Source organism: Lysinibacillus irui (assembly GCF_028877475.1).
Taxonomy (GTDB): Bacteria; Bacillota; Bacilli; order Bacillales_A; family Planococcaceae; genus Lysinibacillus; species Lysinibacillus irui.
On record NZ_CP113527.1, the window covers coordinates 1,155,586 to 1,213,256 of the forward strand.

Consider the following 57,671-nt stretch of genomic DNA (forward strand, 5'->3'; position numbering starts at 1 on the left):
ACTGTTCCTAAAGGTATGCAAACTGTTATGAAAAATGCATCTATCCCTTTAAGTGATGTTGATTGGTTTGTACCTCATAGTGCAAATTTAAGAATGATTGAATCAATATGTGAAAAAGCTGATTTCCCGATAGAAAAAACATTATATAGCTTAGTTGATTACGGTAATACTTCGTCGGCTACAATCCCATTATCACTAGATAAGGGTATACTTGAAGGGAAAATCAAAAATGGTAACAAGATGTTATTGTATGGCTTCGGTGGTGGTTTGGCATATGCTGGATTATTAATTAATTGGAATATATGATAATTTGTTTATAGCTTTCTTATCTACTTCACACTTTCGTTGTTCATCAATCGGGCGCTTTTCTGAAATAGGAAAGCGTCTTTCTTCATGGAAAGGGCCAGATTGTTGAATAACAAATTTTCGCTAAATATTGCCAAGTGAGGGTTTGGGAACAATTTAATTACAATTTATGTCTATATTGAAAAAGGGAGGTGTCATTTTGTGGTTAATATTAGGTCTTATTGCTATAGTAGCAACTTTTATAAATCTTTATATGTATACAACAGGTAAAGATTATAAACTTGCGATGACAACCGGGTTATCATTTACAGCACTGACACTCTGTGCAGAACATAGCCTTGTATCTAATTGGGTAAAAGTTGAAGATTGGACGGCTTTATTGGATGTTGCACCTTCTATGGAAAAGGCGTTATGGTTTCTGACAATTGTTTCTATTTTACTAAATATAACACCTATACTTTTAGAACTAAAAAATAAAAAATAATTACTTATTGTTGTTCATTTGGATTTACAACGTTAAGAGCAAAAAGTCCCCAAATCTCGCTTTGGGAAGGTTATACTTTAATTAATTTAAAAGTATAGCGATTTTGATACGGAGGTGTTGAAATGTATACTCAAAAAATAATGTTAGCTTTATTTTTATTTATTTTTCTTTTAACAGGCTGTGGATTAGAAACGAAAACACTTACGGAATTTTATAAAAACGACCTTGAAGATGTTACTAAAATTCAAGTACAAGATGGAGGTACAGGTTATTCAAAAATCACAACAGATAAAAAAGTAATTGATGAGTTTTTGAGTGAAATCAAGGATGTACAATTTATACCTGAAGAAAATCAAGAAGATAGAGCTGGATTCCTTTATTCCATTACCCTTTATGAAGATGAACAAATGACTTTTATATTTACAGAAAATTATGTAAATGACTATTACTATTATACAGAGCCTGATATTTATCCAATAGTTGATAGCTTTTATAAAAATCTCAAAGTTGAAGAAGAATAAGTTTCCTTATGCAACTAACCATGTCCCTAAGAATGGTAGGTTAGTATTTAAACTAACGGGATACTTTAGTGTAACATGGATTTATAACGCATACATCAATAAACAAAAAAACGTTCCCAAAATCAAAGTTAGGTAACAAAACTTCGTTTGGGGAGCATTTCTTGTTCAACTAACGGAGTGCTTGAGTTGAATAACGATCTTCAATAATCGGGCGCTTTTCCGTAATAAGGAAAGCGTCTTTCTTCATGAAAAGGGCCAGATTGTTGAATAAAATCATTTTCAATTACATTATGTTATCAAACCAGGGTTTGGAAGGTTTTACCTCCATTAACTTGGCAAATCGGTAGAATAGTCAGTAAAATTCCGAGAACACTAAAATGAGGTGTTTTCATATGAAAAAAATTCTTATTTTAATGATTGCTATCTCTCTTTTTACTGTTTTATCGAAGGCGATAGCTACGACAAATGACTATGATGAAATTGCTAGGTCTGATAAAGTGGGCGTTTCCATTTATGCAAAAAAGCTAAATGGATATGGATTATATACAAATTTTAAAATTGATTTTCAAGGTAGTATCCTTTCAAAACCTTATTGGATAAACACAACAAGTCCTACTTGGTCTCCTGAAATTATCTACGAGGATATCAGTCAAGATGGAAAGAAAGAGCTAGTTATAATTTTGACTAAAGATATTGGCACGGGTGTTTTAGAACGCGAAGTTCATGTTTTTCAAACACAACCGCGAAAATCAGATAAAACACAGAGTCAGATACCAGTTGAAGTACCTGTTGATGAACCATTAGCGATATTATTAAAAAACGTAAAGACCGAGTTAACACCAAACAAGGCAAGTGTTAGTATTGGTGACAAGAAATATACAGTTGATATTAAACCTTTGGGTATCCAACCTGGAAATTTATTTGATGAGATATACTTTGGTAATCTTATCAACTTTGAAATAAAAAACAATCAACTTGTTGCAAAGCTCGGAGGACAAATCTCTCCTGTAGGAGGATATATAGGGATATTCAAATCATCTATATATACAAAGATAAAATGTATCAAGTAAAATCAATTAAATTTATACCTCATGAATAAAGAACGGTCTTCCACAATCGGGCGCATTTCTTTAATAAAGAATGGGCCTTCCTATATTAAAGGGCCATATTGTTGAATAACAATCTGTTAAGGGAAGTTACCAAACAAGCTTGGGGAACTATTTAATTACAATTTCTGTCTAACTTGAAAAAGGGAGGCAATTCGAATTGGATAGAAAATATGATTTATGGTCATTCATTTTATGTTTGATATTATTAGGACTTTCTTTTCAAGCGCTTTATGCATCATATAACCGAACTTGGCAATTGGCACCAGATGCTTTGACACTTTGGTTACTTTCCATTGTCGTTTTTATTATAGGTATTATAGGATTTAAAGATAAAAGTAGTAAACGAACAAGATGGAGAAGCTGGTTAACGGTGCTAATTATAATACCCCTGTCGATAGCATTTTTACTAGGAGTGGCAGTAAATACAATTGCGAGAGAGCATATTGAAACAACACAATCACCTGATAATAAAACTAAAATAGACTTTTACACATTGAACGGTGGAGCAGCTACCTCAATTAGTGTTACAGGAATTATAAATGGACCTCTTTGGTTTAAAAAAAGGATTTATCATGAAAACCGTATACACAAGGTAGATGTGGAGTGGAAGAATAGCCATATTGTTATAATTAATAATAACACTTTGGATTTGGACAAAGGAGAAACTTTTTCGAATTAATTCTACTTACAGCCGTTCAGAAATTTATATAGTATGCCCAATCTTCCACAATCGGGCGTGTTTATTTAGGAACGCGTATTTTTCTTTTAAAGGGCGCGATTCTGTAATAAGGATCAGCGCTCGATCTCATTATAGGGCCATTTAATTGAATAAAATATAACAATTAAATTGGACTTAGAGATTGTGAAGAAAAGTATCTAAACTAACGGGGCAGGTTAGTTTAATAATCAGTTAGAAACTTTTACTCTTTAGGTTCGTATAAAGTTTATTAACAATATTGATTTTGCAAAATAACATAATATATGAGGTGTATAAAAATGTATAAATATATGTATGTAGAAGCAAAGGTTTCTGGTTTATTTATAATGGAGAGTCATAGGGAATTAATCGATAAGTATAGTAAAGAAGGCTGGAGATTTGTTGCTGCTATTCCTAAAAGTAGTGGGTCATATGGTCAAATTAAAGCAAACGATTTGGTTTTTGAAAAATATGAAGAGGAACAATAGATTTCTTTTTTAGGTATTAATAAAAGATGAAACGTCGAATAAACTTCCTATTGGAACTGAAAATGAATTTGTTGAAGAGAAAAATGGTGGGATCAATGAATACACAGATTATAAGGAACAATTCGTAAAAGGAATCTATGAGAAAAGGAAATAATTCCTTGTTGCAAAACGGTATGCTTACTTTAAAAAGCAAAAGACAAATCACCGTTTTGATATTCAGCAATCGGGCGCTTTCCTGGAAAAATGGAAAGTGCCTTTTAGATTAATTAGAGTTCAAAACTATCACTATTTTTTAGGTTGTTGAATATCCTTGTATGAAAAAATCTTTCATTGAACATAATAGAATTTAGAATTAATAGATTTATAGGTAGGAGAGTGAAAGACACATGTTATTATCGCGAAGCATGGAAAAGGTATCAACAGGATAAAAAAATCGAGGGATATTCATCGCTTACATTAAAAACATATTGTTTTCAATACAATCTATTATTACGATTTTTTGGTGATATTGATATGAACGAATTTAATACAGATAGATTAAAGGAATATTTAATACGATCAGGAGACCACTTAAAGCCTTCCAGTTTAGGACATAGGATTCGTTGTGTTAAATCATTATTTAGATGGTCACATGAAGAAGGTTATACTCTAAAAAATCCTGCAGCTAAATTAAAAGAGCCGAAATTAGGTAAAAGGATTCCTAAATTTCTCTCAGAATTAGAGATAGAACATCTAAGGGAAGCTTGTCAAACAACGATGGAGAAAGCACTATTTGAGTTTATGTATTCAACCGGCTGCCGTATTGGTGAAATTGTAAAATTAAATCGAGAAGATATCGATTTTCAATCGAATTCAGTAATTGTACAAGGGAAAGGTGATAAAGAAAGGGAGGTGTACTTTAATACCCGCTGTTCTATTTGGTTAAAAAGGTATTTAGATGAACGAGAGGATAAAGAACCTTGTTTGTTTATTACGGATAGACGGCCGAAAAGGCGAATGAGCATTGATAATTTAAGATATATTATCAAGCGCATATCAAATCGTGCTAGTATAAAAGAGTATACATCCGCATCAATTACGACACAGCTATGCAACACATATGATTAATAACGGTGCGCCAATTGATGTCATTCAAAGTTTACTGGGTCATGAAAAGAGTGAGACTACAAAGATATACGCTCAACTAAGCGGAAAGCTAAGACAAGATTTATACAGTAAATACTTTTAAAAAACTTTCATTCAATCAAGACACTCATGTAGAATTACAATACTTTCTAAAAGGAGGATATATAATGAAAGCAACGAAACTCGTATCATTAGCAATACCTATTCTATTATTAGTAGGTTGTGCGGTAGAAAATAAAGAGTCTACTCCTAAGACTGAGCAGTTAAGCAAATCAACAATGAAAACAGTAATATCAGAGAAACAGTATCCCTATTATATTTGTGAACAATTAGTAGAGTTTCAATACATGAAGGATTTATTCATAGTAAACTCGATGAAAGCTATGGAAGACAAAGAAAAAGAAAAAGATATTTTAAAAACAGCAAACAAGATGGATAAGATTTTAGACAATATGGAATATGTAAAAGTTCCTGATAAATACAAAGACATTCACAAAGACATACAAGTAGGGGTAACAGATGCAAGAAAAGCAATAAAGTTTATTAAAGACGCTAGTAAAGAGGATAAGCCGAATATGCAAGAAGTTGTACTAAAAAGTACTCCACATTTATCAGGTGTGGATGGAGATAATTGGAAAAACGCACTTTATGAGTTAAGTAAGGAAAACAAAGATGCTTATGGTAAAGCACTTGATAAATTAATGAAAGAACATGCGGAATAATATAGTACCATACAACAATTATAAGGGAGTTATGCGTAAAATTAGTTCTTCAACTAACGGGCTGCTTTAGTTTAACACGAATTATGGTTATAATCTTCCACAATCGGGCGCTTTCCTTGAATAGGAGAGTGTCCTTTTTCATGAAAAGGGCCATTTAGTTGAATAACTGCCTCTAAAGAGAATTGTATATTTATGTTAAAATTTAGGGGTAGTTCTTGAGAACAACTTGGTTATTTAATAAGAGTTTTTCGTTATTGCCATAGATACTTTATTTATAGTAGAAGAAGTGAGGGATTAACATGTTTTTTGTTCAAATGTCTGGCTTTCCTGGGTCTGGAAAGTTTACACTTTCTCGTCAAATTGCTGAGCGTACAGGAGCAGTCATAATAGACCACGATATTGTAAAATCTGCTTTATTACAGTCAACAGAAGAAATTCAAATCGAATCAAAATTAACTGGTAAGATTTCATATAATATTGATTGGTCTTTAATTGAATTTTACTTATCACAAGGACAAAATGTAGTATTTGATAGCCCTTGCCTTTATCAAGAAATGGTAGATCGAGGAATTGCTATGTCTAAAAAATATAATGTGAAGTACAAATATATTGAGTGCTACCTTGATGATTTTCAAGAGATTAATTTTAGATTGAAAAATCGAGAAAGAATGATAAGTCAAATAAGTGAGGTAACTTCCGAAGAGAATTTTAAATATACATTAGTCAATAGTAAAAGACCCGCTGATTATCAGTGCTTGGTTGTAAATACTGGCGAACCTATCGATAGTTATATTAATGACGTTGTAAATTACATAAAGAAATGAGTTGTAAATATTTTTTATTCAATTAAAGGGCGCTTTCCTTGAATAAGGAGAGGGTCTTTCTTCATGAATAGGGCCAAATTGTTCAAAAACAATCTTTTAATGGATGTTACCAAATGAGACCTTGGGAACAATTTAGTCAAACAAATATACAAATTAAAGTTGAAATTTTCTTAAAATTCACTTTTGCCAACTTGTTTTACGGTATAATAAAAGGCTAGCTAAAATAAAAATCCATAAGGAGTTTAACAATGGAAAAGTGGGATTTATATGATAAACATCGCAATAAAATAGCGAAACAAATAACTCGTGGAGATGACATGGCATCAGACGAGTTTCATTTAGTAGTACACGTTTGTATATTTAATTCAAAGGGAGAAATGCTTATTCAGCAGCGTCAGCCTTTTAAGAAAGGATGGTCGAATCTTTGGGATATTACTTGTGGTGGTAGTGCTATTGCAGGCGACACAAGTCAGCAAGCTGCTTCAAGAGAGTTATTAGAAGAGTTAGGGATACATTATAACTTTGAAAAAATGCGTCCACAATTTACTATTAATTTTGAACGTGGATTTGATGATTATTATCTCATTGATTATGATTTTAATTTGAATGAATTGACGTTACAAACAGAAGAGGTACAAGCAGTGAAGTGGGCTTCTAAAGAGGAAATTTTAAAGCTAATCGAACTAAAAAAATTTATACCTTATTATGAAAGTATAATTGCGTTTCTTTTTGAAGGACGACATCAATATGGCTCTATTCGTCTTTAAACGGAACATGCAAAGAATTAAACCTATTCATTCAATTTTACTTCCTCAAATGAAGGTTTATAATTTAGTATCTTCAACAATCGGGCGCTTTTCTGAAATTGATCTGCACCCCAAATGTTAAAGTCTTGTCTAACATTTGGGGTGCAGATCAAAATAAGGAAAGTGTCTTTCTTCATGAAAAGGGCCCTATTATTAAAAACATTTTTTAACGAAAGGCTCCAAAACAACGATTGGGGACGTTCCATTACACTTGTTAGGTGTTTTTAAAAAATCTAAAAGGCTATACAAATCCCTTTTTTCTTCCCTTTTATCATGAGTTACATGAATAAAGGAAGCTCTATTTTGAAACGTAATCGCTGCAAATGTTCACTTAAAAACACTTTTTGCCACATGGAGAAATTCCTTAACTGCAGGAGAAGCATTTGCAATAGAATGACAGGCAAGTGCTACTTCACGGCTGTTTTCAATATTTAGTTTGCTGATTTTTATGTTTTGCTGTGTCTTTAAATATAATTCTGGACCTATCGTAATGCCAAGTCCTTCTTGTACCATATTAGCGATGGTTGTACAGTCGTGTACTTCAAAAAGAATAGATGGTTTAATTTGCGCTTCTGCAAATAATTCCTCAACATGTGATTGGTACATCCCTGTTGGCATAATAAAGGATTCATCCATTAAATCATTCATTTCTACTGTTTCTTTAAAATGGAATTGATGATCAGGGTGATAAGCAACTACCATCTTGTCTTTAATTAAAGGAACTAAATCGAAATTTGGATTTGATTTTCCTTTTACTACAAATCCAATGTCAATAATGCCTGAACCCAACCATTCTGTAATTTCCTCATAGGTTCCTTCGTAAAATTTAAATTCTATTTTAGGATGTTTTTTCCGGAATTTCACAAGTAATTTAGGCAATAAGCAAGAAGAAGCACTCGCAAAAGTGCCGATACGAATAATACCTGTTTCCAAGCTTGTCATAAGTGCAATTTCTTGATTAATGACTTCCACTCTTTTCAATATTTCTCTAATATTCGGCAGAATTTTTTGCCCTATTTCTGTAAGTGTTATTCCCTTTTTTCGATCTCGAATTAATAAAGTAACTCCCCATTCAGATTCTAAACTTGCAACTGCATGACTCACGGCTGATTGAGTCATATTTAATATTTCAGCAGTTTCTGTAAAGCTTCCTAGCTCGACTACTTTTGCAATGATTTCGTAGCGCACAATAGTCATGAGTAATTACTCATCTCCTTTATTAAAAACATCAATTTTACTTATATTAACATGGGACCTAAAATAAAAACAGCAGTTCAAATATAAGGAGATGTACAAATTGAAAAATAATATAAATCAACTAATCATCATACTTTTAGCTTTAGGAGCTTTTGTAACAGGAACAGCAGAGTTTGTTGTTTCTGGAATTTTAGAACTGATTTCTTTTGAATTAGATGTTTCAATTTCAATAGCTGGCCAGTTGATTACGATTTATTCTTTATCTTATGCCATTGGAGCTTTGATTTTGGTCATACTAACGTCTAAATTGAACCGTAAAAAAGTGCTTTTATATGCTATCTCTATATTTATTCTAGGAAATCTAGTTGCATTTTTTAGCTATAATTTTGTCTTTCTTATGTTATCCAGAGTCATTATGGCGATGAGTGGAGGATTATACATTGTAGTTGCCACCAATTATGCTGCGCAAATTGCAGTTCCAGAAAAAAGAGGTAGTGCTATGGCAACAGTCATTACTGGTTTCACTGTTTCATTAGTACTTGGAGTGCCTATCGGTACATTTTTAGCTGGACATTTTGATTGGCACTATATTTTCTTAATCATTGCGTTTGGCACATTTTTTTTATTGATAGGACTTTACAAATTATTACCATATATAGAAGGGAACCAACCGTTGCCATTTAAACAACAGGTGCAAATTATTAAAGATAAACGAGTCGTTACAGGTTTAATGACAACGATCTTTTGGATATTAGGATATACTATGGTGTTTGCCTACATTGCTCCATTATTAAGTCATACTGCTGGCTTTTCTATTGAAATGACAAGTATCGCTTTATTTATTTTAGGCACTTTTGCTTTTATTGGTTCACGCTTTGGAGGATATGCGGTAGACAGATGGGGACCTAATCGAACAATATCATTAAGTTTATGTGTTCATATCATCTCTTTATTTGTACTAACATTTACACAGTATAGGGCAGTGGGTGTATTTGTCACACTAGCTTTTTGGGGAATAGCAACTTGGACAACGACACCAGCAAAGCAGTTTTATCTGATTTCACTAAAACCACAATCCTCTGAAACAGTTCTCAGTTTTAATACCGCCTTAATGAATGTGGGAATGATGCTGGGCTCTGTATTAGGAGGAATCATTATTCAATATACTAATATAGAAAATTTAAGCTGGATTGGTGGATTATTCGTTATACTCGCATTTATTTTTATCAGATGTTCTTTCTACCTAAATAAAAAAATTATGAAGCACCATCGACTTTAATGAATTAAAAAGTAATTTCTAAACTCAACTGCCTTGATATTCAGTTGGGTTTTTATTTTTTTAATACTCTTCGAATTTGGCATTTTATAAAAAATCTTGTTGAGGTTATGGAAGGGGAAATCATCACCCACATTTGAGTTGAGAAGGGAGGGGAAATGCATGTTAGAACGAACGTACCTAATGGCAAGTTCGCTGTACATTTTAATGCCTTTTGTAAACGAGTATTGAAGAAGATAACAAGGAACTTTTATTAGAGTATGACTAATGAGTATAGGATTTAATAAACATCTTAGTTATTCCATTATAGGGCCATATTATTGAATAACTTTCTTTATAAAATTTTACCAAACGAAGCTTTGGAAATTTAAAACCGATAAAAACCAATAAAATCCATTTGTGGTATTATTAAAGTAACTTTTTTTGATATGGGGTGGAAATGTTGAAAAGATATTTTTACATAAGCATTTTATTAGGTTCATTGGCTTTATCAGGTTGTATTAATGATGAAGCTGATAACACAGAAGCTACAGCAGAATCGTTGGCTACTGAACGTTCCAAAACAATTCACAAAGATGATAATACTAAAAAGACAGAAGAAGTAAAAGAAGTTGTAAAAAAGGAACCTTTTATCTTAGATGTCACGGATATAGAGAAAGTAGCACCAATAAGAAGTTTTTATCCTATTGCGATTGATGCAGAGATAACGTCTCCTATAGGTGAAATTAAATCCTCTTTTACTCATTCTGGTGATAGTCCATTTAAAATAACCTTACTAAATATTGGTACTGAAAGTTTTTTATACAAAATTCAAAATCTAGATAAAGAAACAAAAATAGCAAATGGTATTTTAAAAAGTAATGAATGTTATGAGAAGATATTTGACGGCTTCCCTGAAGGCATTTATGTCATATCTTCCGTAATAGAAGAAGAAGGGTTCCCTACGGATATAAAACTAAAGGTAAAGGTAGAGATGCTTCATTAACTGATTTGGTTTTTAAGGTGAAAACTCAAAACCTTGTTCAACTTACTGTAGCATTAGTGAAACAAGGTTTTATAAAGTATACATAAACAAACCTAATAACGTTCCCAAATGAAAGTTAGAGAAGACACAAAAACCCAAAAAATGTTGTTTTAAAAGTAACTATTCGTCTTGGGTTCATTTGCTGGTATATTTTTGCGGAAGAAGGATCACTGGGGATTAAAGATGTAGATTTAGATGAGTTAGAGATTATGCTAAATGAAGGTACTCAGTTTGGGTTGACTAATTTTGCAACAAACGAAGATGTAATGTAGAACAAGTAAGGAATAAACTAATTTTTTGGAGGTAAAGTATGATTAAAGATTTGTGGTTTACTGTGCATCCGATTGATATTAATACATATGCAATTAGTGAATATGGACATTGGGAGAAGGTACATTCATTTTTATTATTAGGTAATCAAAAAGCGATTCTAATTGATACAGGTCTTGGAATTGATAATATAAAGAGAATTACTGACCAATTGACTACTTTACCGATTGAAGTCATCACTACCCATGTCCACACTGATCATATCGGAAGTCACGGCGAATTTGAAAAAATATATGTTCATGAGGGAGATAAAGACTGGTTAGTGAATGGAATAAAAGGCTTATCAATTGAACAAATAAGAAAAGATATTAGTAGAGATATAACATTGCCTACTCCTAATACATTTAATCCTCATACATATCAACCATTTCAAGGGGAACCAACAGGGTTGTTAGGTGATGGCGACGTAATTGAATTGGGTAATAGAAATTTAATAATTTATCATACTCCTGGACATTCTCCAGGTCATATATCCGTTTTTGATGAAACAAACGGTTACTTGTTTACAGGGGATTTACTATATGATGAAACTCCTATATATGCTTTTTATCCTTCAACAAACCCTGTGGATTTAGTCAATTCCTTGGAAAAAGTTTCAGAGATACCAAACGTTTCAATGGTTTACGGTTCACATAATACTTTAGGGCTTGAACCAAAAATATTAGAAGAAGTAAAAATTGCAGTTAAGTTTTTGAGAGAAAATAAACTTACTAAATTCGGTACAGGAATCCATAAATTTAATGGTTTTAGTGTACAGTTTTAACAGTTCTTATTGAACTAAAGCGTAGCGTTTTTCAATAAGTTCTTTAAATTGTTTTTCTGCTAAAAGGAAAAATAGAAAAAAATTTTAGTAATGTCTTTTATAATTATCTTGAAATCGAGTTTTCCATTAAGGGGCGCTTTTCTGAAATAGGAAAGCGTCTTTCTTCATAAGGGCCAGATTGTGGAGGAACGTTTTCAGTAAAATTGGATATTATTGTTGAAATATAGAGTAAGGTAGTGAAGTTTCTCACTAACTAACGAAGCAGGATAGTTAAAGCACATTTAGGGTACGTTACTTCTAAAAAGGAGTAATCTAAATGAAAAATACATTCTTAATTAGTTCGTTTGTGATTATATTTTTGTTCAGTTTTTCTATATTATTAGAAAGTCCTGTTCATTCTCAAACTAACCCTTCAGATAATAATGAATATTTATATCCTGCAAATAAGGAAAAAGTTGTTGATGAAACTGTAGATGAATTTTACCAGGCATTAAGGAACCTAAAGTATCCTATACATCAGGAGGTTTATCAAAGATATAAGCAGAAGCCAAAGCAACAGCAAAGGCATTTGGATACTGTTCTTTTTAAAGAAATGCCTGATGCATCTGTAAATGTTAGAAAAAAATTATTGTTCAATGAGGTAGAAAGATTAAATTATATAACTTTTGATGGAAATATTCTTAGTATCTACCCTTATATAGATATTAACTATCATCAGACCGTTAGTCCTGATAGGCAAGTTTATTTTTTTTATTCCTTTAAAGACACAGAAAAAGAATTTAGAGGTAATTATGCAATTTATGATGTTGAAACAAAAGAAATGGTAGCAGGCGGAAATACTTATATGCCAAAGCTCAATCTTACAAGGAACACTTATGATAAAGAAAGATAAATTTAGGTAAAATAGCAAAATGATTGTGTTCGTTGTTGAACTAACTTTTGATGGAAATTTATTCCTATAGCAGCAAATGTGGTCATTGTTGTACAAAAAGGATAGATACAAGCAGGTATAATTCCTGTTCATCTATCCTTTTCTTAATATCTTATATAATGTGTGACTTTTTAATTGGATATTTAGTTATCGGGCAGTAATTATTCTTGATTTTAATAAAAGAAAAGCGTGAGACCTTTTTTTATTTATTTGGGTTGCGTTCAATAAATTCAATGATTACATCTTTTAAACGATATACTTGTGTGAAGTATAAATGTTCAGGTACGTTATCACGTACAAGCCATTTTCTTAATACATCATGATGGAAAGTTACAAAATACTCCATTAAAACATCCCTGTCAATACCTTGTTCTTTAGCCATATCTGAAATCGAAAGCCCGTCTTTCCAGTACGTATCATATTCTTTTTCAGTTAATTTTAACAACTCATAAATCTCATCATAGTTATACTTAAAGCTGTAACTGTATTCCTTTTTTGTATCTCTATTTTCTTCAACTGAAATCGTTATGTGATCGTATTTTTCTTTATCGTTATTTTCAATTTCAGTTAAAGTACCAAGATTCGTGTCCTCAGCTTTTGCAAAATGTGAAAAAGATAAAAACGATACTATTAGTAAAATAGGTAGATACTTTAATATTCTTTTCATATTTTTACCTCTCTGGTTATTTTTATTTTTCAATAATAATTTTGGGCTTAGGTTTACCTTTATATACATTACATATTGGATTATTGCATTGGTCATTAACCACAAACACAATGCCTTGTTCTAGGTTTAAAAATTGTTTTCTTAGTACTAAATAAGGATCAAGGGATATAACTTTTGTAGAGTATTTCTTTATTCCACAATCGGGCGCATTTCTTTAATAAAGAATAGGCCTTCCTATATTAACGGGCCATTTTCTTGAGTAATACATTTAAAGAAAATCTTTATGGAGCAAAGAAATTTTGAAGATTTTCACTTAAACCAAAAGAGCAGGATAGTTAAAGAACATTTAGGGTACGTTACTTCTAAAAAGAATCTAATTGAGAGAAATAAAAATGACAAAAAAAGGCATCAAGAATGCTCTTCTAGATACCTTTTATCTAAAGTTCACTGCAGCCTTAAAGGGTGCTTTTTTACGTTTCTTTGAAATATTAGTTTTTATTTTTCTAGTTCTAACCAACCCTCAAATAGGGTATCATCTTTTAAATCAAAATAGTATTTTACGAATCTCACAAACTCTTTAGTATCAACTTCTTTATATCTATAAAAAAGATAATAGCTTTTTAAAAATTTTTCAGCTTCTTTAAGCTCTCCATTATCTTTAAATAATTCCCATAACTTTCTGGCAGATTTTCCATAAACATATGAACCCATATTGGATTCATCGTATTGATCAAGAGGTAAATTTACTGGAAGTTCTCGTTTTGGGTCAATTCTGAAAATCGAATTATAAGTTTCATTTTGTTTCGATTTCGAATACATAAATAGACCAGTAGCAAATTCTGCAAAGCCTTCATCTAACCATGCATTTTTATAAGGATCATTGCTAATCATCCCATAAAACCATTGATGAGCAATCTCATGAACTACCATAGTTTTAAGTTGCTTGGAATTGTTAAGACCACTATTATAAATCGAATGAGCTGTTACAATTCCTGGATATTCCATACCCATTCCATCTAATACAATATCTAATTGTTTAAAAGGATAAGGCCCCATAATTTCTTCGAAATAATTTAATGCAGAGGTAGCCTCGTCTACTATTTCTTGATATAGTTCCTCTTTTTTCTCTTCAAATCCAAATACTCTAATAGAAATGCCCTCCTCTTTTTCTACTAGTATTGGATCTTTTAATATAGCTAGAAATATCTCCTTCACATTCTGAATTTCAAGTAACCTTTGTTCAGACTTGGAAATACTTCGTGGTCGAAGGAAGAAACCAAGGTGTACTCTTTAGGAATGTCATACGTTAATTTGAAATTGCTAAATGTTGTATGATAAGTCTCTCCTCGATCGAGGTACACTTCCTTGTTCCATTTATGGCTTCTATATGTGGCAAGCATTGGATAAAATTGAGCTAAATGAAAATTACTATTATTTTTCGTGAATCTTATGCCCTTTTCAGGAATGGTTAGTTCATAGGAAAAATTAACTTTGATTTCTTGATTAGGTTTCAACTTTTCCATAAGCATTATGCTTAATGTATCTTTATCTAGTGAGTAATTTACCTTTTTTCCATCAATCGAAATGTTTTGAATATCAACTTTCGAGGGATGTTCTAGCTCAGATGAAACACTTTTTGTAAACATATTAGGTATAAAGTAAAAAATTAATTGTTCCCAATCATCGTTAGATAGATTTTTGATTAAACAGGTTGATTCAAATCGGAAATTTCCGTTATTATCCATTGTTAGTTTTATGTCATAATCACTGGAATTTCCAGGATTTAATCCTTTTGAAATAAATCCTTCTCTTTTCACTTTTTTAGTAACCGTCGATTCCAAATTATCATCTTGTTTATTTAACTTCCATGCTACGAAAAATACACACATTAAGACTAAAAATATGATTATTATTTTCTTCTTAATAACTTCCCTCTCCAATCTACGTAACAATAAAAATAATTTACTCCACTATATGAATTTACTAAAAAGTTTTTAAATTTATACATATTTTTTGAACTTAATAGTTACTACGTTTCTGTTTGAACCTACAATTACAGGAGAAACTATTTAAAATGATAGATTTTTAGAGGAAAGCACAACGAAAAAATTACCAAATGGGATACCAGATGCGATTTGGTTTTCAACAGATGTTGTTACATCTTTAAAAGTGGGACAAAACGTTACAGTTTGGACAAAGGCAAAAGAACAAAGTTATCCAGAATAAGCGAGGGAGGGATAAAATCGAAATTAATGATGAAAAATGAGGGAGTAAATCAACAATTAGATATTCAACAATCGGACGCGATTCTGTAATAAGAATCGGCGCTCGTTTTCATTAAAGGGCCAATTAATTGAATTACACTTCTGAAAAAATGGTATTTTGTGTTAATTTTTATGTGAGTTTTTGAAAAAATGTACTTAAGATAATGGGGCAGTTTAGCTTTAGAAGTATAGAGGTTTTGATAATCTTAATGTCGAAAAGAATGTATAACCGCATAAAACAGAAGGAGAGGTACTTTGAAAAAAATTAGGGAAGCAACAAAAGAGGATATGATAGAAGTTTATAAGATGGGCTATGATGTTTGGGGAGATAATCTGCCATATGAAAAATATATAACTATGTGCCAGGCTTCCAATAAGTATAAAAAGGGAAAGTGGTACGTTCTTGAAGCAACAGATACAAAGCAACTATTAAGCTCTCTCATCGTATATGAACTAAATCTTTCAGAAGACCAAATTGTAAAAGGGCTTGGTTCAATCGCTACTCCTTTAAATTTAAGAAAAAAAGGATATGCTTCTTTATTGGTCAAAGAAACGATAAATAAACTAGAGCAGGAAGAAAACTGTAACAACTTTTTCCTTTATAGTGATATTGGGATAGAATTTTACAAAGGATTAGGTTTTATTGTACTACCTAATGATAGTCAAAAATATAACGACAGTGTTTGTATGTATTACTCAAAAGAAAATAAGATCGGCTCCATATCACTTGATATCCCAGATTACTTTTAACGGACATCCAAAGTAACGGGGGCTTTAGTTAAATAACAATCTTCAACAATCGGACGCTTTTCTGAAATTAAGGAAAGCGTCCTTATTTATGGAAGTGTCCAGATTATGGAAGATTCCATATTCATATTTTTTTTTGTAAGAGGACAGAATGTAGAAAAAGAAAGATTAGAATGTTTAATATTTAACTACATGGTTGAATGTAAATTAAAAGGTTGTTATATTTAACCACATGGTTAACCATAATAAAGATATCTTAAATGTAACTTTTCATGCTTTAGCTGATTCAACAAGAAGTGAAATAGTTCGTATGTTGGCGCAAAAAAGAAAGGACTATTTCTGAATTAGCAGAGCCCTTTGATATGTCTTTGACTAGTATTTCAAAACATATAAAAGTTCTGGATCGGGCAAAACTTGTTGAAAGGAGTGTAAATGGAAGAATTCATTTATGTCGGTTAAACAAGGAATCATTATCCCAAGCAATGGAATGTTTTATGAAAAGTCCTGGAACAATCGTTTCAATCTTTTGGAAAGTGAATTATTCAAAGCAAAAAATAAAGAACATTAATTTACATAAAGGAGTGAATGTATGAGTGACGTTTCCACAACCACTTTAATAATGATAAGAATTTTTGATGTATCGACTGAAAGAGTTTTTAATGCATGGTTGAACCCAGAAATGATGAGAAAATGGTTTTTTACATTGGAAGGGACGAATAAGATAACACAAAATAATCCGCAAGTTGGTGGTACTTGGGAAATTGTTGACCATCGGGAAGGGAAGGATTACCGTGCGATTGGGGAGTACCTTGAAATTGATCCTCCGAAAAAAATCGTGTTCACTTTTAAAATGCCACAATTCAGCGAATTAGAAGATACGATTATAGTTGAGCTAAAAGAACTTAAACAAGGCTGTGAGATGACATTCAAACAAGTTATTCATGTTCCTCATGAAAAGAATTGGTCAGAATCTGATATAGAAAAAGCCCTTGTCGAATGGCATGACAGTACCGAACATGGCTGGAATTTAATGTTTATGGGACTTAAAGAATTATTGGAGACAGGAAAAATTAGCTATAAAGGCTAGAAACACAATAAATTTATATGAAGAAAAGCGAGTTTACCCCTAAAACTTGAAAAATATTCCTTCAATTATCGGGCGCTTTTCCGAAATTAATCTGCACCACAAATGATAGACACAAATCTAAATTTTGGGTGCAGATTATAGTAAGGAATGCGTCTTCTATAGTTAAAGTATTAAGTAACAATATAGTCCTTTAAAAATAATAAAGTTGTTTAAATATCCTTTTTTAATTAAAAGGGAAGGTTGATTAAAAAAGGATATTTGCTTTTATTTTGTTGAATTCCTAATTTAATCGTAAATTAAAGAAATTAGAGAAGGGAGCGAGATTATTGTGATGATAAAATAAGGTAACCATGAAAATCATTGTACCTTTTTACCTTTTTTCATAAACCATTTGATTAAAAAGTTTGGTTCTTTGATCCGACAATTGTGAAAGGAAGTAATCTTCCATTCCCCATTTTGTTTAACTAATACATTCGTATTAATGGACGCCCTTTTCTCCGAATAATTTTTTTGGCTTGGCATTTTCGTATTTCCTATACAGTGAACTATAGCTAGGTCAGCATTGAGGAAACGAATGCTCGTAATCCGTCCTTGCATTTGCGAACCTTTTAAAACACCATTAAATAAATCTTGATGTGAATTCTCCACTTCTTCCCTGCCTTTTAAATGCTGACCGAAAAAAGTGATATAGTCTACATCTTCTGTAAAGCAATTCGCAAAAGCTCTTCCATCCCCATGACTCCATGCAGAAAACAATTCATTAAACAAAATGTTTATATCTTCTTTATCTTTTTTCCATTCTTGTGTCATTTTAATAATCCTTTCTTTTTTCGTTTTTTATGCTCATCATAATTTGTTCCTTAAGATGAGTTGCCCATTGCTTTTCCAGACTCCACTGCTCTGTATTTAGACGCATCAAACTCTTGATGGCCGAATAAAATGAGGTACCTTGTATGGACTTCACTTGCTCAGGATTTTCGTCAAATTCTAATTGCTGCGACTTGATATGCTCAATTGCTGTTTGGCAATATTTTATATAGTGATTAACCAAATAGATCTGATCTTCTTCGCTTAAGAACTCTAGATAAATCGCCTTTATGTGGAAAATTTTTTGGTAATTCCCAACGTTTTTTTTGGTATCCATCATCAACTCAAAAAAACGATCTTTCCCCTTATTAGTTATTTCGAAAGTACGAGATGGTCGTTCGGTCGGAAAAGGGACGGTGGCTGGATCAGCCTCTTGAATTAGACCAGCTTTTTCTAATTTATTTAACAATGTTGAAAGCGTTCCTCTGCTCACTTGTTCCCATGGGCCAATGGTGTCATTAGATATTTTTGAGATAAGATAAGCATGTAATGGAAATTTCATTAATAGCGAAAGAACAAGAAGTTCATACATCCATGATCAACCTCCTTTTATTAGTTTTATTAAAATGGTTTTTTTAAAACTATATGTTGTTTTTTATTTTTTGTCAATAAAAATCAAAAAAATTCACCTGAAAAACGAATGAGAGGATAATTTCTCTTAAACTTTCTAAGAAGCTCTTCTGCAATATCTCTTGTAAGTAGCTAGGTGGCCCTTAAAAGTATTGAACAGTCTTCCATTATCGATGGAAAGGGCAATTTTATGGATTAAGGTAACTTTTTTGACTTGAAAGAAATAATTTTTTTAGTTCTTCCACTGAAGAAAGGTGGTATAAAGGAAAACCTTAAATATGAATAAAAAGAATAGTGTGGCAGTTTTTTTAATCTGCCTTGCCATTTTTTTAGTCAATATCTTACAAGAGTACCTTAACCATATGTGTTACATTAACTATCAGAAATCAAAAGGGGGTGTTCATATGGGACAAGAAGAAAGAACTGTACGTTTTGATTATGATTTACAAATAGAAGCTTATCGTTTTGAAGGTATCATGCAAAAGTTTCCGAACCACTTCCATGAATATTATGTGATTGGGTTTATAGAGAGTGGACAAAGACGATTGTCTTGTAAGAACGAAGAATATGTAATAGGTACCGGTGATATTATATTTTTTAACCCACTGGATAATCATGCCTGTGAATCAATTGACAACGAAAAATTAGACTATCGCTGCTTGAATATCAAGCCTGAAATCATGCGAAAAGTTACAAAAGAGATTACAGGGCAAGATTATCTTCCTTCCTTTGCTTCTCCTGTTGCCTGTCGAAGTGAAAAAGCACAATTGTTGCATAATCTTCACCAGATGATTATGGATGAAATAACAGATTTTGAGAAAGAAGAAACTTTCTATTTTCTTATTCAACAACTTATTGAGGAATATAGCGAAGCCATCGAAGATACAGAACCAAGAGCTATTAAACAAGAAATTGAAAATGTTTGTCACTACCTAGAAGTACATTATGCAGAACATATTGCTTTAGATGATTTAGCAAAGATAGCTAATATGAACAAATATTCTTTGTTACGCTCATTTACCCAAATTCGGGGGATTACCCCGTATCGTTACTTACAAACGGTGCGTATTAATGAAGCAAAGAAACGATTGGAACATGGTGTAAAACCACTTGATGCAGCAATAGAGACGGGTTTTGTAGATCAAAGTCATTTTAGTAATTTCTTTATGGGGTTTATTGGATTAACACCCGGACAATATAGGGATATTTTTATTCAGAATGAAAAATGATCTACTTTAATAAATTCCCCACAGTAATTACCGTTTTCATTTGAGATTCAATTTTAATGTAGGAATTTGATTTTCGCGTATAAAAAGTCATCGTCGTAAAATGTAAACCTAAATAAGATAAAAATTAGGATGTGATTATTTTATGCTTAATGAAGAAAGACGTTTTTCCAAAGCTCTCAAATCGATTGCTAGAGATCAAGAACTAAAAGCCTATTTTCAAAATTCAAAAGAACTTTTTTCGATTTTTATTAAAGGTGCTAACCGATTTTTGGCTGGAGAAACACGTACGGAAGGGATAGAGCGTGTTATAAATCTATATAACAAAGGGTATCGGATTTCATTAGAATTTATTGGCGAAAATACAACATCCCTAGAAGAATGTATGCTTGCCAAAAATGAATTCAAAGAATTAATAAAAGATCTTGGGTATAATCAAATGAAGGCTACCGTATCATTTGATCTTTCTCATATCGGAATGATGATTTCTGATGAAGTAGCATTTACCAATTTAGAAGAATTAGCAAAAGAAGCACAACAGCATAATATTCAACTAATGATAAGTATGGAAGAATCACAAAAAACGGATAAAATTTTATCATTATATAAAAGAATATCAAAATCATTCTCAAATGTTGGGATAACATTACAAGTTCATTTGAAGCGTTCTTCTATTGACCTAAATGGACTATTGAAAACCTCAGGTAGAATACGTTTAGTAAAGGGGGCTTATCAAGAGTCTGAAGGTATATATATTCCAAGAACCGAAGAGTTAAATAAACGGTATATAGAATTTGTATCTATGTGTATAGATAGTAATCATCCATTATCTGTTGCTACACATGATGAAAATATATTGATGGACTTAAAAGAAAAAGGATTTCTTTATAATTCGAATGTTGAAGTAGAGATGTTAGATGGGGTTCGACCTGACCTATTAAGATCTTTAAAGGAGGATAATATTCAGACTAAAGTTTATGTAACATATGGTAGTGAATGGTATTTATATGTAGTTCATCGTATTGCTGAATATCCTCCGAATATTTATACTTTTATTTCAGATATGATTGAACAAAGTACCAATAGAGATAAAATAAATACATACTAAATAATGAAATTTCTATAGTTTCGTTAAAATTTTGTATCTTCAACAAACGGGCGCTTTTCTCGAAAAAGGAAAGCGTCTTTCTTGTAAAGGGCCAGATTATTGATTAACATTTTCATTGGATATTATTGTTGAAATATAGAGCAAAATAAAGATTCACTCCATTTTGATCAATCTTTTTTCAAAATGGAGTCTTTTTATTTGCTGATAAAGTTTTTTTTATCAATCGAAGAATTAAAAATGACAACATGTATAAAGTGCTACTGCTCTCATACTTGTTGTCATCAATCTAAAGAGAACCAAAACAAATTAATTATTGATCACTAGTTTAAACTTTGAGCATTATTATTTTCTTTAATCATTTCTTCTTTTTTTATGTTTGCAATAAATACACCTAATAAAGTAATTAAGCCCCCAGTTATTGCAGAAAATTGTGGAACTTCACCAAGCCAGATCCATGCGATAAGAAATGCAAAAACAGAGGTTAAATAAAGTGTACTTGTTGCTTCAGCTGCTCCAGTTCGTGAGGTAACATAAGCTAGAGTAAAATAAGGAATGATTGTTGGAAAGACTCCAAGATACAAAATGACTAATGTTGTATTTAACGGGGCATCCATAATTGCTTCACTTAGACCAGGTGAGAAAAGTAGCATAAAAAATGTACCTGACCAAATTGCGTACATCGTAAAGGGAAAAGCCCCATACTTTTTTAGATATCGATGTTGAAAAACAAAATAAATACTTTCTGAAAGGGATGCTATTAAAACGATCATAACCCCAGAATTAAGTGAAAAACTTTCATTTGAATCTCCAACAGAAATAAATGCTACACCACAAAGACCAATAAGTGAACCAAGCCATCCCCATAATCCAAGCTTCTCACGATAAAAGAATACAGCTAACAGAGCAGTGAATATCGGAGTTGTTGAAACAAGTAAACTCGCAATCCCAGCACTAATCGTTTGCTCTCCATAATTTAGGGCTACTTGATACACGGTGAAACCTGAAAAGCCAAGTAATAAAATAATAGGGATATCTTTTAACTCAGGCAAAGGGGTTTTTGTAATAATTGCTATGATGATTAAGACAAATGAGCCTACTAATAACCGCAATAATGAAATATGTTCAGGCGAATAGGCTGACAATGCAACTCGTATTCCTGGAAAAGCTGATGCCCATAAAATGATTGTTATGAAATGAGCAGAAATAATCTTAAAATCAAGTGTTTTAAACATGAATACACCTCTTATCCAACCAATTAAATTTATAATTTCAATATTAATAGGTTTTTGCTAAAACTTCTCCAACCGGTTAAAATGAAAAAAACCAACCAGTCAGAAGAGGAATTACTAATGAAAAAACCAAAATATCAATTGATTATTGATTTTATAAAAGAAAAAATTGCTAAAGGGGAGTGGGCGATTGGAAGTCCCATACCAAGTCAACGTAATTTGGCAAAACAGTTTGAGGTTAATCGTAGTACAGTCATAACGGCGTTAGAGGAGCTGATGGCAGAAGGGCTACTAGAAGGTAAAGCTGGGAAGGAAACAGTCGTCACCAATAATACTTGGACTTTGATGGGGGCAAAATACTCGACTAACTGGAATGAAAACGTCACTTTAGGCATTCATAAACCCAGTGTATCTATGGTGCAGGAAATTAATCAGGCTGAATCGAATACGAATCTCATTCAATTGAGTAAGGGGGAGCTATCACCAGAAATGTTCCCCTTAGAAGAGATGAAATTCATCGTTCAAAAAATATCAAATCAATTGACCTCGTTTGGCTATGAAGAGCCGAAAGGTAATTTAAAATTACGCCAAGCCATTAGTGACTATTTAAAGGTAAGGGGTATCGAAGCATCACCTTCATCCATTCTCGTAGTTTCAGGTGCGCTCCAAGCTTTACATTTAATTTCAATTGGATTACTAAAAAGAGGTTCTACGGTATTGCTAGAGATGCCGTCCTATCTTTACTCGTTGACTGTTTTTGAGTCTGCGGGGATGGAGTTGCAAGGATTAGCGATGGACAAGGAGGGGCTAATCATCGATTCAATTTATTTGACAAAGGAAAAAGGAAAAAATATTTTATATACGATTCCAACCTTTCATAATCCTACAGGCGCCTTAATGCAAGAAAAGAGACGAGAGAAATTAATTGCTTATTGTGAAAGAGAGCAGCTGCCAGTTATAGAAGATGATGTGTACCACGATTTATGGATTGATAACCCACCACCTAAACCACTAAAAGCAATGGACCTTTATGGAAATGTATTATATGTTGGGAGTTTATCAAAAACCCTTAGTCCAGGATTACGAATTGGCTGGATAGTTGGCTCGGAGTCAGTTATTAATCGATTAGCGGATTTAAAAATGCAATCCGATTATGGATCAAGTACTCTTTCCCAGCTCGTTGCCGCAGAGTGGTTATCTAGTAATTTCTATGATAGTCATCTTGATAAAGTAAGAGAACAACTTAGGGTTCGTAGAAAAGTTGCTTTAGATGCACTGGATAAATATTTGAGTCCTTATGCTACGTGGGACATCCCAAAAGGTGGTTTGTTCATATGGGTAAAAATAAAACCTGAATTCAAAGTAAAAAGGCTATTTGAAAAAGCATTTTCCAATAATATTCTTCTAAATCCTGGTAGTATTTATGCAGAAAAGACTGGACAGTTTATACGAATCTCTTATGGGTATGCTTCACTCGATGAAATAAAGGTAGGCATATTCAAATTAAGCGAAATAATAAAAATTAAATAGATATAATGCTATAATTCTTTAGTGAATTAAAGCGGTTTCTGAATTTGAAATGAAAACAAATTATAAAATATTAGACAAATAAAATATTTTAGGTTAAAAAACAGCATAATGCATTTTATCAATTCACATCTAGGTGTTTTTTCTTTGATATCAAACTTAGTTAGTTTCATTATAGAAATTTGGAGAGTTGAATGTTTTTGTAACAATAAAGTTGTTAAGTTTACAATAAAGTCATAAAAGAATAGTAAAACTATTTATTTAACAACATTTCTTTAATAAGGAATGTGTCTTTGGGTTTGACTGGGAAAAATGTCGATGATTTTAAAATAGACACCGAAGTGTCTTATGTTTTTCAAATAAGCATACCGATAAATTGAAATTTAGTTACTTAATATTATGTTTATCTTGGGAGCGAGGTATTTTATCGGTGAGTGTATACAAACCATGTAATGCTTGCTGTTAATAATGCTGACGAAATCATAGCTGTAAGAACACTGTATGTTTGCCAAATAAGTATCGTGGACCAATCGATAGCACAGCACAGTATACCAAGGGAAATCGTAGCGATCAGGAAAATAACTGTTACAATTATTCTCTTTTTTGTCATTGGCCGGCGCTCATTCGTTTTCCTTCTGCGTAATCCTAAGAGAAATAGCAGAACGGCCAATAAGCAAAGAATAATAGTGATAGACGACAAAACGATATCCAAAAGCTGTGTGCCGCTTATTTCATATGACTGAGTTAGATTGCCGTCTATTATATCTTTCACTTTTAGGACCAAGTTTATATTGGTATTTGCGCCGTTGCTCAACAAACAGACGCCTATTCGTTCATTTAGCAGTATGGCTACTTCGGTTCTGAAATTTGGGTTGCCGCCAGTGTGTTCTATAATCGTTTGGTCAGCGTTTACCGACCAGCCTGCCGCATAATACATATCGTTGACAGCCGAAACAGACATATCACCCTTATGTGATTTTTCGATAACCGTGTAAAATATTTCGGGTATGTCCTGCACAATACCCATCTGTATGCCCATCCAACGCGCCATATCTTTTGTATTAGAAATGATGTAGCCTGCGGGCTTATTCCCAGCATAATCCGGAGCTTTAAATGGAGTTGTCATAAAAAAGGAAGAACGATAGCCCTGTGCCAACTGTCCAGTAGCTTCAGCATCTTCTTTATAAACATACGTATGGTGTAGACCTAACGGCTGAAATACCTGTTCCCTCATAAAGTCTTCATAACTTTGTCGCGATACAATCTCAATAACCAAACCCAACACGTCATAATTAACGGTTCCATAGTTATACTGTTCACCGGGAGGGAATGCCAATTCAGTATCTACGAGCATTTCCACAGTCTTTTGCAACATATCCGGTGTATTACCTTGTGGGATATTTTGAACCTTATGCCTAATATTTGTTAGACCACTGGTATGGTGAAGAAAGTTATTTAGTGTAAGGCTTTGCATATCAACAGGTTTCCCTTGATACTTTAACGTAAACCAAGGTAAATATTTTTGGACAGGGTCAGTCATTGAGAGCTGCCCTTGCTCTTCTAACAGCATAATACCCATACCGGTAAAAGCTTTACTGACCGAGGCTAACTCATAGAGTGTATTTTCACTTGCAGACAACCCCTTTTCACGGTCAGCATACCCTGAAGAAAAGTAGAACACTTCATCATCAGCAAGTATTGAGATTGACATTCCCGGCACACCTGATATACGAGTGGCATCTTCTAGCAACGCTTGTATTGCCGCAGATTTCGAATCTGACAACGCATAACTTTGTGTTGAGAATCCTGAGAATAATATAAATATCGATAATACAAAAACTATAATCTTTTTCATAAACTCTCCTTTTTTGAAAAATTATAAGAGAATAATATAAATAATCTACTTTTACAACTAACTAAATTCAATTTATCTTTCTATTCACCTATATAATATCAAGTAATTGTAAAGAGTTACACTTAACGAACAGATGTGTTAGTACAATAAGAAAAACGATTTCAACAATCGGGCACGTTTCTTGTGTAGAATTGTGGCTTTTATATTATTTGAGCTATTTAGTTGAGAAGAAAATAAATATTATCAACAAAGTGAACTCAATAGAACAAAGAATAATTTATAAAGGACTGATCTTAATAAGTATAATTTCACTAATCAAACCATTAAGAAAGTATGAGGATTATGTTTATAGAGCAAATGCCTATGAGCTTTTATTCATGAGAAAAAAGGCAATCCGGATATTAAATTTGTCTACCAAACAACCAAATTTCAGCAAAGAAGAGAAATCAAGTGGTTTTATTTATTTAGGGATATTATATTCAAAAACAAAAGAATTTAATTTAGCTTCGGATTGCTTCCATCAAGGGCTTGAACTAATGGTGTATGTGAATTTTAATTACCATGACAACTTTAAGAAAGCCATTGAAACATTTATAAAAAGTGAGGATTTTGAAAGGGCAAATTTTTGGTTAAACAATCTAATTCAACGACAAAGTTATGATAATAAATTCAAGAAACTTGGTGAATTAGAAAAGAAAGTAAAGTGATCTTTATTCAACAATCGGGCGCGATTATTAGGAAAGCGTCCTTTAAAGAGACATTAATGGAATACATCTTTATAGAAAAGAGTGTTGGATAATCATGTTAAAATTTAAGTTGTACAGTATTAAGGGTGAATACGTGTTGTTAACGGGAAAATCTAGTTGAACGGTGTTTAAAAACTCTTAATGGAAGCAACTCTTATTAATTGTTCTAAAAAGAGGTTGTGCTATGATTCTAAGCAAACTTTGGCATCATTATGAGGCATACAAACGTATCCAAGGGTATAGGCCAAATACATTGTGAAGCGGATTCTCTTCAACTATTGGGCAAGTACCGTGAAAGAATGCAGAAATGGTGGAGGAAAAAAATGAACAAAACTGAGAGGCAGCTTGCAATCACGCTTGAATTACAGCGAAGCAAAACACTGAGAGCAGAAGATTTAGCTTCTCAATTTGAGACAAGTGTGCGTACGATATATAGGGATATTCAAGCATTAAGTGAGGCTGGGGTTCCAATTTTAGGCGCCCCTGGACTGGGTTACTCCTTAGTGGAAGGATATTTTCTACCCCCGGTTAGGTTCACAGCAGAAGAGGCCGTCTCCCTGCTCATGGGAGCTGATTTTATCGAGCAAAGGTTGGATACAGATTATGGTATTTATGCAAAGTCCGCTAAACGCAAAATCGAGGCTACTTTGTCGGAGTCAGTTCGTAACGAGTCAAGGCTTGTTCGGGAAACAATGCGACTCCTTCATATAGGTGAGCAATCAACTGAAGCGCGGGTAAAAACGTATCTTAATCAAGTTCGCGATGCCATTTTGAAACAGTGCAAAATCAGTTTTATGTATATTAAAAAAATGCCAGGAACAGATGGGAATCGGAAAAATAAACGTGTGGTCTCTCCATATGGATTAACACTTGTCCATGAAAATTGGGTTTTACTAGCATACTGTGATATGAGGCAGGAAATGCGTCATTTTCGCTTGTCCCGGATGACCGAACTTTCTATGTTGGAAGATCAATTTCTTCTACCAAATGATTTTGACCTAAGTAGCTATCGGCCACCTGACAATCGAGACGAAAGTATAATAATTAGGGCAAACCCCGAAATTGCCGACAAAATCATAGAGGCAGTTAATTTTTATATTGAATCCATTGAGGAGCGGAAGGAGGATGTAATCTTTCAATTTCGTGTTCGGTATCCAGAGGAAATATTACATCATTTACTTGGCTGGGGCGGAGATATCGAGGTGATTGAACCGAAGTCTTTACGCTTCAAGATTCGGGAAGTAGCGAAAAAAATTTTAGAACACTACTGACATACACCTGTCAGTAGTGTTCTTTTATACTGTGATTATACCAAGATGAAGAGGAGCTGCTTGAAGGATGAAAAGTACAAAGGAAGTATTGAAGTCATTTGAACTTACAGTAGAAAGATATTTGGCAGAACTAACAAAACTTAATATGGATAAATTACATAGAAAGCTGAACGAAGAAGATTGGTCCATTGGACAGATGTATGTACATTTAATTCAATCTGCTTTCATGCATCTACATAATGTCGAGCAATGTTTAGTTGGCAGTGAATCGACATTGAACCCAGCGAAGGAAAAAACTGAGCAAGGTAAGATTGTATTTAAACTAGAACAATTTCCTGCTGTTCGTATTAAGGTCCCTGCTTCGCCGAATTATACTCCGCAACCACCAGAGAGCATGGAGCATTTGGTAGAAGGACTTCACAGTGTAGTGGAAAGGATGAGGAATACAGAGTCAGTTCTACATCAATCGCCTGAAAGTAACAAGATACTTCATCCGGCGTTCGGTGCATTAAACGCGCAGGAATGGTTTTTGTTAATTGAAATGCATTACAGACATCATTTTTTACAACTGGATCGGTTGAAAACGAGTTTAGCATTTGAAGAGTAGGGGGATTCGTCATGTCGACTATAACTAGTCAGAAAAGCAGATATTGGATTGGCGTTGTATCCGCTTCTCATGTGAATTTAGCCAAAGAAGGTGGGTTTGCACAGTTGTGTCACGGTAAGGCATCACCTTTGCGTAAAATGTCTCCAGGTGATTGGCTGATATACTATTCTCCTCGTACAGACATGTCCAAAGGAAAGCCAGTTCAAGCATTTACTGCTATTGGTCAGGTTACGGACAACGGAACTTACAAACATCAAGTGTCGGAGTCGTTTGTGCCATTTCGCAGAGATATTCGATATATTCCTTGTCGAGAAGTTAAGATTGCATTGTTGTTAAACCAGCTCACTTTTACGAGTGGAAATCGCAATTGGGGGTTTACATTCCGTCGAGGTCATTTTGAAATTGGAGCGGAAGATTTTATGACAATCGTTACCTCGATGTTAGATGGTGAGGAACAGGCTTTATCCGAGATCTTAAAACACTGATTACAATTTGTGAACAGCTTCACTTAAACTATAGAGTGATTTAGTTAGATAACAAGCTTGAACAATCGGGCGCTTTCTTTCCTAAGAATGTGCCCATTTGTATTGTAGGGCCATTTTCTTGAATAACATATTTAAAGAAAAGTGTTATAGGCAAAGAAATTGTGAAGATTTTCACTTAAACCAACTGAGCAGGATGTTAAAGGGTACGTTACTTCTAAAAAGAGTAATCTAAATGAGAGAAATAAAAATGACAAAAAAGGTATCAAGAATACTCTTCTAGATACCTTTTATCTAAAGTTCAAGGTAGCCTTAAAGGGTGCTTTTTTGCTTCTCTTAAATATTAGTTTTATTTTTCTTGTTCTAACCAACCCTCAAATAGGGTATCATCTTTTAAATCAAAATAGTATTTTACGAATCTCACAAATTCTCTAGTATCAACTTCTTTATATCTATAAAAATGGTAATAGCTTCTTAAAAATTTTTCAGCTTCTTTAACCTCTCCATTATCTTTAAATAATTCCCATAACTTTCTGGCAGATTTTCCATAGACATAGGAACTCATGTTGGATCCATATTGATCGAGAGGTAAATTTATTGGTAACTCTAAATTAAGATTAGGTCTGAACATTGAATTATAATCTTTAGTCTGTTTCAATTTTGAAAATTCGAATAAACTCGCTGCAAATACTGCGAAACCTTCATCTAACCATGCATCACTATAAGGATCGTTGCTAACGATCCCATAAAACCATTGATGAGCAATTTCATGTATCACCATATTTTTTAGCTCTTGAGAATTACTAGGACCAGTATTATAAATCGAACCAACTGTAACTATTCCTGGATATTCCATCCCCATTCCATCTACTATAATATCAAATTGTTTGAAAGGATAAGGCCCCATAATTTCTTCAAAATAGTTTATTGCAGCTATAGCCTCATCTGCTATTTCTCGATATAGTTTTTCTTTATTTTCATTAAATCCAAATACTCTAACGGAAGGGCCTCCATCATTTTCCACAAGTATAGGATCTTTTAAAATAGCGACAAATATTTCCTTTATATTTTTTACTTCAATGGAACCAACGTTTGGACTCGGAAAGACTTCTTTATCAGATGAAGATACAAAGGTGAAACCTTTCGGAATATCGTATGTTAATTTAAAATTACTAAATCCAGTATGGTAAGTCTCTCCTCTATCTTGGTAAGACTCCTTGTTCCACCGAGAGTTCCTATATGTTGCAAGCATTGGGTAAAATTGAGCTAAATGAAAATTACCATTATTACTCTTTGTAAATCTTAAGCCTTGTTCAGGAAAGGTGAGTTCATAGGAAAAATAAACTTTAACTTCTTGATAAGGTTTCAACTTATGGGGAAGTTGAATATTTAAAGTATCTCTTTCTAATGTGTAAACGACTTTTTTTCCATCAATAGATATGTTATGAAAATTAACCGTAGAGGGATTTTCCAGCTCGGGTGAAACACTTTTTGTAAATATATTTGGTATAAAATAGAAAGTTAATTGTTCCCAATCATCGGTAGATAAATTTTTGATTAAAGCAGTTGTTTCTAATTGCAAATTTTCGTTCTTATCCATTGTTAGTTTAATGTCATAATCACTAGAATTTCCGGGATTTACTCCTTCAGAAATAAATTCTTCTCTATCCACTTTTTTAGTAACCGTCGATTCCAAAATACTACCATGTTTATTTAACCTCCAAGCTGCGAAAAATACACATATTAAGACTAAAAATATGATAATTATTTTCTTCTTAATAACTTCCCCCTCCATTCAACGTAACAATAAAAATAAAACCCCACTATATGAATTTACTAAAAAGTTTTTAAATTTATACATATTTCTTGGGCTTAATAGTTACTACGTTTCTCTACTGAAAATGTAGAGCCTACAATTACAGGAGAAATTGTTAAAATCGAAAATGTGCTTAATTAACGAAAATGCATGAAACATCCATAGAATTTGCACCAGATATAGATGAGTTTCAAGAGTCCGGCTTAACACCTGTTGCCAGCTCGAAAGTGTTGCCATATCGAGTGAAAGAAAGTCCCATACAAATGGAACAGTTATACTTAATAGTGAAGTAAGTAGCCAAGATTTTTGTTAGGTTTTAAAGAATAATTCACTTCAAGAAATAACTAGATATGCAACTTTTTTAAATTTTTTCTTTGATATTTAGACGAGCTATGTTTTTCCATGTTGTCGTTTTTTCATTGACTGGCTAAAGAACGTACCTGCAATAACGAATAAAGCACCCACGTAATGGTAAACAGTAAGCATCTCATTTAAGAATATTGCCGATAAGATGTAACCGAAAATAGGTGTTAGAAATAAAAAATTATTTGCTCTAACAGCATCAAATTTAAGCAGGTAAAACCAAAGGATCATAGCAATAATAGAAGTCATAACAACCTGCCAAAATAGACCGATCAAAAAATATGGATCAAACTGAATATAAAAATCCGGCTCTAATAAGAAAACAAAGGGGATTGCTATTAAACTGCCGAAAATAATTTGCCAGGTATTAACGACAATTTGAGGCAGATTCAGTTGTATTTTACTATAAAACACACTTCCAATGCCCATGGATAATACTCCTACTCCCAGAGTAATTAGCCCAAATAATGTGGCATTCAATGATTCTAAATAAGGAATAATAGCAATCATGATTCCAAATGCAGAAATGGCCATTCCTAGAATTTCTTTTTGTCCTATCTTTCTATGAAGAAAAATGGAGGCAAGAAAAGCTACAATAAATGGATTTATTGTAATAAATAAATTGAAAATTGTGGAATCCACATACGCAAGGGATAGGAACGAGCAGCCAACATAAAGAGTTGTATTTAAAATACCAAGTATTATTAAATTTGCCCATTCCGACCCTTTAGGATATGGATAGTTTCTGAAGATATATACGAACAAAAACAGTATAACTCCTGCACATAGCAATCGTACAGAAGCAAAAATCAAAGGGCTGGCTGAAAAAAGACCTATCTTAGTGGCGATTGCTCCACTCGCCCAAATAAAAGCATAAAATATCCCTACTTTATTTATTTTCATCATTTATCACTGCCTTTATGTAATATAGCTTCAAGTATAAGTATTTGCATTCAATTAATAAAATTGATAATTTGAATTATATCCATCATGTTTTCTGATGGATTGGAAGGAGGAATTGGTTAATGGAAATACGCCATTTGAAAACTTTTAAAACGATAGTTGAAACTGGTGGATTTACAAAAGCTGCAGACAAACTAGGATATGCACAATCAACGATCACTTCACATATTAAATCCCTTGAAATTGAACTCGATCAACCACTTTTCGATAGAATCGGTAAACAAATCATTTTAACAGAAACCGGAAAACAACTATTACCCTATTCCAATAAAATGCTTCAACTTTACAAAGATATAAAAGAAGTCACTTCCGTAAATGGAGAGGTTGGTGGAGATATTGTTATTTCGGCCCCTGAAGCATTATTGATCTATCGTTTTCCACCGATAATTAAAGAATTTAAGGATAAATATCCAAATGTAAATATTGAATGGCATCATTTAGATCCATTGAATTTTAAAGAAGAATTAATTACTGGGAATGCAGATATCTCGTTTTTATTGGGAAATGAATTAAATGATGTAGACATACTGACAGAAAAACTTTGGGATGAACGGATGATGTTTTTGTATCCGAATGATTTTGATTGGAATAATAAATGTAGCAATTTACTTTACACAGAGAAGGGGTGCAGCTATCGGTTTCTGTTTGAACAGTTTATTCAGGAATATAATATTCCTTCAAAATCGACAATTGAATTCTGGAGTATTGAGGCCATCAAACAATCAATAATCAGTGGACTTGGAATATCCATGCTACCATACGTTACGGTGGAAAATGAGCTTAGTGAAAAAAAATTATCGGGGATGGAGTATCAAACCGGTTGTAAAATTGCTACTTATTTGATGTATCATAAGAACAAATGGCTGTCTCCTGCGGTCAAAGCGTTTATTGAAATGGTTAGAAAACATGTACAGGGATGACTGGAAAACTTGTTTGTTCAACGAACGGGTGCGTTTATTTAGAAACACGTCTTTTTCTTTTAAAGGGCCATTTTTCTGAAATAAGGAAAGCATCTTTCTTCATAAATAGTGACACTTTATGGAACAAATAGGTAACTTAATTAACCTTTATCTGTCTAACAATCCGAGGAGGGATAATTTGGGTTTACAAGGACGTTTTCTGCCTTGCCTATTGCTTTGATTATACAACGCCACAGACAAAATCCATTTTTAAATCAAGAAGAAAATAAGCAATTAATGCAAGCAATGCTCCGTTATTACAATGATGAGAAGGATCTGCGGGGTTACCTTTCAGTAGGAGGCTGGGCTCACGGCGCATCTCACGGTGCAGATGTTTTTGTTGAGTTGGTGCAGTGCGAGGAAAGCAGCGTTGCGATGCTACGTGAGGTTCTTGTCGCTATTTCTGGCATGCTACTTAATGGAATACATATTTTTAGTGATGAAGATGATGAGCGGTTGGTCAATATCGTGGATACGATGATTGACAAAGAGTTACTGCAACATCAAGAAATTGCTGATTGGAATAGCTGCTTAGCGCAATGCTGCGATTGGCCGAGAAGTCGCTGTCAGGTGATTGCTCGCGTGAACAGCAAGAATTTTTACACAGTCTCTATTTCAGAAGGGGACAGATAGCCGGGGGAAAAACGGTGCGCCAATTGATGTAATTCAAAGTTTACTGGGTCATGAAAAGAGTCAGACTACAAAGATATACACTCAGCTAAGCGGAAAGCTAAGACAGGATTTATACAGTAAATACTTTTAAAAACTTTCATTCAATTAAGACACTCATGTAGAAATGGGTGTTTTTTTGTTATAGGGCCATATAATTGAATAAGAAATTATATAAAATAGGAATTTATAAATAGAGATAGCGTCAGGAAAACAGTGGATTTATAACGCAAAGGAAGTTTCACTATTAAAAAATCTAATTTCTCAGTATTAAAAATGAGAAATTAGGTTTTTTCATTAATAGAAAGAGACTTATAAGTATTTATCACTAATCACTTTCATATGGTGTAACTCGTGCCCGGCAATGCCATATGCAATGGTACCTACCGAAACTGGGCTGTTCATTACAGTTCCATTACGAACCCACGCAGCTTCATCAATAGTTGAAATCAGGCTTAACGTATTGGAGCGTACCATGTCTAAACCAGCTAGTAACTGTCCCCAAGATAATTTGTTGAAGTTTGCCGCAGAAACGTATTGATCTTGATCCATTGATGGGAGTGATTCACCTTCATTTCGTGCAATGGCAAGCATTCGATAAGACATCACACGTTCCGAGTCGGTCATATGCCCAATCACTTCTTTTAAAGTCCATTTCCCTGGTGCGTACGTCTTGCTTGCAAACTCCTCTGATACGCTGCCTAAGAGGCTAAGGGTCTTAGTTCGTTGCTTATTCAGTATTTCTTCAATATCTCCATCTGGCACAAGACTAACATACCTATCATGCTCTGGATTTTCAATAAATAATGGTCGTGGACGCACAAGAATCCTCCTCATTGGAATAGTTAATTATGGTTGTAGGGTAATATTCTACTTTCAAGAGAATATTTCCTTTATTTAATATTTATTTTCATTATCGTTTCGAAAATATCTTCAATAATCGGGCGCATTTGTTGAAGATGAATTGTGCCTTTTTCTGCAATAGGGCAATATTGTTGAATAAAATAAACCTGTAGCTTTGTAATAAAGATTGATTATTTATAATAAAGATCGATAATTTGTACGGCTCTCCTCTATATATTTTTTAGAGGTTAGATAATTTTTTTATTTGATATTTATGTAAAAACGATTTCGAAGTAATGTACTTAAACTAACGAAGTAGGTTCGTTTAACAATAAAGTGTTAATATTTATTTTGAAACAACTAATTTTTGAATCAGAATAACGGATTGAAATCTTATAAATCAAAAATAGAGATGGTATAATATGTATTAAATGTAAAGCGAAATTGTATTAAAATCTAAAATTGCAAGGAGGATTGAGTGTATGAGAAGGTATACTTTTTTTGCATAGCAAAGGCTATTGCATAATAAATTAATTGAAAGTAGCCTTTGCTCTTCCTAAAAGAAATACTAAAAATTTAGGAGTGCAAAAATGAGCTATAAAAAAGCAAAGCATATACTTCCAACTGAGTTGGTGGAGTTAATACAGAAATATATTGATGGTGAATATATTTATATCCCACGAAGAAAAGATAATAAAAAGAGTTGGGGGTCCAGTACTGCAACCAGAGGAGAATTGGATCTAAGAAATTCTAATATATATAATGATTATCTATCGGGGTTGAATATAGCTTCTTTGTGTGAAAAATATTATTTGTCATCAAAAAGTATTCAAAGAATTGTATTAAAAGAAAAAAGAAAAAGAACGAATTTTTAAATTAAGCCAATGTGGTTTTATGCCGCATTGGCTTATTTTTTTTTATGAAATAAGTTTGAGGTTTTTTCAAGTAATGTAAGTCAGATATAATCTAATCAACTCTTATAAAAGGTAAGGGGAACCAGTAATTGATTTTTGAGACCTAAGCGTAGTTTATCTAGATTATTTAACTGAAGTGGAAGTATATATTGGGCGGACATTGTTACTTAAGGAATTGTTTTTTGTGCAAAAAAAATGAATAGGGGGGATAGATATGAACAATTTATTTACAATAGATTGTGGTGACATATTACTGAGAGAATTTAGAATTGAAGATGCTGATGCTATTTATGAGCTTACTTCACAACCTGAAGTTTATAATTTTCTGCCAGATTGGCGTTCAACAAAAGAACAACGATTAAACTGGGTCACGAATTATGAAATACCAGACAATAAAAAGTTTTTGTTAGCTGTACCTAATATTAGTGGTGCTAATTATTTAAAGTTGGGAATTATATTGAAGGAAACTGGAGAATTTATTGGTTTCTGCAATACAGGTATTAAAGAAGAGCTAAGTGAACCAAACCGAGAAATTGTTTATGCAATTTCAAAGCAATACAGTTGTCGTGGATACACAACAACTGCAGTAAAAGGATTGATAAAATATTTGTTTGAGAATACAGATGTAGAGCTACTTAATACAGTTGTTCTACCTCACAATTTAGGCTCAAATAAAGTTATCCAAAAGTGCGGATTTCGTATTAAGGGAGAAATTGAAATTGAAGACCAAATTCATTTTCATTACACCCTTAACAAAAAGGATTGGAAAGAAAGGGAAAAAACCACTAAGGCTATTGAAATATTCAACTAGTGGGAGTGTTTCAACAATAATATAGACGTTTACTTACTAACCAAGCAGCGTCCCTGTAATAAGTGGACGGAATGTTCTGGCGCATTTCTTTAATAAGGAATGTGTCTTTTTCCATTTAAGGGCCAGATTGTTGAACAATACCTTAAAAAAAATTGGATTTTTATCTTAGAGTATAGATAAGATTGTGAAGGATTGTAGGTTTTCAAATTTGATATTTCTGTTATTATTTTTTTCTTTTGTGATAGATTTATCGTATTCATTTCGTATTACATAGTAGGTACCAATATTCATTGAGCGGGGTGAACAATTGAAAATTACAGAGAACAATGTTGTACAACACATACAGAAAAAAAATGAAAAAGCAATTCCTTTTATTATTAATCAGTATGGTGGTTTACTTACAGCAATCATTAAACGTCATTTAAATTACCAGCAGCAAGATTATGAAGAATGCCTTGATGATGTTTTATTATCGATATGGAATAATATTCATTCCTTTGATCCTAAGAAAAATTCATTCAAACATTGGATTGCAGCGATTGCAAAGTATAAAGCAATTGATTATCAAAGAAGACAAATTACCATACAAAATCAGCAATTTTTAGTTTCAGAAATTGATGATTGCTTGGTAAAAGCACAACAAACATCAGAAGAAAATTGCGTTGAGGAACTCCTTGAGCAATTGTCAGCTGGTGAGCGGAAAATCTTTGAAAAATACTATTTAGAAGGAACCCCTTCAAGTGAAATAGCAAAAGAATTTGATGCGAAAGAGTCTTGGGTTTATAACAAGCTTTCCAGAGGACGTAAAAAGCTTAAAAGTATTTTAGTTCAAAAAAATGGGGTGTGAGGAGTGAGAATATGTCTATTTATAAAGATTTAAATGATATGAATATAGATTTGGAACAGTATGAAGAACAAAACCTTACAAACTTCGAGAAAAAGAAATGGGAAAAGCGTATATTGAAAAAAATTTGTAAAGAAAAGCCATCTCACGTAAAGAAATATTTAGGAGTTACAGCAACTGTAGCAATGATTTTTAGTTTGATTATTGTTACAGGTTTAATTTCACCAACGATGGCTGCGACGATGAAAGAAGTGCCTTTATTATCATCTGTTTTTAAATTTACAGGGGATCTTGGTTTACACGCCGCAGATGAAAAGGGACTCTCAACAAAATTGAATATAAGCGCTACGCATGAAGGCTTTACATTAAATGTAACAGAAGTAGTGTATGACGGTACACGGGTTGTAATTGGGATTGAACGCCATCATATAGAAGGTGAATATTCAAAAGAAAGTTTATCAGATCAAATGAGTAATATTGAATTTTTACTAAATGGTGAACCATTGAATCACACCAATTTTAGTAGTGTTTCTGAACAACCAAGTAAGGATAAGAATTCCGTAATTCTTGAATTTGCAGATTTGAAAAACCAAGGTGGAAGTCCTTTTCCAAAGCAATTTAATTTGACATTATCTGCTACAATAACTGGGATCTCTGAACCTTTTAAAATGGATATTCCAGTGAGTGATATTGGTAACTATGTAAACCTACAACCTAATATAAGTAGAAAGTACAAGAATAATCGGTTTACTATTGAACAAATTATGCTAACTCCTATTACAACTAGTATTACGACAAGAATAGCCTTGCTTGATAAATCAACTTCTGTAGATTTCCGGGAAGGAATAAGTATCGAAGTTTATGATGAACAAGGGCATGAACTAAAACTAATTAATGGCAATGGTCGCCGTGAGACAAATAAAGGAAATAGCGATTTCATCATGGATTTACGGTTACATCCATTTGAAACTTTACCAAAAGCCATTACAATCAAACCGTATATCTATCTTTATAACGACGACTCAAAAGGAACATATCAAGAGGATGAAAATGGTGACCCAGTCATTCAATACGTTCCAGAACTAGAAATAACAATACCAATTAACTCACAAGAATAAAAAAGTACAGAAAGTGTGGCAAAGCTAACCTTCTGTACGAACTAATCAATGAGTACCTTGCATAGCTTATTTAGAACTATAAGCGATTTTAGGAATAAGCCCATATTTTAGTTATCCCATTAAAGGGCGCTGTTTTTGCGCTACATGGATGGATAACGGGGCAGAATAATGGAATTAAGAAAAAATTCCTAAATTTAATTTTAGTATCGAGGAATTACACTTTTTAGAATTAGAATTTCCCTAACATTGTAATTCCGCATTTTCTTAAACTACATCAAGTTGTATGTGTAAAATATCGCTGAAAAAAGTGCAGAATACCTTCTGAAGCAACCCGTCCTAGATTAGAACGGGTTAGCTTTACTGGTTATAAAATTAAATAGCTATATTGTCACTTTATATTACTTCATCTGGTGGTTGTGTCTTTCTCCAGCCATAAAACTGCATGTCGTCTTTTAATTAAATAAATCATTTCAATTCCCACCTTTCATGTTTTTTAAAGAACAAAATTAAAATTGACGAATACGAATATAATTTTCTACTTTTCTTCGGTTCTCTTCAAAGATTTTTTTCACGTATTCATCATGAAGTGCTTTCTCAAGAGAGATCTCACGTTTTGTAATGGTTATCGTGAGAGCAAAAATGTTTAATATCATTTATTATCACCTCCTTAAATTACCACAAAAAAACCGTAGAGAGACTCCCCTACGGTGAAAAAAGGCACAAAAATACCGCAGGGGCACACTTCTCCCCGCGGTATGGGTATGCTTAAATATAAAAAACCTTAAGCGATCCATTCCGATCTGGTCGAATGTGTGTGTTTCATTTTTACTGAAGTTGTAACTACCAATGACATCAATTTAACGATAACGATCATTTCATTCGACCTCCTTAAGAATTTTTTGATTACTTTGTAATTATATCCATCTTTAAGTTGTTTGTAAACATCTTTTACTAAGTTTCCCTGATTTAGTTAATGATGACTAGAAAAACTCTTTGCTACTTTACCTTGTAGTAAAGAGAAGATATAGAAGACTTAAAGCCAAAAAACATAATTATTATTAAGACAGAGATTTCAGAAGTCGTTTAGAATTTTTAAGGCTTGAGAATTTTTAGTACTTAAAGTAAAGGGTGGCTTTTTAAAGGGTAATTTTGATGTCCTTTACTCGATTTTTTCTCCTATATTAATCTTAATTAGAGTTTTATTTTGACTTTCTTTTAGTTTTGTCTTCAGTGAAATCCCCTAGTTAGGGTTCTTTGTTGTTTTTACTAAAATTAAATTGTTTTTATTTGAATTTAACACTACATATCGAACTAAGTATCTACTGTAATAAAATTAATATTGTAATATACTATTTTAAATAGGTTAACAATGTTAATTTATGTTTTAATCAAAAATCTCTAGAAAATTTAGTGAAAAATTAGAAGGAGTCCTAAAATGAAAAAGAAAATAAGCTATTTAATCTTACTACTAAATGCCATCTTTATAGTTGGTTGTACTAACGTAGAAGATGCATCGAATACTGATGGAAAAGCTGAATTACAAGAAGTAACAACAAAAAATAGTGATAAAGAAAATACTACGACTGAAAAACAAGTAGTAGAGGAAACATCAACTCAATCAAAAGATTCACTGTTCAAAGGTTACAAACTAATTGAAGTTGACGGTGGTGATTTGTCTGGACATCGCGAACCTAACGTGGTCGTAGACATTGGTTTTGGGGATCGAGAGTATTGGTCCTTTACGAATGAACACGGGCAATTAGTCCGTGTCATTGCAAACAAAATCGTTTTACAAGATGATCGTACCGAGCCTGTAACATCGTCTGGCAGATACTACGCTGATGAAGCAAAAGTACCTGGTGTTGAAAGAACAGATTTAGATGAAGGACATATTATTGCAGATTCTCTAGGTGGGGTATCAAATGCTTATAATATTACCCCACAAAATAGTACGCTTAACCGCCATGGTGATCAAGCATATATGGAAGATGCTATTCGTAAAGCTGGTGGAGCTACTAATTTTGAAGCAATAATTACATATCCTAATACGGAAACCCAGATTCCTTCTCATTACAAATACACTTACACTTTAAAAGGGAGTAAAATTGTAGATGAGTTTGATAACGGTAACCCTGATGAAATAAATAAATCTCTTGGATTAACTGAAAGTAAATCAACTAATTCAAATAAGTCAACAAGTTCTAATAAGTCCAATGCTTTGAATGGAACTAAAGATATTTCTAGCATTGATACAGATGGAAATGGTCAAGTAACGATTAAAGAAGCAAAAGCAGCAGGTTATAGTATGCCAATAACGAGTGATCATTGGTTATATCCATATATGCATGATAATGATAACGACGGTATGGTAGGGGAATAAGCACCTAGAACCTAAGGCAAAGTAATTGATCACAGATATAGAAACAATCGAGGCTCTTGTTAAATAAGCTGTTCTGTTCTTCTTGAATTAACGGAGCCGAGGATTGTTAAGTAAATAACAACAAAATAAAAGCGGTTCTTTAAGAAAGAAATCGTTACGAAAGAACAAACGTGGCATGGAGAGTATATTCACCAGCTAAACTATATGTGGTGCCAAAGAATTAGAATATTCAAGAAGCGTGGCGTGTAGGGATGCTGAATGAAAATCATCCATTGTTCTTAAGAGATGGTTTTACTACAGTGAATTTCGAAAATGAGACAATCAAGAGGGCGATCTTAATAATCTGTATCTTTTCTTCTAGAAAGTTCACTATATGAGCCAGTGGACAGGTATGGAGGGCTACAAGAATAGTTTTGTTGACAGCTATGGACATACGTTTAATCTGTAGGAAAGTGACGTTATCTTCTATCATGCCGATCCATCTTCATTTGACGATTTTAATTCGAGCGTTACCCACTATTAAGAGAATAAAATAATGAAAAGCTTAGGATTTAGTTCCTAAGCTTTTATTATTCGGTTGGGCAGGTGCCCCGTAACGGGTGAGTTTTTTGTTGGGGGAGAATTCCTAACTGTAGAAAATTCACAACCAAACTTTATTATAAAGCTATATCAATACTATTTAGGCATTGTATTTACGATCAAACCAATATGTGTAAAGTAATTCATTGCTCCAAATAAAACAAAGGCGATACCTGCTACTGTCCAAAGGAATTTAATAACTTTAGCAAAGTTTGGATTTGCGTTTTTGTTTAAGGCAAAAGGAAATAATACTGCTCCAATCCCTATAATCGCAAATAATCCTGACATAAAAGTTGCCTCTAGCATTGGGTAATCCGCAAAGGCGCCTGATATTGGTTCTTCTGGTGGAGCTGCGAATAGTTGGAATCCGATACCTGCAAATGCGATTGAAATAAGTGCTAGCCCCATTGCCGCAGCAAAATAAGATAATGGTTTTATCAAATATGGCAATTCCTTACTTAAAGTATTGGAAACTATTTTTGAATCGTTCATATTTATACCTTGTTTTAAATATAGATTAGATTTTCTCCATAATAAGACTGATACAGCCAGAAGCAGAATGCCAAAAGCTAGTGAAGTCTCACCGAATATAATATCATCAAATGGGAAGCCAATCTTTGACAATGGCCAAGTAAGGGTCATATGAGCTCCTGTTAGTGTTAATATAAACCCTGGTATTCCAAATCCTATTGCCCAACCTTCTAGTTGTCCCACTTTTTCTTTAGCTAAATGGGAACCAAATCGAATAATTAGTAATAATCCAATCCCAGCTGATACTGACATGATGGTGTTATAGACAGCTGTAACTGACCAATCGATAATCATATAAAAAACTCCTTCTTAATTATCTTGAATTCAAGATATTTTAATTGCAAATAAATTCTATTCCCTTGTCACAAATTTGTCAACAAGATAACAGCAAATTACTTTATTTGCATTGCAATTGAATTTTAAGTCATAATGAACAAGATCAAAACCAATAATTTTATGGATTTGTTGTTTATACAACACATTTAAGATTTTGTTGAAAAAATAGGAGTGGAAACATATGACGCAATCGAAGACGGACCTTCGGGTTTTACGTACTCGTAAATTAATTATGGATTCTTTCATTGAACTTTCAGGGAAAAAGGAATTTAAGGATATTACCATAAAGGATATAACAATAGAAGCCATGATTAATCGTGCAACTTTTTATTATCATTTTAAGGATATATATGACTTATTGGAAAAGGTATTATCGGAGGTATTGTTAGTTAATTTGGATTGTGAATACTACCAAAATAACGAACTAAATGAAGAAGCATTAGTGAACATTTTCAAAGCAATTACAAATTTCCATAAGTCATTATCCCATCGTTGCCATAGAGGTTACGAAGATACTATTGCTCGTATTATTAGGGAACAGCTTGAAATCATATTTTACAAAATGTTGTTGAATCAACACCCTACTAAAGATAAGGAAGCCCTAAAGCTTACTACTACCATGTTAAGTTGGGGAATTTACGGAGCATCTTTAGAATGGGGAAGGAATAGTACAGTACCACCAGAAGAATTTATTAAATTGGTAATTCCTTCAATAATGTATGAGATTGATTGAATTTTTTCTATAAGGTAGATAAAATATATGCTATAGCATATAAAGAGGTGTTATATGGATTTACATGATTTATTAGGGTATCTTATTCATCGTACTGATGTAAAAATGACAAATTATTTTACTAAGGTGTTGAAACCTTATGGAATTACCCCAGAACAATGGAGTATCATTAGTGTTCTTAGTAGCCAAAGAGGCACTACTCAAAAAGAGTTGGCAGAAGCAATTGATAAAAATCAAACAACTGTTGTAAGAATGATACATTCAATGGAGAGAAAGAGTATTGTAAAAAAGGTTTTTAATGAGCAAGACAGACGTTCGCATTATCTTTTCCTAACTGAAAAAGGTGAAGAGATAAAAAAAACAATTCTTTCTGTAGTCAAAGATGCTCATCATGTCGTTTCGAGTAATTTAAGCAAGGGAGAAATCCAACAATTAAAATCGTTATTAAACAAATTATATGATACTCGTTACTAATACCTGACCCTATAGATATTTTGCTATTTATAAAGGATTTTTCTTAACACTATATGCTATAGCATGTAATTTTTGTCCATGGGATAGGGAAATTTAACTTCTTTCCAACGTTCTTGAAGATAAATTATGTTACAGCTATGTACTATTGAAGTAGCTGCCTAGTGTCAAGTAATTTTAAATGACTATAGTAATCTTGCTATTTTTGATTGATTTGGAGGCCATTCTCCAAATGCAAAAGTTGTAAGAACGTTAATAATCAGTTATTCGTGAAACGTCGAAAAGCTTAGGAAGTATTCCTAAGCTTTTTTGAGGTTTCTTTATGAAAGAAAATACTACCAATCCTTATAGTATATGGGGTCTTAATTCGGACCTATTAACCCTGAAGAAAATTTATTAAAGGGAAGGCGAGGCGTGTACAAAGAAGAACGACAATTAACTGAAAGTGCAATTTGTAATACAAAACGAAAGCCTTAAGCATTATCATAATGCGCTAATTATTATTATTTTTATAATTACATAAACTTTGAATAAATAAAAAATCCTTATACTTTTGCGGACGGGAACGGGTCCCACGGGCGCTACCTTCTACCCTGACTACCGTTATAATATGACCAAAAACAAAAAGGTCAAAAATCTGGCTACCCTTATACTTACTTGACTTTTTCAATAATGGGACAGATTGTTTAAAATCAATTTCAATAAAATGGTTATTTGTGTTAGAGTTTACTTTAGACTGCGAAATAACTTACTTAAACTAACGATGCAGGTTAATGAATAAAGGGAGGATTCTCAATGAATGTAGAAAAAGCGAAAGTCCTTATACTTGGAACTTTTCATATGTCTGAACATGAAGGTTTAAATTCTGAAAGAAGGCAAAATGAAATAGTGGACCTAGTATCTAAACTGGCAAGGTTTAAACCAACGAAGATTGCAGTTGAAATGGTACCAGAGGAAAGTGAATATTGTAATGAGAAATATAAACAGTATAAATCAGGTGTACATAAATTAGAGATGAATGAAATATTTCAAGTAGGCTTCCGATTAGGTTTAAAGATGGGGCATGAACAAATTTATCCAACCGATTGGATGGGTAAATCGGACATGGGTTATGCAGAAGTTGAAAGTTGGGCAAAAGAAAATCAACCAGAACTTTTAAATGAAATATTTGAGGGTCTTGTATTTCCTGAATTGTCGGAAGATAAAAGTATAATAGATTATTATAAAGCATTAAACGCTCCCATTTTTCTTAATAAATTGCATAAAATGTATGTAAATATTGCACGTATTGGTGGTCTTAATAAATATGTTGGTATGGACTGGCTAAGTTGGTGGTATAAGAGGAATTTGATTATGTTTGCTAATTTAACCCGTCTAATTGATACGGAAGAGGAACGTATTTTATTTATAGTAGGTGCTTCGCATACAAATATAGTTACTAAATTTCTTGAAGAGAGTGAGATTTGTGAGGTGGTCCCTCCACTAAGTTATTTATCCTAAAAGGTTTTTTCTTTAGATGTTTAAATGGTTCATTATTCTCATAAGTTCTCTTTTTAAATATAAAAGGAATTAGGAATAGTGTATAAGAGGACAACTATACAAAATAGTACACCACTAAATAAAAGTAATGTACCAATTATCATGTATAATATTAAAGATAATCTATTATACATTCACTTATCTTTTATTTTACAGGGTAGACTTGACATTTTTCATAAAATTAATTGAGTGGCCTTTTTTACACGTCTCCATAAAAAGAGCATATAGACAAAGAGCACAAAAAATAATGAGATAAGCACTCGTCATAGAGCTTTCTTCATTGCCCATGAAGTTAAAGGAATTATTAAACCCATGGAAAAGAATTGTTACAATAATGGATTGACCATCTAAGATAAGCAATGATAGAACAAGAACCTACTAATAGTGCATAGATGATTTGTATAATGGTGTCTTCTAAGGATTGACCTCCAAGCAACTGAAGGGCATGTGTGACGCCAAACAAAATACTAGAAACCCATACAGCAGTAGCTACTCCTTTAGTCAGTAGCATTCTAAGCAAAATGCCCCTAAATATAGTTTCTTCGATAAATGCTATAATAAGCAATTGCATCAAGAACATAGCAATGACATTGCTCATAGAAGTCAAATTTAAGCCTTTTGCGCTCACTAAGATAATAATAAAATGAAAAGTAGTGGTAAGAGGATGAAGAGTTGATTCTTTTTAAAAGAATGAAAGAAATACTTTTGCCAGTTCTTTTTTATCATGATATAAATGAAAATCCCCAATGCAAGTGGAATTAACAAAGCAAACTGAAGAAAAGGGCTTGAAGGTTATAGAATAGAAACAAAAGCACCATTTATAACATAGAAAAATATGAGTAGAAATTCTAAAGCAACTATTTTAAATATTAATTTTTGATTCATTCGATAAATTTCTCCCTATTATATTTATACAGGATTTACAGAAACCTTTCGCATGCTTGTAGAAATAACTAAATAGAGTAAGATACTTAAAATAAAAATGCTTCCTAAGATAGCGCTTAAGGACGAATTAGATAAAAGCTCAAATAATGGTGTGAACCATTCAAACACGACCATTAAAATTGGAACTAAAGCAAGTAAGCCAATTAAACTATAGCCGCCTAAAATACCTAAGCGATAAAAAGTGACATTAAGAAGAAGGCCTGAATTAAGACAGAATAGAAGTAAGACTGAATCAAATGCTGCGGTTTGTAAAAATGAATAGGTGTTATCAAAAATTAAGAGTGGGTGGATGATGATAATATTATTTTTGATGTTTAGTAGGGTAGAAACATAAGTAATAATATTTTGTGCACTCGCAATGATTAGTGCACCAACTAAACTCCAACTTATGAAAAACAGCCCGACATTGACCATATATTGTTGGCGACTTAACCCTAGCTTTAAAAAATAGGGTAATGTTCTATTTAAAAGCTTTGCTGCCATTGAACTATAAAAAATGTAAACAGGTATCGAAATGGTAATTGCAAAAGATATATATTGACCGAAAAATGCATCTAAGAAAAATGACAATAGCACAATTAAAAATAAAATGCTCCAAAAAATGATATTATGTTTTTTGAAATTTTGAAATAAGATATAAAAACTACCTTTCATTGTATTCATTTCATAGACCTCACTTTCTGTTTACTTAAATAAACCAGCATGTCTTTAAGAGAGACTGATTCAAGCGATATGTTCTGACCTTCAATGAATTGGCCATTTGCATAAACAACAGCTGTCATTTCTTGCATAAACATATGCTGATAAATCACTGTTAAGTCACCAATTGCTGAAGCAACATCTGTAGCACTACCTTTTACAGCAACAATATGTTCGTACCACTCCTCAGCAGTTTTTTGCAATAATAGCTCTCCCTCATGAAGAATAAAAATTTCCTCAAATAGTTCGCTTGCTTCATCAATTAAATGTGTGGATAAAATAAATAAACGTGGATTTTCAGTTTGTTGTTCAATTAACAGATCATAAAACGTATTCCTTGCTGCCACATCTAAGCCTATATAGGGTTCATCAAAGATGGTAATGTCCGCACGACTCGCAAAGCCTGTAATGATTCCAAGTGCTGAGACCATTCCTTTTGATAAACTACGTACCTTATCTTTTGGATTCAAAGCAAATACTTGGACCAGTTCCTGAGCCAGCTCTTCATCCCATTTAGGATAAAAGAAGCGATTTGCCTTCAATGTTTGCGCAATGGTCATTTCTGCTTGGAAATTGTCACTTTCAGCGATAAAACAAATATTACGTAAAGTAGAAGGAGCATTAAAGACATTTTCTCCGTTGACCAAAATTTCTCCACTTGTAGTCGCGATGAGTCCTGATAACAGATTCAAAAAAGTTGTTTTACCAGCCCCGTTATGGCCTAAAAAACCTATAATTTTCGGACCCTCCATAGTAAATGTGACATTTTGTAAAGCGGATTTATGTTTATATGACTTCGTGACATTGTTGACAGTAATCTTCATACATTATCCCCCTTGTATCAATCTTTGTAACTCTTCATCGGAAATGCCTAAACGACTAGCTTCCTTTTTCAACGGTTCAATATGTTGACGAAAGAAGTTTTCTTTACGCTCAGTAACTAAAATTTTTCTAGCGTCCTCATGTACAAACATTCCGACACCTCGTTTTTTATAAATGATCCCCTTATCCACTAATTCATTCACGCCTTTCCCAGCAGTTGCAGGGTTGATTTGGTATTCTTTTGCAAACTCATTCGTAGATGGAATGCGATCATCTGGCTGTAGCTGTCCATCTAGAATGGCATCTTCTATTCTTTCGCGAATTTGTTGGAAAATTGGTTTTTCGTTATTTAAAGAATGAATCACAATCCACCTCACTTGTTAATTGGTTGATTACTTATGTAATTAACCATACAACTTATGGTGCCATCTGTCAATTGTTTGGCAAAATTAATTAAAAAATTTATTTTCCATCAAAAAAGCCTTCTCAATGTTGAGAGGGCTTTTGATGAGCTTTACCTATCAGATAGGCACTTAAAGGTACGTATGAAATGATTTTGATAAGCAGCATACAGACAAGTAAACTGGACAGGAAAAGTGAAATTACTTGAAGAGCGGTAGTAGGTAGTAATGCGCAATAAGGAGCAAGATATTCTTGGATCAGCCAGTGTATTAGAAAGATACCAAAGGAATAGCGACTTAAAATATGGAGATAAGAGAGCTTGGGCATACTTTGTGCAAACGCTAATATACAAAATGTTATAGTCAAAACGAATAACATAATATCGATTCTTCTGGATGTAATCTGCTGAGCACCTAAATAATAGTTTGCATATAAAATGGCCATTGCAAGTATAACGGAAAGGACTGTGACGAATTTATATTTGACAAGATAACGTGCTATTTTTTCATAATGACTACCAATGATATAGGCCATTGCAAAATAAGGAAGCCAACCAACAAAGAGCAAACGCATAAAATGATCATTCTGGATGAAATAGTCGAAATTCAAATTTACAATAGTCATATAAAAAATTCCTAGTAAGAAAAAAATAGAAGTAAACCAGATACTGGATAGCTGCCATTTTTTTATGAAAAAAAAGAGAATATAAAGCTGAAAGATCGTCATGACAAACCATCCTGAAAAGTCTCCTAAAACAATATGTCGATATAATGCATTCCAAAAGTTTTCATCATAATGAAAAGCGGCGTTGGCTGCATATAAAATACCTGCAGCTACAAACGGCATAACAATAAACTGAAAACGACGCCATAAAAAAAGGGGAGGTAGCTGATTTGGGTAGCGATTAGCTAAGATCAAAATAGATAATAAAATAAAGGTTGGTGTAGCGAAACATAACAATAATCTAAAAAATTGATAGTATGGTTGATCAATATAGCCATTAATCGTTTCAATATTGGTTGTAGCATGTAATAATACAATACTTAAGCAAGCAATTACCCGCAAAACGTTCCACTCATACACCAAATCAATCACCCTCGTTTTCAGTAAACTGGGAGGCATCCAGTTATAAGATGCAACCTAACTAAATATATGTGTATGACATACGTGATAAAACCTTCCTAGCTTTCCTTCCATAAATAGTTTGGACCACAAAATATTATTAAAAAACTCTAGTAACTTAGCAAGAGTTCCATTTTTGCATATGTGTCACATAACTACTATGCATATACTGTGGCAAGAGGGGGGGAGGTGAGCTTTTATGAGAATTAACTGGAAGGTTCGTCTTCAACATATTCCATTTCTACTAGGGCTATTTTCATTGTTACTCCTACTCGCACAACAAGTAGCGGCTATTTTTGGCTATGATTTAACAGCTGCGATGAGTGAGCAAATTTCATCGATTTTAAATACAGTTTTATCCATCCTTGTGTTAATGGGTGTCATTGTAGATCCTACGACACGTGGCACAAGTGATAGTGAGCGTGCTCTAATGTATAGGAGACCGAGATAAATTAAACTAAAAGTGTAATTTTACAATAAGGATAAATATGTTATAATGTTAGAAAATTGATAAAGTAGGGAGGATGATTGAATGTCCATTGAATTGGAGCGTAGAATTGCTAAGCTCGAGGAGGAAATGGCAGATTTACGTCAGGAGTTGTCTTCACTAAAGCGTACTCAAAACACTGAAAAAATAAATACTCTTGATGCCAGACAATCGATAATCAAGCAATCAGAACCAATAAAACCAAAACCCACACTGGAGTCGAAGCCTATCCCGTCCAAAGTAACGGAAAAAGAAGTGCAACCACAGCCATCGATGGAGGAACGTGTTATGTGGGCACTTCCAAAAGTATTCATGGTTATTTTAGTGATGGGGGTCCTTTGGGGACTAAAACTTGTCAGTGATTATGGTTATTTATCGAATGACGTGAAAATCATCCTCGCCTATGCATTATCGGTGGGATTGGTGGTCATTGCCTACGTATTGGAACGTAGAAAAGTAGGCTCTGCTGCAATGACAATTTCACTATATGGTGGGGCATTTATTGTTGGTATTTTAACAACAGCAGCAAGTGCCATTTTGTATGAAATCATCGCTCTAACACCTGCATTAGGCATTACGATTCTGTATATTGGCTATGGAATTGGCATTAGTTATTTGAAGAAAAATGAAGCACTCACTATTTTTGTTGCTTTTACGTCGTTATTATTACCTTATTTACTAGAGTATATGGATTTTAGTGCCGTCATTATTTTACTATTTGTGATCGTATTGTTTGCTGCACTACAATTGGTCATTTATCAGCACAAGCAAAAGCTTGCACTTTATATAGCTACTTTCTTCTCTGTTCTAGCAGTGAGCATTGTAGCGTTTATGAATAGTGATCAGCAAGTTGTTTTTGCACTTGGTTTACTGGTGATTCTGGCAATCTTTTACGCAATTTGGTGTCTACTGTATCGTGTGCAATCAAAATGGAAGCCACTACATATAGGGCTCCAATTTTCTTTAGGCTCTTTTACTTTAATATTGATGAATCTTATTATCCGTTCGCTTGAAAATGGAGAAATACTACTCATTACCTTGATGATTTTATTTGGCGCAATAGCGTTTTATAGCTATCGTAAAAATTGGCAGGAAGTATTGGATAGTGCTGTCACGCTGGCATTTATTACACTATGTAATACCGTACTTCTAATGAATTTACCAAATAACATAGATGATTTACTTTATCCGCTCATTATATTTGCTGGTGTTATGATGAGTTTACGTATACGGGCAAGTATCATGAAGGTAGTTACTTCATTTTTCCTTGTGTTGACATTTACATTAAACTACGTCTTTCATGAGCCAAAACCATTTTTCAGCATAGATCATCTAAGTTTATTCATGCCGATTATCTACCTAATCGTCATATATTTATATGCAAGACGTCCAAAAGAAACAATTACACCATTTGAAAAGGTTATGAAGGATTTATACATCATCGATATTTTAGCAGTGGTCACAGCAGGCTATTTCTTAGCTTATATTGGCAAACTAGACAGTGCTTATTTTGTGGACACAAACGGTATTCCTTATATGATGAGTATTGCATTAGCTGCACTATTTGCAGGCTCTTTACTAGTTGCCGAATCATACAAAGGGCGAGCGTTAACACCAGTTCTCGGCGCATTTTTCCTCCTATTCTCTTTGCTGATTAGCACCAAGACTTCAATGATGGATAGTTTGAATATTATCACTAGATTTGTTTATATTGCAGTCATTGTAGCCATCATCGTAGATATCTTTGTAAAAGGGCTTATTTACCGATTGTATGAAGATCGTCTAGGGAAATATGTCGATGCTATTGTAAGTTCTGGTATTGTACTCACAATGATTTCTATTTGGGGGCTGATTCAACAGTTTACGAATAATAACGTACTAGATTGGAAGCTAAGCATTGCCCTTACAACGATCACATTATTCTTGACGGCCAGTGTTTCATTATGGCTTGGTTCAAAACATCATCTTAAAACACTCCGTACAACAGGCTTTGTCATTTTGGTCATGGCGTTTATTAAGCTTATATTCTTTGACTTATCCGCACTTGATTTATTAATTAGAGCAATTCTGTTTATTACAATTGGTGGGATTGGCATGCTGTTGTCGGGTAGGTTGTTGAGGAAATAAAGAAGAAAAGAGATTCCAATGTATTTTGGAATCTCTTTTTACATTATGTTAAAATGATATCGAAACCTTACTATATTCCCCGCTTTTTAAAGTTCAACATTTCCCTAATCTTACATCATTCATTCTCTATTGTTTTTATCCAAATTTTCCATAGCGACAAGTATTTTAATAGATTCTTTAATAACCTAACAATGTTAGGAGGACTTGTTATTGAACAATACTTACATGGATAGGCGAACCATACGATTTGTATGGGCTCCTATTGGTTTAGGAGGTCAAAAAAATGGAAATGGCTTATACAATCTTTATATTTTTATTTGGGCTTGTCTTTGGCTCTTTTTATAATGTGGTAGGTTTACGTGTCCCACAGAAGGAATCGATTGTCCATCCTCCTTCACATTGTATCAACTGTAATAGACAATTAAAGATGATTGATTTAGTACCAGTATTGTCTTATGTGTTTTTAGGGGGGAAATGTCGAAGCTGTGGCTATACAATTTGTTGGATATACCCAGCAATAGAAATATGGACAGGTGTTTTGTTTGCCTTTGCTTATTGGCGGCTAGGTTGGGGCATAGAATTTATTGTAGCGCTTTTATTTATCTCCTTGTTCGTTATTATTATTGTTTCGGATTTAGCCTATATGCTCATCCCAGATAGGGTGCTTATATTCTTTTTACCATTCCTCGTTGTAGGTCGGGTACTATCGCCATTAACACCATGGTGGGATTGTCTTGTGGGTGCTGTCGTTGGTTTTGGCATACTATATGTTATTGCGGTTATATCGAATGGTGGCATGGGTGGAGGAGATATTAAATTATTCTTTTTAATTGGACTCGTTCTTGGCACAATCAATACACTGTTAACACTATTTCTGGCGGCAGTTATCGGTATGATTGTGGGGGTTATCATTTTGTTCAAGCGTAAGCAAGGAAGAAAAACACCCTTCCCCTTTGGTCCGTCTATCGCCTTAGCAGCGATCATTGTTTATTTTTATGGTGATTCATTAATCAATTGGTATTTAGGTTTTTGGTAATTGTCAATCTTCAAGTATATGGAGGGAAGCAAGTGAAACCGGTTATTGGCATTACAGCCTTTGTGGAGGATGATTTATCCGCTCATTTAAATGCTGCTTACAGTCAAAGTATTATTGAGGCGGGAGGAATTCCGCTTATTATTCCTTTAGGTGTTGAGGAGGATGCGGCTCAAATTTTAGCTCTTACAGATGGTTTATTGTTATCGGGTGGCTATGATGTGCATCCATTTCTATTCGGAGCAGAGCCATCACCAAAGCTAGGGAAAATTCATCCAGCGAGGGATACAGTTGAACTAGCTTTAATTGAAGCTGCTTTTATACGAAAAATGCCTATTTTCGGTATTTGTCGTGGAATCCAAATTTTAAATGTCGCATTAGGTGGTACTTTATATCAGGACATTGATAGTGACCATTTTAGTACGAAGTTGCTTAAACATGCACAGCAATCAGGTCGAGCTGTAGCTACTCATTATGTACAGATTATTGCAGATAATTTATTAGCAACTATTTTAGAACAAGAGAAAGTTGCTGTAAATTCATTTCATCATCAGGCTGTGAATGTTCTAGCAGAGAAATTAAAAGTAGCAGCGAAATCAAGCGATGGTATTATCGAAGCGGTAGTTCATGAAGATTTACCATTTTGCTTGGCAGTTCAGTGGCATCCTGAGGAAATGGCCATAGCAGGAGAAGAGAACGCTAAAAAATTATTTTCAGCATTTGTAGAGGCTAGCTTAAAGTTCAAAAAAGAAGCTTAGAAGGGCATAGAGTAAAGAATCCAATGCTAGTATGTGGATTCTTTTTTTGCGTAAAAAAGAGGATACATGCTCATAAGGAACATATAATCCTCGATACCTATTTTCGTAATTAATGCACACGACGGTAGAGACCAACAACTTGTCCTAAAATAGAAACTTGATCGACAATAATTGGCTCCATGGATGAATTTTCAGGCTGTAAACGGAAATGGTTTTTTTCTTTGAAAAAACGTTTTACAGTGGCTTCATCCTCAGCTGTCATAGCTACAACAATATCACCGTTATTGGCAGTTGCCTTTTGCTTCACAATGACTAAGTCCCCATCTAAAATTCCTGCTTCAATCATTGATTCCCCCATAATTTCAAGCATGAACAATTGATCTTCACTTGTGCCATACGTATCTGGTAGCGGGAAATACTCTTCAATGTTTTCAATAGCTGTAATAGGAGAACCGGCTGTAACCTTACCAACAAGTGGAACATGAATTACTTGTTGCTTTTGAATGGATTCTTCAGGCTCTAGAATTTCAATCGCACGTGGCTTTGTTGGATCTCGACGAATAAAGCCTTTTTGTTCTAATCGAGCTAGATGACCATGAACAGTGGAACTTGAAGCAAGTCCAACTGCTTCCCCGATTTCTCGTACTGATGGTGGATAGCCCTTAGCTCGTACCTCTTCTTTAATAAAAGCTAAAATATCCTCTTGTCTTTTTGAAACTTTTTTCATGAGTGCTCACCTCTTTTTTCTAATATCATTCTTCTTATTTGATAGTATAACAGAATGCGAACACGTATGCAAACATAGGTTCGAAAAGTGTTTGACAAAAACGTTTGTTCGCTTTATTATGAGAACATACATTCCGAACAAACATTCTAAAAAGGGGTTATGAACATGACATGGTTAAAGAAAAACACACATATTTCAATCTTGATGGGAGTTTGTCTACTATTTGCAGGATATCTTTACATTACTGATCCAGGACACGTTAGTTACGCTGAAATTCAAATCGAACACGGGGATAGCTTATGGTCGTTAGCAGAGCAATACCGTGGTAAAATGAGTACTGAAGATTGGATTAAGCTTGTGAAAACAGAAAATGAGCTAGCGGATATTAAAATTGTGGCAGGAAAATCTCTAGTCATTCCTGTAGTGAGTAATCATGCCGATCCCATCAATACCATTGAAATTGCGAGAAACGAACAATGATCAATAATCAACTGTCGGCTGTTGTCTATTGCCGTGTAAGTACTGAAAAGGAAACACAAAGCTCGTCTTTAGAGCGCCAACAAGAAGAGTTACTGCGCTATGCAAAAGAGCAAGGTTATGAGGTGAAGGGCGTTTTTAAGGATAAGCACAGCGGCTACGATGTAGAACGTGAGGGCTTACTTGAAATGCTTGATTTCATTAAAGAAAAGGGGATTAACGCCCTTTTTGTACAAGATGAAACACGTTTAGGACGTGGAAATGCAAGGATGGCTGTGTTGCATTTGTTACAAAAATCAGCAACAGATGTTTTCTCTATGCGTGATGCAGGACCGGTTCAACTAAACGAAATGGACACGATGCTGCTTGAGATTTTAGCGATAGTAGAGGAATACCAGCGTAGAATACATAATGCTAAAATACGTAGAGGTATGCGTCGTGCTGTAGAGAATGGCTTCCGTCCTGAAAATAATTTATCGAATCGAGGTAACCCGCATGGTCAGGAGCGTAAGGAACTACCTGTAGATGAAATTGTCAAGCTGCGTAAACGTGGATTTACCTTTGAAGAAATTTCTATAACGCTTAGAGGGTTAGGTTTTGAAGTTAGTAAAGCGACTGTCCATCGCAGATTTCAAGAACATCAAGAAAGATTAGCAGGAAAATGATATAGCCTGCTAATCTTTTTTTATCTTCTGTACTTCGCTATTAATAGGAAGATAAGCTTTCTATGCTTACGTTAGTAGGTAGTTTAAAAGGGTGTTCTTTATTAATTCGATCATAAAACATAATGCCGTTTAGATGGTCGATTTCATGTTGGACAACAATTGCACCATAGCCCTGTAACTGCACGATGATTTCTTGTCCATTAATGTTATAACCTTTAACCTTAATACGTTCATATCTTGGCACAAAACCATGGACTGGTCGATTAACAGATAAACACCCTTCTCCCTCTGGTAAATAAATCATATTTACAGAATGACTGATTATTTTAGGGTTGATCAACATCATTTCATAGTCATCAAAAAATATAGCAAACATTCGTTTATCTACGCCAATTTGGTTAGCTGATAGTCCACTTCCAGGTCGAAGCTTATATTTTTTTGCTAGATTTGGATCTTGGCTATTTTTTAAATATTGCAGCATTGATAATAATGTATGTTGGTCTTCTTTTGTCACAGGGATTGTCACTTCTTGTGTTTGTTTTCGTAATAATACGGAGTCCTCTTTTACGAAATCTTTCATAGTAATCATATAATTAGGATGAAATCTATTCATAGATAAACACCTCATCAATACGACTATTGAGGACTTTAGCAATTTTAAAAGCTAACTCAAGCGTCGGATCGTACTTATCATTTTCAATACAATTGATTGTTTGTCTGACAACCCCGCATTCCTTAGCAAGAGCAGCTTGTGTTATTCCTAATCTTTTTCTCAAAACTTTGATAATATTCTTCAGATTTACTCCTCCATTTTTGTCCGAAGTATTAGACATTATTATAGCGAAAATCTACAAGAGATGTCCAAGGAATTAGACATGTGGAGTGTTTTATTTTTCATACCAGTTGGCATTAAAATTTAGATTTAGCGCTTTCCCTAAATTAATACCGAATTGAATAAAGGCTCTACCACGTGCTGTAATGATATGGCCGTCTTGCACAAAGAGTTCGTCAGAATAATGTCGTAGATCAAAAATCCCTAACTGTCTTATTCCATCTAAAGGCAAACCAACCGTGTATTGTTTGTTTGCTAAAATTCCAGCCTTTGCTAATAAATAGGGGGAGCTAGAGATACTTGCGATAATGCCTTCTTTATCGTGGATTGCACGTATAAAATCGAATATTTCCTGTTCTTGTTGTAGGTAAGATATGTCCATGCATCCTGGCAATACAAGACTATCAATATCAGCTAAGTTCGCCTCGCTTATTAGAGAATCCACTACACAGCATAAACCCGATTCCCCGCGTATTGGTTCATTGTTTAAACCTAGGGTGATGATAGGTTTGCCACCTTGCATTAATATAGACAAGGCCACGCTTAATTCATATTCACTAAATTGAGGGTATAATAATACAGCCGTTTTCTTCATTCACACTCTCCTTTGTTCGTCCACTCTTCCTGCAAAATGGCGTAATAAAATTCATCCCACCAATCTTCACCATGCGGTATACATTTTTTAAAAAAACCTTCACGTCGCATACCTATCTTTTCCATGACCCTATATGAAGCGATATTTTCGGGCTGACATGTTGCAATTATTCTATGAAGCTTCATTTCGGTGAAGCCATAATCTAAAACAGCAAGCGCCGCTTCAGAAGCAAACCCATGGTTCTGATAAAGAGGATTTAAAACCCATCCGATTTCATAGGTATGTTCACCAAAGTATCGGTGAAAAACAATATGACCGATCACCAATTGTTGCTCTCTTAAAACAATGGCAAAATGTTTGGCTTGTACATCACTGTTTTCTATTATAAATTTTCGTACCTGTTCTTCATCGAAAACGCCTTCAGGCATGTAATGCATCACCGTTTTATCTGACAAATAACTATAAATAGCAGGAAAATCTTTTGCTTCAAAATTTCTGATAAGTAATCGTTGAGTTGTAATATTCACGTTCATTCCCCCAATATCTATCAATTTTTCCCTTTTACTATAGTTATACACCTCTAACATCTGGAAGTCATGTGAATAATAGCAAAGAGGTGTTATTAAGGGTTGGTATAACTGCATTTTAAGGGAAACCATGCTATACTTTGCATACTGAAGTCTTTAAGATAGGTATTGAAAGGTGTGTAACAATGTTATCAAAAGAAAAAATTAATCGAATTAATGAACTTTCTGCCAAAGCAAAAAGTGGACAATTAACAGAGGAAGAGGCAAAGGAGCGAACAGCGCTTCGTAAGGAGTACTTAGATACGTTCCGAGCAACAATGCGCGATACGATTGAAAATGTAAAAGTGGTGGATGTAGAAGGTAATGATGTCACACCAGAGAAGGTTAGACAAGCGAAAAAAAATAAATTTCTAAATTAATGTGACACAATTCAATAAAGTATGTATGAAAAACCAAATAGTATAACAAAAGCATTGTTTTCTACAGCAATGTTGACTAAACTGTAAAAGAACAATATATAGGACGAGAAAGGATGTCACAATATAATGACTCAACATGCGGATCTATTAGCAATTAATGCTATCCGAACTTTGTCAATCGACGCTATTGAAAAAGCAAATTCTGGTCACCCAGGTTTACCGATGGGGGCAGCGCCAATGGCTTATACGCTATGGACAAAACAATTACGCCATAATCCAGCCAATCCAAAATGGTATAACCGTGATCGT

At 33.5% G+C, this 57,671-nt stretch carries 63 protein-coding genes and 4 pseudogenes (2 of these 67 only partly in view); 44 read left to right on the forward strand and 23 right to left on the reverse strand.

Going from position 1 to position 57,671, the window contains the following annotated elements; all coding sequences use genetic code 11:
- The 10 genes and pseudogenes from OU989_RS05410 to OU989_RS05455 form a co-directional block, all read left to right on the forward strand.
- Positions 1-306: the final stretch of a ketoacyl-ACP synthase III gene (locus OU989_RS05410; RefSeq protein WP_274796101.1), read on the forward strand. The gene continues 678 nt to the left of window position 1, outside the view; only the last 306 of its 984 coding nucleotides appear in the window; its start codon lies off the left edge, out of view; it ends in the stop codon at positions 304-306.
- A gap of 199 nt (positions 307-505) precedes the next feature.
- Positions 506-790 (forward strand): hypothetical protein, encoded by a 285-nt coding sequence (locus OU989_RS05415; protein ID WP_274796102.1) that lies wholly within the window; start codon positions 506-508, stop codon positions 788-790.
- A gap of 122 nt (positions 791-912) precedes the next feature.
- A complete protein-coding gene (locus OU989_RS05420; protein ID WP_269897391.1) occupies positions 913-1,311 on the forward strand; it encodes a hypothetical protein in 399 nt (132 codons plus the stop codon).
- Between the two features lie 392 nt (positions 1,312-1,703).
- On the forward strand, positions 1,704-2,381 hold the full coding sequence (locus tag OU989_RS05425; protein ID WP_274796103.1) for a hypothetical protein: 678 nt from the start codon (positions 1,704-1,706) through the stop codon (positions 2,379-2,381).
- A gap of 196 nt (positions 2,382-2,577) precedes the next feature.
- Positions 2,578-3,099, forward strand: coding sequence for a DUF5412 family protein (locus tag OU989_RS05430; RefSeq protein WP_274796104.1), 522 nt, complete (start codon positions 2,578-2,580; stop codon positions 3,097-3,099).
- 317 nt (positions 3,100-3,416) lie between these two features.
- Entirely contained in the window at positions 3,417-3,605 is a 189-nt protein-coding gene (locus OU989_RS05435; protein ID WP_274796105.1) for a DUF4177 domain-containing protein, read from the forward strand.
- 513 nt (positions 3,606-4,118) lie between these two features.
- A pseudogene (locus tag OU989_RS05440) lies at positions 4,119-4,833 on the forward strand (tyrosine-type recombinase/integrase).
- A 64-nt stretch (positions 4,834-4,897) separates the two neighbouring features.
- Complete coding sequence (locus OU989_RS05445) at positions 4,898-5,452, forward strand: hypothetical protein (RefSeq protein ID WP_274796106.1); 555 nt, start codon at positions 4,898-4,900, stop codon at positions 5,450-5,452.
- A gap of 299 nt (positions 5,453-5,751) precedes the next feature.
- Positions 5,752-6,276, forward strand: a complete 525-nt coding sequence (locus OU989_RS05450; RefSeq protein ID WP_274796107.1) for a P-loop nucleotide/nucleoside kinase family protein — start codon at positions 5,752-5,754, stop codon at positions 6,274-6,276.
- Positions 6,277-6,524: 248 nt separating this feature from the next.
- Complete coding sequence (locus OU989_RS05455) at positions 6,525-7,043, forward strand: NUDIX hydrolase (RefSeq protein ID WP_274796109.1); 519 nt, start codon at positions 6,525-6,527, stop codon at positions 7,041-7,043.
- A 366-nt stretch (positions 7,044-7,409) separates the two neighbouring features.
- On the opposite strand, the gene OU989_RS05460 is transcribed toward OU989_RS05455, so the two are convergent.
- On the reverse strand, positions 7,410-8,279 hold the full coding sequence (locus OU989_RS05460) for a LysR family transcriptional regulator (protein WP_274796110.1): 870 nt from the start codon (positions 8,277-8,279) through the stop codon (positions 7,410-7,412).
- Positions 8,280-8,370: 91 nt separating this feature from the next.
- On the opposite strand from OU989_RS05460, the gene OU989_RS05465 reads away from it, so the two are divergent.
- From OU989_RS05465 to OU989_RS05480, 4 genes are all read left to right on the forward strand, one after another.
- Positions 8,371-9,558 (forward strand): MFS transporter, encoded by a 1,188-nt coding sequence (locus OU989_RS05465; protein WP_274796111.1) that lies wholly within the window; start codon positions 8,371-8,373, stop codon positions 9,556-9,558.
- Between the two features lie 436 nt (positions 9,559-9,994).
- Complete coding sequence (locus OU989_RS05470; RefSeq protein WP_274796112.1) at positions 9,995-10,540, forward strand: hypothetical protein; 546 nt, start codon at positions 9,995-9,997, stop codon at positions 10,538-10,540.
- A 349-nt stretch (positions 10,541-10,889) separates the two neighbouring features.
- Complete coding sequence (locus OU989_RS05475; RefSeq protein ID WP_274796113.1) at positions 10,890-11,672, forward strand: MBL fold metallo-hydrolase; 783 nt, start codon at positions 10,890-10,892, stop codon at positions 11,670-11,672.
- 316 nt (positions 11,673-11,988) lie between these two features.
- Positions 11,989-12,564 (forward strand): hypothetical protein, encoded by a 576-nt coding sequence (locus tag OU989_RS05480; protein WP_274796114.1) that lies wholly within the window; start codon positions 11,989-11,991, stop codon positions 12,562-12,564.
- Positions 12,565-12,805: 241 nt separating this feature from the next.
- Here the strand turns inward: OU989_RS05480 and OU989_RS05485 are convergent, their stop codons facing one another.
- The 3 genes from OU989_RS05485 to OU989_RS05495 all read right to left on the reverse strand — a co-directional run bounded on the left by OU989_RS05485 (position 12,806) and on the right by OU989_RS05495 (position 15,222).
- Positions 12,806-13,270 carry a hypothetical protein gene (locus tag OU989_RS05485; RefSeq protein WP_274796115.1) on the reverse strand — a complete coding sequence of 155 codons (465 nt, stop codon included), beginning with the start codon at positions 13,268-13,270 and terminating at the stop codon, positions 12,806-12,808.
- Positions 13,271-13,765: 495 nt separating this feature from the next.
- Entirely contained in the window at positions 13,766-14,485 is a 720-nt protein-coding gene (locus OU989_RS05490; protein WP_274796116.1) for a M1 family aminopeptidase, read from the reverse strand.
- On the reverse strand, positions 14,482-15,222 hold the full coding sequence (locus tag OU989_RS05495) for a gluzincin family metallopeptidase (protein ID WP_274796117.1): 741 nt from the start codon (positions 15,220-15,222) through the stop codon (positions 14,482-14,484). The genes OU989_RS05490 and OU989_RS05495 overlap by 4 nt, the downstream gene beginning before the upstream one ends.
- Positions 15,223-15,376: 154 nt before the next feature.
- Here OU989_RS05495 and OU989_RS23680 point away from each other — a divergent pair.
- The 4 genes and pseudogenes from OU989_RS23680 to OU989_RS05510 all read left to right on the forward strand — a co-directional run.
- Positions 15,377-15,496: pseudogene (locus OU989_RS23680) on the forward strand (DUF3221 domain-containing protein); the annotation flags it as partial.
- 293 nt (positions 15,497-15,789) lie between these two features.
- A complete protein-coding gene (locus tag OU989_RS05500; protein ID WP_274796118.1) occupies positions 15,790-16,284 on the forward strand; it encodes a GNAT family N-acetyltransferase in 495 nt (164 codons plus the stop codon).
- Between the two features lie 359 nt (positions 16,285-16,643).
- On the forward strand, positions 16,644-16,874 hold the full coding sequence (locus OU989_RS05505) for an ArsR/SmtB family transcription factor (protein WP_274796119.1): 231 nt from the start codon (positions 16,644-16,646) through the stop codon (positions 16,872-16,874).
- On the forward strand, positions 16,871-17,368 hold the full coding sequence (locus OU989_RS05510) for an SRPBCC family protein (protein WP_274796120.1): 498 nt from the start codon (positions 16,871-16,873) through the stop codon (positions 17,366-17,368). Before OU989_RS05505 ends, OU989_RS05510 begins: the two co-directional genes overlap by 4 nt.
- A 357-nt stretch (positions 17,369-17,725) precedes the next feature.
- On the opposite strand, the gene OU989_RS05515 is transcribed toward OU989_RS05510, so the two are convergent.
- Together OU989_RS05515 and OU989_RS05520 are read right to left on the reverse strand one after the other, a co-directional pair.
- Positions 17,726-18,178 carry an SgcJ/EcaC family oxidoreductase gene (locus OU989_RS05515; RefSeq protein WP_274796121.1) on the reverse strand — a complete coding sequence of 151 codons (453 nt, stop codon included), beginning with the start codon at positions 18,176-18,178 and terminating at the stop codon, positions 17,726-17,728.
- Position 18,179: 1 nt separating this feature from the next.
- On the reverse strand, positions 18,180-18,767 hold the full coding sequence (locus OU989_RS05520; RefSeq protein WP_274796122.1) for a PadR family transcriptional regulator: 588 nt from the start codon (positions 18,765-18,767) through the stop codon (positions 18,180-18,182).
- Between the two features lie 442 nt (positions 18,768-19,209).
- On the opposite strand from OU989_RS05520, the gene OU989_RS05525 reads away from it, so the two are divergent.
- Positions 19,210-20,034 carry an AraC family transcriptional regulator gene (locus OU989_RS05525; protein ID WP_274796123.1) on the forward strand — a complete coding sequence of 275 codons (825 nt, stop codon included), beginning with the start codon at positions 19,210-19,212 and terminating at the stop codon, positions 20,032-20,034.
- Positions 20,035-20,176: 142 nt separating this feature from the next.
- Positions 20,177-21,139 carry a proline dehydrogenase family protein gene (locus tag OU989_RS05530; protein ID WP_274796124.1) on the forward strand — a complete coding sequence of 321 codons (963 nt, stop codon included), beginning with the start codon at positions 20,177-20,179 and terminating at the stop codon, positions 21,137-21,139.
- Positions 21,140-21,459: 320 nt separating this feature from the next.
- Here OU989_RS05530 and OU989_RS05535 read toward each other — a convergent pair whose 3' ends face one another.
- Entirely contained in the window at positions 21,460-22,371 is a 912-nt protein-coding gene (locus tag OU989_RS05535) for a DMT family transporter (protein WP_274796125.1), read from the reverse strand.
- 117 nt (positions 22,372-22,488) lie between these two features.
- Between OU989_RS05535 and OU989_RS05540 the strand changes: the two genes are divergently transcribed.
- Positions 22,489-23,898 (forward strand): aminotransferase-like domain-containing protein, encoded by a 1,410-nt coding sequence (locus OU989_RS05540; RefSeq protein ID WP_274796126.1) that lies wholly within the window; start codon positions 22,489-22,491, stop codon positions 23,896-23,898.
- Positions 23,899-24,319: 421 nt separating this feature from the next.
- On the opposite strand, the gene OU989_RS05545 is transcribed toward OU989_RS05540, so the two are convergent.
- Entirely contained in the window at positions 24,320-25,750 is a 1,431-nt protein-coding gene (locus tag OU989_RS05545; RefSeq protein WP_274796127.1) for a serine hydrolase domain-containing protein, read from the reverse strand.
- 377 nt (positions 25,751-26,127) lie between these two features.
- On the opposite strand from OU989_RS05545, the gene OU989_RS05550 reads away from it, so the two are divergent.
- The 4 genes from OU989_RS05550 to OU989_RS05565 all read left to right on the forward strand — a co-directional run bounded on the left by OU989_RS05550 (position 26,128) and on the right by OU989_RS05565 (position 28,859).
- Positions 26,128-26,457 carry a hypothetical protein gene (locus OU989_RS05550; RefSeq protein WP_274796128.1) on the forward strand — a complete coding sequence of 110 codons (330 nt, stop codon included), beginning with the start codon at positions 26,128-26,130 and terminating at the stop codon, positions 26,455-26,457.
- 362 nt (positions 26,458-26,819) lie between these two features.
- Positions 26,820-27,767, forward strand: coding sequence for a helix-turn-helix transcriptional regulator (locus tag OU989_RS05555; protein ID WP_274796129.1), 948 nt, complete (start codon positions 26,820-26,822; stop codon positions 27,765-27,767).
- A gap of 67 nt (positions 27,768-27,834) precedes the next feature.
- The gene (locus tag OU989_RS05560; RefSeq protein WP_274796130.1) at positions 27,835-28,374 is read left to right on the forward strand and encodes a DinB family protein; all 540 of its coding nucleotides are present in this window, start codon (positions 27,835-27,837) and stop codon (positions 28,372-28,374) included.
- A gap of 11 nt (positions 28,375-28,385) precedes the next feature.
- Entirely contained in the window at positions 28,386-28,859 is a 474-nt protein-coding gene (locus tag OU989_RS05565; RefSeq protein ID WP_274796131.1) for an EVE domain-containing protein, read from the forward strand.
- Positions 28,860-29,205: 346 nt separating this feature from the next.
- On the opposite strand, the gene OU989_RS05570 is transcribed toward OU989_RS05565, so the two are convergent.
- The gene (locus OU989_RS05570) at positions 29,206-30,528 is read right to left on the reverse strand and encodes a M1 family metallopeptidase (protein ID WP_274796132.1); all 1,323 of its coding nucleotides are present in this window, start codon (positions 30,526-30,528) and stop codon (positions 29,206-29,208) included.
- Between the two features lie 534 nt (positions 30,529-31,062).
- On the reverse strand, positions 31,063-31,941 hold the full coding sequence (locus OU989_RS05575) for a DMT family transporter (RefSeq protein ID WP_274796133.1): 879 nt from the start codon (positions 31,939-31,941) through the stop codon (positions 31,063-31,065).
- Positions 31,942-32,060: 119 nt separating this feature from the next.
- On the opposite strand from OU989_RS05575, the gene OU989_RS05580 reads away from it, so the two are divergent.
- From OU989_RS05580 to OU989_RS05590, 3 genes and pseudogenes are all read left to right on the forward strand, one after another.
- Positions 32,061-32,918, forward strand: a complete 858-nt coding sequence (locus OU989_RS05580) for a LysR family transcriptional regulator (protein ID WP_274796134.1) — start codon at positions 32,061-32,063, stop codon at positions 32,916-32,918.
- Positions 32,919-33,101: 183 nt separating this feature from the next.
- Positions 33,102-33,622, forward strand: a pseudogene (locus OU989_RS05585) (DUF2785 domain-containing protein); the annotation flags it as partial.
- Positions 33,601-33,720 (forward strand): annotated as a pseudogene (locus OU989_RS05590) (integrase); the annotation flags it as partial. The pseudogenes OU989_RS05585 and OU989_RS05590, both read left to right, overlap by 22 nt.
- A 218-nt stretch (positions 33,721-33,938) precedes the next feature.
- Here the strand turns inward: OU989_RS05590 and OU989_RS05595 are convergent.
- Positions 33,939-34,448 (reverse strand): DinB family protein, encoded by a 510-nt coding sequence (locus OU989_RS05595; protein WP_274796135.1) that lies wholly within the window; start codon positions 34,446-34,448, stop codon positions 33,939-33,941.
- Positions 34,449-35,059: 611 nt separating this feature from the next.
- On the opposite strand from OU989_RS05595, the gene OU989_RS05600 reads away from it, so the two are divergent.
- The 4 genes from OU989_RS05600 (at position 35,060) to OU989_RS05615 (ending at position 38,156) form a co-directional block, all read left to right on the forward strand.
- Complete coding sequence (locus tag OU989_RS05600; RefSeq protein ID WP_274796136.1) at positions 35,060-35,344, forward strand: CD3324 family protein; 285 nt, start codon at positions 35,060-35,062, stop codon at positions 35,342-35,344.
- A 253-nt stretch (positions 35,345-35,597) separates the two neighbouring features.
- Positions 35,598-36,194 carry a GNAT family N-acetyltransferase gene (locus tag OU989_RS05605; protein ID WP_274796137.1) on the forward strand — a complete coding sequence of 199 codons (597 nt, stop codon included), beginning with the start codon at positions 35,598-35,600 and terminating at the stop codon, positions 36,192-36,194.
- Positions 36,195-36,501: 307 nt separating this feature from the next.
- Positions 36,502-37,041 carry a sigma-70 family RNA polymerase sigma factor gene (locus OU989_RS05610; protein ID WP_274796138.1) on the forward strand — a complete coding sequence of 180 codons (540 nt, stop codon included), beginning with the start codon at positions 36,502-36,504 and terminating at the stop codon, positions 37,039-37,041.
- An 11-nt stretch (positions 37,042-37,052) separates the two neighbouring features.
- Positions 37,053-38,156 carry a DUF4179 domain-containing protein gene (locus OU989_RS05615; RefSeq protein WP_274796139.1) on the forward strand — a complete coding sequence of 368 codons (1,104 nt, stop codon included), beginning with the start codon at positions 37,053-37,055 and terminating at the stop codon, positions 38,154-38,156.
- Positions 38,157-38,662: 506 nt separating this feature from the next.
- Here OU989_RS05615 and OU989_RS05620 read toward each other — a convergent pair.
- Positions 38,663-38,809 carry a YrzI family small protein gene (locus tag OU989_RS05620; protein WP_274796140.1) on the reverse strand — a complete coding sequence of 49 codons (147 nt, stop codon included), beginning with the start codon at positions 38,807-38,809 and terminating at the stop codon, positions 38,663-38,665.
- A 782-nt stretch (positions 38,810-39,591) separates the two neighbouring features.
- Here OU989_RS05620 and OU989_RS05625 point away from each other — a divergent pair.
- Positions 39,592-40,536, forward strand: coding sequence for a DNA/RNA non-specific endonuclease (locus tag OU989_RS05625; RefSeq protein ID WP_274796141.1), 945 nt, complete (start codon positions 39,592-39,594; stop codon positions 40,534-40,536).
- Positions 40,537-41,211: 675 nt separating this feature from the next.
- Here the strand turns inward: OU989_RS05625 and OU989_RS05630 are convergent.
- Positions 41,212-41,940 (reverse strand): DUF981 family protein, encoded by a 729-nt coding sequence (locus OU989_RS05630; protein ID WP_274796142.1) that lies wholly within the window; start codon positions 41,938-41,940, stop codon positions 41,212-41,214.
- Positions 41,941-42,163: 223 nt separating this feature from the next.
- Here OU989_RS05630 and OU989_RS05635 point away from each other — a divergent pair, with 223 nt between their 5' ends.
- The 3 genes from OU989_RS05635 (at position 42,164) to OU989_RS05645 (ending at position 44,686) form a co-directional block, all read left to right on the forward strand.
- Positions 42,164-42,715, forward strand: a complete 552-nt coding sequence (locus tag OU989_RS05635; RefSeq protein ID WP_274796143.1) for a TetR/AcrR family transcriptional regulator — start codon at positions 42,164-42,166, stop codon at positions 42,713-42,715.
- A gap of 54 nt (positions 42,716-42,769) precedes the next feature.
- Positions 42,770-43,189, forward strand: coding sequence for a MarR family winged helix-turn-helix transcriptional regulator (locus tag OU989_RS05640; protein WP_274796144.1), 420 nt, complete (start codon positions 42,770-42,772; stop codon positions 43,187-43,189).
- Between the two features lie 792 nt (positions 43,190-43,981).
- A complete protein-coding gene (locus tag OU989_RS05645) occupies positions 43,982-44,686 on the forward strand; it encodes a DUF5694 domain-containing protein (protein WP_274796145.1) in 705 nt (234 codons plus the stop codon).
- Positions 44,687-45,029: 343 nt separating this feature from the next.
- Here OU989_RS05645 and OU989_RS05650 read toward each other — a convergent pair whose 3' ends face one another.
- The 5 genes from OU989_RS05650 to OU989_RS05670 all read right to left on the reverse strand — a co-directional run bounded on the left by OU989_RS05650 (position 45,030) and on the right by OU989_RS05670 (position 48,676).
- Positions 45,030-45,323, reverse strand: a complete 294-nt coding sequence (locus OU989_RS05650; protein ID WP_319023461.1) for a CPBP family intramembrane glutamic endopeptidase — start codon at positions 45,321-45,323, stop codon at positions 45,030-45,032.
- Positions 45,324-45,634: 311 nt separating this feature from the next.
- Complete coding sequence (locus tag OU989_RS05655) at positions 45,635-46,333, reverse strand: hypothetical protein (protein ID WP_274796146.1); 699 nt, start codon at positions 46,331-46,333, stop codon at positions 45,635-45,637.
- Positions 46,330-47,193, reverse strand: coding sequence for an ABC transporter ATP-binding protein (locus tag OU989_RS05660; RefSeq protein WP_274796147.1), 864 nt, complete (start codon positions 47,191-47,193; stop codon positions 46,330-46,332). Before OU989_RS05660 ends, OU989_RS05655 begins: the two co-directional genes overlap by 4 nt.
- Before the next feature lie 3 nt (positions 47,194-47,196).
- Complete coding sequence (locus tag OU989_RS05665; RefSeq protein WP_274796148.1) at positions 47,197-47,556, reverse strand: GntR family transcriptional regulator; 360 nt, start codon at positions 47,554-47,556, stop codon at positions 47,197-47,199.
- Positions 47,557-47,677: 121 nt separating this feature from the next.
- Positions 47,678-48,676, reverse strand: a complete 999-nt coding sequence (locus OU989_RS05670) for an acyltransferase family protein (protein WP_274796149.1) — start codon at positions 48,674-48,676, stop codon at positions 47,678-47,680.
- A gap of 238 nt (positions 48,677-48,914) precedes the next feature.
- Between OU989_RS05670 and OU989_RS05675 the strand changes: the two genes are divergently transcribed.
- The 4 genes from OU989_RS05675 to OU989_RS05690 all read left to right on the forward strand — a co-directional run bounded on the left by OU989_RS05675 (position 48,915) and on the right by OU989_RS05690 (position 53,120).
- Positions 48,915-49,166: a phage holin gene (locus tag OU989_RS05675; RefSeq protein WP_274796150.1), complete on the forward strand. Its 252-nt coding sequence runs from the start codon at positions 48,915-48,917 to the stop codon at positions 49,164-49,166.
- Between the two features lie 81 nt (positions 49,167-49,247).
- On the forward strand, positions 49,248-51,329 hold the full coding sequence (locus tag OU989_RS05680) for a DUF2339 domain-containing protein (RefSeq protein WP_274796151.1): 2,082 nt from the start codon (positions 49,248-49,250) through the stop codon (positions 51,327-51,329).
- Positions 51,330-51,612: 283 nt separating this feature from the next.
- On the forward strand, positions 51,613-52,365 hold the full coding sequence (locus tag OU989_RS05685) for a prepilin peptidase (RefSeq protein WP_274796152.1): 753 nt from the start codon (positions 51,613-51,615) through the stop codon (positions 52,363-52,365).
- 32 nt (positions 52,366-52,397) lie between these two features.
- Entirely contained in the window at positions 52,398-53,120 is a 723-nt protein-coding gene (locus OU989_RS05690) for a gamma-glutamyl-gamma-aminobutyrate hydrolase family protein (protein ID WP_274796153.1), read from the forward strand.
- 109 nt (positions 53,121-53,229) lie between these two features.
- Here the strand turns inward: OU989_RS05690 and lexA are convergent, their stop codons facing one another.
- Positions 53,230-53,847 (reverse strand): transcriptional repressor LexA, encoded by a 618-nt coding sequence (gene lexA / locus OU989_RS05695; protein ID WP_004232118.1) that lies wholly within the window; start codon positions 53,845-53,847, stop codon positions 53,230-53,232.
- 165 nt (positions 53,848-54,012) lie between these two features.
- Here lexA and yneA point away from each other — a divergent pair, with 165 nt between their 5' ends.
- Both yneA and OU989_RS05705 read left to right on the forward strand, forming a co-directional pair.
- Positions 54,013-54,327: a cell division suppressor protein YneA gene (gene yneA / locus OU989_RS05700; RefSeq protein WP_274796154.1), complete on the forward strand. Its 315-nt coding sequence runs from the start codon at positions 54,013-54,015 to the stop codon at positions 54,325-54,327.
- Positions 54,324-54,989, forward strand: a complete 666-nt coding sequence (locus OU989_RS05705) for a YneB family resolvase-like protein (protein ID WP_274796155.1) — start codon at positions 54,324-54,326, stop codon at positions 54,987-54,989. The genes yneA and OU989_RS05705 overlap by 4 nt, the downstream gene beginning before the upstream one ends.
- 40 nt (positions 54,990-55,029) lie before the next feature.
- On the opposite strand, the gene def is transcribed toward OU989_RS05705, so the two are convergent.
- The 4 genes from def to OU989_RS05725 form a co-directional block, all read right to left on the reverse strand.
- Positions 55,030-55,602, reverse strand: a complete 573-nt coding sequence (gene def, locus OU989_RS05710) for a peptide deformylase (RefSeq protein ID WP_274796156.1) — start codon at positions 55,600-55,602, stop codon at positions 55,030-55,032.
- On the reverse strand, positions 55,595-55,786 hold the full coding sequence (locus OU989_RS05715) for a helix-turn-helix transcriptional regulator (protein WP_274797284.1): 192 nt from the start codon (positions 55,784-55,786) through the stop codon (positions 55,595-55,597). Before OU989_RS05715 ends, def begins: the two co-directional genes overlap by 8 nt.
- A 90-nt stretch (positions 55,787-55,876) precedes the next feature.
- On the reverse strand, positions 55,877-56,416 hold the full coding sequence (locus OU989_RS05720; protein WP_274796157.1) for a DJ-1/PfpI family protein: 540 nt from the start codon (positions 56,414-56,416) through the stop codon (positions 55,877-55,879).
- Positions 56,413-56,943, reverse strand: coding sequence for a GNAT family N-acetyltransferase (locus OU989_RS05725; protein ID WP_274796158.1), 531 nt, complete (start codon positions 56,941-56,943; stop codon positions 56,413-56,415). The genes OU989_RS05720 and OU989_RS05725 overlap by 4 nt, the downstream gene beginning before the upstream one ends.
- 185 nt (positions 56,944-57,128) lie before the next feature.
- Here OU989_RS05725 and OU989_RS05730 point away from each other — a divergent pair, with 185 nt between their 5' ends.
- A complete protein-coding gene (locus tag OU989_RS05730; protein WP_274796159.1) occupies positions 57,129-57,362 on the forward strand; it encodes a DUF896 domain-containing protein in 234 nt (77 codons plus the stop codon).
- 126 nt (positions 57,363-57,488) lie between these two features.
- Positions 57,489-57,671, forward strand: partial view of a transketolase gene (gene tkt, locus OU989_RS05735; RefSeq protein ID WP_274796160.1) — the 5' portion only. 1,812 nt of this gene lie beyond the right edge of the window; 183 of the gene's 1,995 nt are visible here — the first part of the coding sequence; its start codon is at positions 57,489-57,491; its stop codon lies beyond the right edge, outside the window.

Coding starts and splice junctions, on each gene's coding strand:
- OU989_RS05655 (WP_274796146.1), bottom strand. CDS start 46,333: ATGAATACAATGAAAGGTAGTTTTTATATCTTATTTCAAAATTTCAAA.
- OU989_RS05480 (WP_274796114.1), top strand. CDS start 11,989: ATGAAAAATACATTCTTAATTAGTTCGTTTGTGATTATATTTTTGTTC.
- OU989_RS05505 (WP_274796119.1), top strand. CDS start 16,644: ATGTCTTTGACTAGTATTTCAAAACATATAAAAGTTCTGGATCGGGCA.
- OU989_RS05650 (WP_319023461.1), bottom strand. CDS start 45,323: ATGAGCAATGTCATTGCTATGTTCTTGATGCAATTGCTTATTATAGCA.
- OU989_RS05475 (WP_274796113.1), top strand. CDS start 10,890: ATGATTAAAGATTTGTGGTTTACTGTGCATCCGATTGATATTAATACA.
- yneA (WP_274796154.1), top strand. CDS start 54,013: ATGACATGGTTAAAGAAAAACACACATATTTCAATCTTGATGGGAGTT.
- OU989_RS05730 (WP_274796159.1), top strand. CDS start 57,129: ATGTTATCAAAAGAAAAAATTAATCGAATTAATGAACTTTCTGCCAAA.
- OU989_RS05535 (WP_274796125.1), bottom strand. CDS start 22,371: ATGTTTAAAACACTTGATTTTAAGATTATTTCTGCTCATTTCATAACA.
- OU989_RS05445 (WP_274796106.1), top strand. CDS start 4,898: ATGAAAGCAACGAAACTCGTATCATTAGCAATACCTATTCTATTATTA.
- OU989_RS05435 (WP_274796105.1), top strand. CDS start 3,417: ATGTATAAATATATGTATGTAGAAGCAAAGGTTTCTGGTTTATTTATA.
- OU989_RS05485 (WP_274796115.1), bottom strand. CDS start 13,270: ATGAAAAGAATATTAAAGTATCTACCTATTTTACTAATAGTATCGTTT.
- OU989_RS05530 (WP_274796124.1), top strand. CDS start 20,177: ATGCTTAATGAAGAAAGACGTTTTTCCAAAGCTCTCAAATCGATTGCT.
- OU989_RS05645 (WP_274796145.1), top strand. CDS start 43,982: ATGAATGTAGAAAAAGCGAAAGTCCTTATACTTGGAACTTTTCATATG.
- OU989_RS05550 (WP_274796128.1), top strand. CDS start 26,128: ATGAGAAAAAAGGCAATCCGGATATTAAATTTGTCTACCAAACAACCA.
- OU989_RS05420 (WP_269897391.1), top strand. CDS start 913: ATGTATACTCAAAAAATAATGTTAGCTTTATTTTTATTTATTTTTCTT.
- OU989_RS05575 (WP_274796133.1), bottom strand. CDS start 31,941: ATGATGAAAATAAATAAAGTAGGGATATTTTATGCTTTTATTTGGGCG.
- OU989_RS05510 (WP_274796120.1), top strand. CDS start 16,871: ATGAGTGACGTTTCCACAACCACTTTAATAATGATAAGAATTTTTGAT.
- OU989_RS05580 (WP_274796134.1), top strand. CDS start 32,061: ATGGAAATACGCCATTTGAAAACTTTTAAAACGATAGTTGAAACTGGT.
- OU989_RS05720 (WP_274796157.1), bottom strand. CDS start 56,416: ATGAAGAAAACGGCTGTATTATTATACCCTCAATTTAGTGAATATGAA.
- OU989_RS05620 (WP_274796140.1), bottom strand. CDS start 38,809: ATGATATTAAACATTTTTGCTCTCACGATAACCATTACAAAACGTGAG.
- OU989_RS05680 (WP_274796151.1), top strand. CDS start 49,248: ATGTCCATTGAATTGGAGCGTAGAATTGCTAAGCTCGAGGAGGAAATG.
- OU989_RS05450 (WP_274796107.1), top strand. CDS start 5,752: ATGTTTTTTGTTCAAATGTCTGGCTTTCCTGGGTCTGGAAAGTTTACA.
- OU989_RS05630 (WP_274796142.1), bottom strand. CDS start 41,940: ATGATTATCGATTGGTCAGTTACAGCTGTCTATAACACCATCATGTCA.
- OU989_RS05540 (WP_274796126.1), top strand. CDS start 22,489: ATGAAAAAACCAAAATATCAATTGATTATTGATTTTATAAAAGAAAAA.
- OU989_RS05545 (WP_274796127.1), bottom strand. CDS start 25,750: ATGAAAAAGATTATAGTTTTTGTATTATCGATATTTATATTATTCTCA.
- OU989_RS05565 (WP_274796131.1), top strand. CDS start 28,386: ATGTCGACTATAACTAGTCAGAAAAGCAGATATTGGATTGGCGTTGTA.
- OU989_RS05515 (WP_274796121.1), bottom strand. CDS start 18,178: ATGACACAAGAATGGAAAAAAGATAAAGAAGATATAAACATTTTGTTT.
- OU989_RS05525 (WP_274796123.1), top strand. CDS start 19,210: ATGGGACAAGAAGAAAGAACTGTACGTTTTGATTATGATTTACAAATA.
- OU989_RS05470 (WP_274796112.1), top strand. CDS start 9,995: ATGTTGAAAAGATATTTTTACATAAGCATTTTATTAGGTTCATTGGCT.
- OU989_RS05560 (WP_274796130.1), top strand. CDS start 27,835: ATGAAAAGTACAAAGGAAGTATTGAAGTCATTTGAACTTACAGTAGAA.
- lexA (WP_004232118.1), bottom strand. CDS start 53,847: ATGAAAAAAGTTTCAAAAAGACAAGAGGATATTTTAGCTTTTATTAAA.
- OU989_RS05705 (WP_274796155.1), top strand. CDS start 54,324: ATGATCAATAATCAACTGTCGGCTGTTGTCTATTGCCGTGTAAGTACT.
- OU989_RS05520 (WP_274796122.1), bottom strand. CDS start 18,767: ATGTATGAACTTCTTGTTCTTTCGCTATTAATGAAATTTCCATTACAT.
- OU989_RS05465 (WP_274796111.1), top strand. CDS start 8,371: ATGTACAAATTGAAAAATAATATAAATCAACTAATCATCATACTTTTA.
- OU989_RS05675 (WP_274796150.1), top strand. CDS start 48,915: ATGAGAATTAACTGGAAGGTTCGTCTTCAACATATTCCATTTCTACTA.
- OU989_RS05635 (WP_274796143.1), top strand. CDS start 42,164: ATGACGCAATCGAAGACGGACCTTCGGGTTTTACGTACTCGTAAATTA.
- OU989_RS05685 (WP_274796152.1), top strand. CDS start 51,613: ATGGAAATGGCTTATACAATCTTTATATTTTTATTTGGGCTTGTCTTT.
- OU989_RS05625 (WP_274796141.1), top strand. CDS start 39,592: ATGAAAAAGAAAATAAGCTATTTAATCTTACTACTAAATGCCATCTTT.
- OU989_RS05660 (WP_274796147.1), bottom strand. CDS start 47,193: ATGAAGATTACTGTCAACAATGTCACGAAGTCATATAAACATAAATCC.
- OU989_RS05600 (WP_274796136.1), top strand. CDS start 35,060: ATGAGCTATAAAAAAGCAAAGCATATACTTCCAACTGAGTTGGTGGAG.
- OU989_RS05460 (WP_274796110.1), bottom strand. CDS start 8,279: ATGACTATTGTGCGCTACGAAATCATTGCAAAAGTAGTCGAGCTAGGA.
- OU989_RS05640 (WP_274796144.1), top strand. CDS start 42,770: ATGGATTTACATGATTTATTAGGGTATCTTATTCATCGTACTGATGTA.
- def (WP_274796156.1), bottom strand. CDS start 55,602: ATGAATAGATTTCATCCTAATTATATGATTACTATGAAAGATTTCGTA.
- OU989_RS05425 (WP_274796103.1), top strand. CDS start 1,704: ATGAAAAAAATTCTTATTTTAATGATTGCTATCTCTCTTTTTACTGTT.
- OU989_RS05605 (WP_274796137.1), top strand. CDS start 35,598: ATGAACAATTTATTTACAATAGATTGTGGTGACATATTACTGAGAGAA.
- OU989_RS05615 (WP_274796139.1), top strand. CDS start 37,053: ATGTCTATTTATAAAGATTTAAATGATATGAATATAGATTTGGAACAG.
- OU989_RS05455 (WP_274796109.1), top strand. CDS start 6,525: ATGGAAAAGTGGGATTTATATGATAAACATCGCAATAAAATAGCGAAA.
- OU989_RS05555 (WP_274796129.1), top strand. CDS start 26,820: ATGAACAAAACTGAGAGGCAGCTTGCAATCACGCTTGAATTACAGCGA.